Consider the following 46441-nt stretch of genomic DNA (forward strand, 5'->3'; position numbering starts at 1 on the left):
CCTCCGACGCGGGGGCCCCGGCAGCACAGGGCCGGGACGGTCACGGCGGCGGCACGGAGCAGGACGGCACGCGTGGGCACGGCCCCGCCGCCCCCGGCGGCACACCGGACCCCGCGGCACCGGAGGCCCCAGCCGCCCCCCGGCCCCCACACCCGCCGGCCGAGCAGCCCCCGGCAGCAGCCCCGGCCCCCCACAGCCCCGGCGCCCCCGGCACCCGTGCCACGGACCAGCGCACGCACGCGCGGCCGGACACGGGACCGGACGTGAGGTCTGACACGCGATCGGTCACGCGGTCGGACGGCGGCGGCCCCGACCGCCCGCCGCGCCGCCCCCGCGAACCCGGCGGCGGCCTGCTGATGGGCCGCCCGTTCGGCGTCCCCGTCTACGTCGCCCCCAGCTGGTTCCTGGTCGCCGCGCTGATCACCTGGGTGTTCGGCGGCCAGCTCGACCGCGTCCTGCCCGAGCTGGGCGCCGCCCGCTACCTGGTCTCCCTCTTCTTCGCGGTCGCCTTCTACGCCTCCGTCCTCGTCCACGAACTGGCCCACACCGTCGCCGCCCTCCGCTTCAAGCTCCCGGTCCGCCGCATCCAGCTCCAGTTCTTCGGCGGCGTCTCCGAGATCGAGAAGGAGGCCGAGACCCCCGGCCGCGAATTCGTCCTGGCCTTCGTCGGCCCGCTGCTCTCCCTCGTCCTCGCCGGCGTCTTCTACCTCGCTCTGCTGCCCGTCGAGCCCGGCACCGTCCCCGGCGTCCTGCTGGCCGGCCTGATGATCTCCAACCTCATCGTGGCCGCCTTCAACCTGCTCCCCGGCCTCCCCCTGGACGGCGGCCGGATGCTCCGTGCCGTCGTGTGGAAGATCACCGGCAAGCCGATGACCGGCACCGTCGCCGCCGCCTGGGTCGGCCGAGCCCTCGCCATCTCCGTCCTGATCGGCCTGCCCCTGCTCACCCAGGCCGGCGCCCTCGGCGCCGACGCCGTGGACAACGTCGGCATGGACACCGTCATGGACGCCCTGCTGGCCGCCATCCTCGCCGCGATCATCTGGACCGGCGCCGGCAACAGCCTGCGCATGGCCCGCCTGCGCGAACACCTCCCCGAGCTGCGCGCCCGCAACCTCACCCGCCGCGCGGTCCCCGTCGAGACCGACACCCCGCTCTCCGAGGCACTGCGCCGCGCCAACGCCGCCGGCGCTCGCGCCCTGGTCGTCGTCGACGCCGAGGGCGCCCCCCTCTCCCTGGTCCGCGAGGCCGCCATCGTCGGCGTACCCGAACACCGCCGCCCCTGGGTCGCGGTCAGCGGCCTCGCCCAGGACCTCACCGACGGCATGCGCGTCTCGGCCGAGCTGGCCGGCGAGGAACTCCTCGACGCCCTGCGCGCCACCCCCGCCACCGAGTACCTGGTCACCGAGGAGACCGGCGAGATCTACGGCGTCCTGTCCGCCGCCGACGTGGAGCGCGCCTTCGTCAAGGCGATGGCCCGACCCTCCTGATGGTCGGTGGGCATCCGAAACGCCGGTAGGCTGGTCACATGTCCGAACCGACCGGTGCCGCCCGCAGGCGCGGGCCCTTCAAGGTCGGGGACCAGGTTCAGCTGACCGACCCCAAGGGCCGCCACTACACGTTCACGCTCGAGGCCGGGAAGAACTTCCACACCCACAAGGGTTCCTTCCCCCACGACGAGCTGATCGGCGCTCCCGAGGGCAGCGTTGTCCGTACCACCGGGAACGTCGCCTACCTCGCGCTGCGCCCCCTGCTCCCCGACTACGTCCTGTCCATGCCCCGCGGCGCCGCCGTGGTCTACCCCAAGGACGCGGGGCAGATCCTCGCCTTCGCCGACATCTTCCCCGGCGCGCGCGTCGTGGAAGCCGGAGTCGGCTCCGGCTCGCTGAGCAGCTTCCTGCTGCGCGCCATCGGCGACCAGGGCATGCTGCACTCCTACGAGCGCCGCGAGGACTTCGCCGACATCGCGCGCGGCAACGTGGAGCGCTACTTCGGCGGCCCGCACCCCGCCTGGCAGCTCACCGTCGGCGACCTCCAGGACAACCTGTCCGACACCGACGTCGACCGCGTCATCCTCGACATGCTCGCCCCCTGGGAGTGCCTGGAGGCCGTCTCCAAGGCGCTGGTCCCCGGCGGCATCCTGTGCTGCTACGTGGCGACCACCACCCAGCTCGCCCGGACCGTGGAGTCCATCCGGGAGATCGGCTGCTTCAACGAGCCGACCTCCTGGGAGACCATGATCCGCAACTGGCACGTCGAGGGCCTGGCCGTCCGCCCGGACCACCGGATGATCGGCCACACCGGTTTCCTGCTCACCGCCCGCCGTCTCGCCGACGGCGTGGAACCGCCCATGCGCCGCCGCCGGCCCGCCAAGGGCGCCTACGGCGAGGACTACACCGGCCCCAACGCCGACGGAGGCACCGGCCGCTGACCCGGCCCCGTCCCCCGTACCAACGCGACGACGCCGTGGTCCAGTTCCCGCACGCACCGGGGAACTGGACCACGGCGTCGTCACGTTGACAGGGCACCATCACGCGCCCCGCACACGACCGGTCGTGACCGGAACACACGCGGGTACCCACCCCGCCGTTCCCCCGCACTGTGACGTGTGGCACGATGCTGGGCACCCCACCGGCACAGCCCTCACAGGAGACGCTCCTCGTGCAGCACCCCGCCGTCCCGGAACTGGCACACACGCGTACCCGCCCGATCCACTGGGTCGCCACCGCAACCGCCGTCGCCGCCGTGGTGGCCCTCTCCTCGGTCCTGCAGCCCGACGCCGCGACAGCGGCCCAGGCGGCGAGCCCCAAGGCCGAGCCGGCCCGGACTAAGGCCGCACCGCCCGACCCCGCGAGCGTCACGTTCCCCCTGGACTGCGGCCCGGTGAAGGCCCTGGTCCAGAAGAAGGCGTCCGGCGACCTGGACGGCGACGGCCGCCCGGAGACGGTCGCCGCGGTGCACTGCGACGCCCCCATGGGCACCCCGCCCGACGGCGTCTACGTCCTGACCTCGGGCAGCGACGGCGAGCCCCGGGTGGTCGCGACGCTGATCGACCCCGAGGAGCGCCGGACCGTCACCGACCTCTCCGTCACCGACGGCGCCGTCCTCGCCACGTACCTCGGCTACTCGTCGGCCGACGTACCCAGTTGCTGCCCGGACGTCGAGGAAGACGCGAAGTGGCGCTGGAACAACGGCGCGTTCGTCCGCTCCACACCCGCGAAGGCCCACTCGGTGTGAGCGCGAACCGCGCCGTCCCCATGTGAGACATCAGACATCGGTCACGGACTGTACGCAATAGGTTGCGATTTGGTCACTCTGCGTCCGGTCCGTAGACCTCGACCCTGTCCGAAACCCGACGTACGTGGATGCACTCGCCCGGACACTCCTTCGCCGAGTCGACCACATCCGTGAGAAGCGGCAACGGTACGGGTGTTGTCGCCCCCTCGGCCTGCAGCAGCTCGTCGTCCGCGCCCTTGACGTAGGCGAGACCGTCGATGTCCAGCTCGAACACCTCGGGCGCGTACTGGGCACAGATGCCGTCGCCGGTACACAGGTCCTGATCGATCCAGACCTCCAATGCCTCACCGGCGACTCCGGCCTCCTGCTGCACGATCGTCTCTCCTGCCGTTTCTGCGTCGAGCGGCGGGAATCCGGCCAGCTCTGACGGGTGTTGAACACTTCGAGCCTACCGCCGCCTGCTTTCCCGACGTGTTCCGTGGGTATTCCCCTGGCGTGAGGGAGAGCGCAAGGGTGAAGATCGGACACACCCCGACCGTCTTTGTGATCTAGGGGTTTCAATCGACACCCACCCAGGTAGGGTCTGGAAGCGTCCAGCTCCCCTTGGAGGAGGTGAGGACCGTGGCAGCCCACGACGACGACATGAACCGCGGCATCCGCCCGGGACGCGGGTCCGACGACCCGACCGGACAGATTGCCTATCTTGAGCAGGAGATCGCCGTCCTGCGACGCAAGCTCGCCGACTCTCCGCGGCACACGAGAATCCTCGAAGAGCGGATCGTCGAGCTGCAGACCAATCTGGCCGGCGTATCCGCGCAGAACGAGCGACTGGCCAATACACTCCGCGAGGCCCGCGACCAGATCGTGGCCCTCAAGGAGGAGGTCGACCGGCTGGCGCAGCCGCCGGCCGGCTTCGGTGTCTTCCTGCAGGCGAACGAGGACGGCACGGCCGACATCTTCACCGGGGGCCGCAAGCTCCGGGTGAACGTGAGCCCCAGCGTGGAGCTGGACGACCTGCGCCGCGGCCAGGAAGTCATGCTCAACGAGGCGCTCAACGTGGTCGAGGCCATGCAGTTCGAGAGCGTCGGCGACATCGTCACCCTCAAGGAAGTCCTGGAGGACGGCGAGCGCGCCCTGGTGCTGGGGCACACCGACGAGGAGCGCGTGGTCCGGCTCGCCGAGCCGCTGCGCGGCATCACCATCCGCGCCGGCGACGCCCTCCTGCTCGAACCCCGCTCCGGCTACGTCTACGAGGTCGTCCCCAAGAGCGAGGTCGAGGAACTCGTCCTCGAAGAGGTCCCCGACATCGGCTACGAGCAGATCGGCGGCCTCGGCGGACAGATCGAGATGATCCGCGACGCGGTCGAGCTCCCGTATCTCTACCCCGACCTGTTCAAGGAGCACGAGCTGCGTCCGCCCAAGGGCGTCCTGCTCTACGGCCCGCCCGGATGCGGCAAGACGCTCATCGCCAAGGCGGTCGCGAACTCGCTGGCCAAGAAGGTCGCCGAGGTCACCGGCCAGGCCGCGGGCAAGAGCTTCTTCCTGAACATCAAGGGCCCCGAGCTGCTGAACAAGTACGTCGGTGAGACCGAGCGGCAGATCCGCCTGGTCTTCCAGCGGGCCCGGGAGAAGGCCAGCGAGGGCACCCCCGTCATCGTCTTCTTCGACGAGATGGAGTCCCTCTTCCGCACCCGCGGCTCCGGTGTCAGCTCGGACGTGGAGAACACCATCGTCCCCCAGCTGCTCGCCGAGATCGACGGCGTGGAGGGCCTGCAGAACGTGGTCGTGATCGGCGCCTCCAACCGCGAGGACATGATCGACCCCGCCATCCTGCGGCCCGGCCGGCTCGACGTGAAGATCAAGATCGAGCGCCCGGACGCCGAGGCCGCCAAGGACATCTTCGGCAAGTACCTCACCGAGCGCCTCCCGCTCCACGAGGAAGACCTCAAGGAGCACGACAAGGACAAGGCGGCCACCGTCCAGAGCATGATCCAGACGGCGGTGGAACAGATGTACGCCGAATCCGAGGAGAACCGCTTCCTGGAGGTCACCTACGCCAATGGCGACAAGGAAGTCCTCTACTTCAAGGACTTCAATTCCGGCGCCATGATCGAGAACATCGTGGGCCGCGCCAAGAAAATGGCGATCAAGGACTTCCTGGAGAAGAACCAGAAGGGCCTGCGCGTCTCCCACCTGCTCCAGGCCTGCGTGGACGAGTTCAAGGAGAACGAGGACCTGCCCAACACCACCAACCCGGACGACTGGGCCCGGATCTCCGGAAAGAAGGGCGAGCGGATCGTGTACATCCGTACGCTCGTCACCGGAAAGCAGGGCGCGGACACCGGACGCTCCATCGACACGGTGGCGAACACCGGTCAGTACCTGTAAAAAACCGGACGGCTGCGGGTGTCCCTCAGCGGGTACCCGCAGCCGACTGTTTTTCCAGGGCCACGGCTGGAGCAAGGCAATGACGCAAATGATCTCCCCACCAGCGCAAAGGCGTTCTAGGCTCTTCCATACCGCCGAGTCGCGCAGTGCGGGGACGGGCACCGCACACGCACCGGAGCGCCAGCGGTACGTGAGCGGCGTCCACGACCGTGGGCACCGCCGGGCAAGGAGGGCCGCATGACCGTACGGCGAGTAATGGGCATCGAGACGGAGTACGGCATCTCCGTCCCCGGTCACCCCAACGCCAATGCCATGCTCACCTCGTCCCAGATCGTCAACGCCTACGCGGCGGCGATGCACCGGGCCCGCCGGGCCCGCTGGGACTTCGAGGAGGAGAACCCGCTGCGGGACGCGCGAGGCTTCGACCTCGCCCGGGAGGCCGCCGACTCCAGCCAGCTCACCGACGAGGACATCGGCCTGGCCAACGTGATCCTCACCAACGGTGCCCGGCTCTACGTCGACCACGCGCACCCCGAGTACAGCGCGCCCGAGGTCACCAATCCGCGGGATGCCGTGCTCTGGGACAAGGCGGGCGAGCGCATCATGGCCGAGGCGGCCGAGCGGGCCGCCCAGCTGCCCGGGGCCCAGCCGATCCACCTGTACAAGAACAACACCGACAACAAGGGCGCGTCCTACGGCACGCACGAGAACTACCTGATGAAGCGGGAGACCGCCTTCTCGGACATCGTGCGCCACCTGACGCCGTTCTTCGTCTCCCGGCAGGTCGTCACCGGCGCCGGCCGCGTCGGCATCGGCCAGGACGGCCACGAGCACGGCTTCCAGCTGAGCCAGCGCGCGGACTACTTCGAGGTCGAGGTCGGCCTGGAGACGACCCTGAAGCGCCCGATCATCAACACGCGCGACGAACCGCACGCGGACGCCGAGAAGTACCGCCGACTGCACGTGATCATCGGTGACGCGAACCTGTCGGAGATCTCGACGTACCTGAAACTGGGCACGACCGCCCTGGTGCTGTCCATGATCGAGGACGGCTTCATCGCCGTGGACCTGGCGGTCGACCAGCCGGTACGCACCCTCCACCAGGTCTCGCACGATCCCTCGCTGAAGCAGCTCGTCACGCTCCGCAGCGGACGGACGCTCACGGCGGTGCAGCTCCAGATGGAGTACTTCGAGCTGTCCCGCAAGTACGTGGAGGAGCGGTACGGGGCCGACGCGGACGACCAGACCAAGGACGTCCTGACCCGCTGGGAGGACACCCTCAACCGCCTGGAGAACGACCCGATGAGCCTGGCCGGCGAGCTGGACTGGGTCGCCAAGCGGGAACTCATGGAGGGCTACCGGCGCCGCGACGGCGTGGACTGGGACGCGCCCCGGCTGCACCTGGTCGACCTCCAGTACGCGGACGTACGCCCCGAGAAGGGCTTGTACAACCGCCTGGCGGCCCGTGGCCGCATGAAGCGGCTGCTGGACGACGGGGAGGTCGAGCGGGCCCGTACGAAGCCGCCCGAGGACACCCGCGCCTACTTCCGCGGGCGCTGTCTTGAGCAGTACGCGGACGACGTGGCCGCGGCCTCCTGGGACTCAGTGATCTTCGATCTGCCGGGCCGGGACTCGCTGCAGCGCGTACCGACCCTGGAGCCGCTTCGCGGAACGCGTAATCACGTCAAGGAGCTGCTGGACCGCTGCCGGACCGCGGAAGACCTGGTCAGGGTGTTGTCCGGCGGATGAACCGGGCGTGTTCCGGGCATGATCCTGGGCAGTGGGTACCCGGGCGGAGTCAGCCGGGCCGGGGTGAAAATCCCCGGCCCGGGAATCATCGAGGTGGTCCCCGCGCGTTGTGTATTCCGCGGGGCCGATGTCAGAGCCGGCTTGTAGGGTCGGATCTTGACGAGCGAACTGTGTCGGGCGAACCGAGCGGGGTGAGGGTTATGGCGACCAAGGACACCGGCGGCGGGCAGCAGAAGGCCACGCGTTCCACCGAGGAGGTCGAGGAGCAGGCGCAGGACGCGCAGGCGTCGGAGGACCTCAAGGAACGGCAGGAGAAGCTGAGCGACGACGTCGACTCGGTGCTGGACGAGATCGATGATGTGCTCGAGGAAAACGCAGAGGACTTCGTTCGCTCATTCGTTCAGAAGGGCGGTCAGTAGCCTTCGAATCGAAGGTCACGGGGGGCGGTCTTTGTCGAGTGAAGAATCTGTCAAGCGTTGCCCGCAGTGCAAGCAGCACAAGCCGCGGGCAGCGTTTGCACGGAACAAGGCGATGCGTGACGGGTTGCAGGCCTACTGCCGAGAGTGCGCGGCGGCCTATCACCAGGAACGCCAGGTGGCCAAGGGGCGCAACGTTCGACCCCGAGTGGACGTGCCCGAGGGGCACAAGCTCTGCCGGACATGCGGTGAGATCAAACCGCACGCTGAGTGGGCTCGAAACCGTAGCGCCTCCGATGGTCTGGCTACGCTCTGCAAGCCCTGCAAAGCGGCGCAGGGGCGCGCTCGGCGCTTGAAGCGTCACTACGGCCTCACCGAGGGCGAGCGTGATGCGGTGGTCGCTTCTCAGATGGGGCTCTGCGTGATCTGTCTGAAGGCTCCGGCCGTCCATGTGGACCACTGCCACAAGACGGGTAGGGTCCGTGGCGTACTGTGCTTCAACTGCAATTCGGCCATCGGTAAGTTCGGGGACGACCCCGACGCCGTCCGTCGGGCCGCCGCTTACTTGGAAGGAATCGCGTGGAAGCCAACACTCGTAGCACCGGGCGTCTACCAGCTGCCTTCCTGACGCCTGGATCGTCCTCCTTCATGGACTTCCTGTCGGAGCACCAGCCGGAGATCCTCCCGGGCAACCGGCAGCTGCCGCCGACCCAGGGTGTCATCGAGGCCCCGCACGGCACGACGATCGTGGCCGTGACGTTCGCCGGCGGTGTCGTGCTCGCCGGTGACCGCCGGGCCACCATGGGCAACGTCATCGCGCAGCGGGACATCGAGAAGGTGTTCCCCGCCGACGAGTACTCGGCGGTGGGCATCGCCGGTACGGCGGGGCTGGCCGTGGAGATGGTGAAGCTGTTCCAGCTGGAACTGGAGCACTTCGAGAAGGTCGAGGGCGCGCAGCTGTCCCTGGAGGGCAAGGCCAACCGGCTGTCGACGATGATCCGTTCCAACCTCGGCATGGCGATGCAGGGGCTGGCTGTGGTTCCGCTGTTCGCCGGGTACGACGTCGACCGCGGCAAGGGCCGCATCTTCTCGTACGACGTGACGGGCGGGCGGTCCGAGGAGCACAACTTCGCCGCCACGGGGTCGGGGTCGGTGTTCGCGCGCGGCGCGATGAAGAAGCTCTTCCGGGGCGACCTGAGCGAGGACGACGCCACCACGCTGGTGGTGCAGGCGCTGTACGACGCGGCCGACGACGACTCGGCGACCGGTGGGCCCGATGTCGCCCGGCGGATCTTCCCGATCGTCACCGTGATCACCGAGGACGGCTTCCGCCGGCTGACCGAGGACGAGTCTTCCGAGATCGCCCGCTCGGTGCTGGAGCGGCGGCTGGAGCAGCCCGACGGTCCGCGGGCGGCGCTGCTGTAGCGGCGGGCACGGTTGCTTTGTTGTCAGGTGATCCAGTGACTTCGACAGAAAGGGACGGTTGACCGGTGTCGACGCCGTTCTATGTCTCACCCCAGCAGGCCATGGCCGACCGGGCCGAGTACGCCCGCAAGGGCATCGCCCGTGGTCGCAGCCTGGTCGTGCTGCAGTATGCCGACGGCATCGTGTTCGTCGGTGAGAACCCGTCCCGTGCGCTGCACAAGTTCAGCGAGATCTATGACCGGATCGGTTTCGCGGCCGCCGGCAAGTACAACGAGTACGAGAACCTGCGGATCGGTGGCGTGCGCTATGCCGACCTGCGGGGTTACACCTATGACCGGGACGATGTGACGGCTCGGGGGCTGGCCAACGTCTACGCCCAGACGCTGGGCACGATCTTCTCGAGTGCGGCGGAGAAGCCGTACGAGGTGGAGCTGGTCGTCGCGGAGGTCGGGGAGACGCCCGAGGGCGATCAGATCTACCGGCTTCCGCACGACGGGTCGATCGTCGATGAGCACGGGTCGGTGGCGGTCGGTGGTAACGCGGAGCAGATCAGTTCGTACCTGGACCAGCGGCACCGGGACGGGATGACGCTGGCGGAGGCGCTGCGGCTGGCGGTGCAGGCGCTGTCGCGGGACACCAACGGCAGCGAGCGGGAGATTCCGGCGGAGCGGCTGGAAGTGGCGGTGCTGGACCGTACGCGGCCGCAGAAGCGGAAGTTCCGGCGCATTGTGGGGGGGCAGCTGTCGAGGCTGCTGGACGCGTCTTCGGCGTCTGGTGGGGCGGGGGACGCCGAGGAGGAGCAGCAGTAGCGGTTGAGTGGGGGGTGCCTGCGGCGCCTGTGTGGGTTCGGTGTGGGCGCGTGTAGCGCCCACGGTGCGGTCTGTGGTCGGGGCCGGGGTGGGGGGTGTCCGTCCTCGGAACGGCGCGGAATCGGTCTCCTACGGGGCTTACCCGGGTCGACGCGCCAACCGCTGCGGGCGGCCCCCCGCCCCGGCCCCTTCTCGCCGTACGCGGGTGCGGGTACGACCCCGCGCGATCGCAGGCGGCGCGGGCCGCGTCACCGCGGGCCGCGTCACCGCGGGAAGTCGTGCCGCCTGGGGCGGCACGGGTGGGCGCGGCGGCAACCGGTCGGGGCCGGGTCGTGGCCCCCGCCCAGCCCAGCGGTGCTGCTCAGCGGGGCGGTGCCGTCGAGCCTCGGACGATCAGCTGTACGGGGATGTCGCCGCCCTGGGGCGCCCGGCCGTCCAGGACGTCCAGTAGCGCCCGCATGCCTCGTTCGCCGAAGAGTTCCGCGTCCAGGCGGACCGTCGTCAACTCGGGGTCGATCGCCGTGGCGAGGGCGAGGTCGTCCAGGCCGGTGACGGAGAGGTCCTCGGGGATGCGCAGGCCCAGGCGGCGCAGCGCCTTGTAGGCGCCGGCGGCGAGTTTGTCGTCGTCGCAGACCAGGGCGGTGGGTCGTGGACCGGGGACCGTGAGGGCCGCCTCCGTGGCGGTTCGGGCGTCCTCGATGGAGATGGGCGCGCGGGTCGTGCGGAGTTCGGTGCCGGGGACGGTGTCCAGGCGTGCCGCCAGTTCCCGGGCCCGTACCTCGAACGTCCAGGAGGCCACGTCCGCGGCGAGGTGCAGGAAGCGACGGTGGCCCAGGGCCAGCAGGTGGTCCGCGACCTGACGGACGCCGTCGGCGATGTCCAGGTTGACTGTCGCCGTGCCCGTGCTGCTCTCCGGGTCGCTGTCCAGCATCACGAGTGGCAGTTGGTCGCCGCGGATGGCGGTGAGGGCGTCGGCGGCCATGGAGGAGGCGATGACGCCGTCCAGGGCCGCCTGGGCGGAGGCGAACGGGTCTCTCGCCGGGCCGATGCCCTCGGGGGAGGGGTAGAGGACGACTCCGAAGCCGTGTTCGGCGGCGACGCGGGCGGCGCCCGTGTAGACGCCCGCGAAGAACTCCGTGGTCAGGGCCGGTACGACGAGGAGGACCGTGCGGGTGCGGCCGAGGCGCAGGTTGCGGGCCGCGAGGTTGGGGCGGTAGCCGAGGTCGTGGGCGGCTCGGCGTACGCGTTCGGCCGTCGTCTCCGAGACGCGTCCGCGCCATTTGTCCCCCATGACCAGGGAGACCGCGGCCTGGGAGACGCCGGCGACCCGGGCGACGTCCCGGCTCGTCGGACGTGTGCTGCCTCGTGCCACCGTGGGCCCGCTCCTTCGTCTGGACTCCCGAACAGCGGTCATGGTACGTATGGGCGCGCACTAGTTATACGTAAAACGTGCGGTGGTGACGAGAGGAGTCGGTCGTGGTCGCGGGGTATCTGGAGATTCTTCGTGCGCGGCATGCCGTGCGGCTGCTGGTCGGCACGCTCGTGGGGCGGCTGCCCAACGCCACCGCGGCGATCGCCATCGTGCTGTTCGTGCGGGCGGAGGGCGGGTCCTACAGCCTGGCGGGGGCGCTCGCGGCCGTGTACGGGGTCGCCAATGCCGTGGGGCAGCCCGTGCTGGGGCGGCTCGTGGATCTGTTCGGGCAGCCGCGGGTGCAGCTTCCGGCGGCCGTTGTGTCGGGTCTGGCGATGGCCGTCTTCGCCTTCGCCGGCACCGATCCGGTCGTCGTCGCCTATCTGGCGGTGGCGGGCGCGGGGCTGTTCACGCCGCCGCTGGAGGGCGGGCTGCGGGCCCTGTGGCCCAGTGTGCTGGGCAAGGAGGGGCAGGTGCACACGGCGTACGCGATGGACGCCGTGGCCCAGGAGGTGATGTTCACCGTCGGGCCGCTGCTGGTGACGCTGTGCGCGTCCCTGTGGTCGGCGCAGGCCGCGCTGCTCGTGCTCAACGTGATCGGGGTGCTCGGGGCGCTGTCGGTCGTCGTGTCGCCGCCCTCGCGCGCGTGGCGGTCGGCTCCGCGCGCGGCGCACTGGCTGGGCGCGCTGCGCTCGCCGGGGCTGCTGGCGCTGCTCGCCGCCTTCCTGTTCGTCGGGATGGCGCTCGGGTCGATCACGGTCGCGGCCGTGTCGTACGCGGACGAGCACGGCGGTGACGCCGTGTACGGCTGGCTGATGGCCGCGCTGGGGCTCGGGGCGCTGGTGGGCGGCGCCGTGTACGGGGCACGGCAGTGGGGCGGTGAGCCGGCGCGGAGGCTGCGGGTGCTGGTGGCGCTGCTGGCGGTGTGTTACCTGCCGTTGATGTCGATGCCGGGCGCGGTCGGCATGGTGCTGCTCACCGTGGTGGCCGGAGTCTTCCTGGCGCCGGCCATCGCCTGTGCTTTCGTGCTCGTCGACCGGCACGCTCCCCGGGGTACCGTCACCGAGGCGTTCTCCTGGCTGGTGACGACGTTCACCGTGGGCGCGTCGGTCGGCACGGGGCTCGCCGGGCCGGTCGTCGAGGCGGGCGGGGCGCTGTGGGGCTTCGCCCTGCCGGGTGCCGCGGGGGCGGTCTCCCTGCTGGTGCTGACGGTGACCGGGCGGGTCCTCGCAGTTCCCGCCGGGCAGGCGGTGGTTGCGGCTTCATCGGAAAATGATCCAAACCGTGCCGTCGAACCCCGTTTCAGTTCAGGGGATCGGGCGTAATGTTCAGTCATGGACCGCCGCATTTTCGGGCTGGAGAACGAGTACGGCGTCACGTGCACGTTCAGGGGACAGCGCCGCCTGTCGCCTGACGAGGTGGCGCGGTACCTCTTCCGCCGTGTCGTGTCATGGGGCCGCAGCAGCAATGTGTTTCTGCGCAACGGCGCCCGCCTCTATCTCGATGTCGGGTCGCATCCGGAATACGCGACACCCGAATGTGACAACGTCACCGAGCTCGTCACGCATGACAAGGCGGGCGAGCGCATTCTCGAGGGACTCCTGGTGGACGCCGAACGACGCCTGCACGAGGAGGGAATCGCGGGCGACGTCTACCTCTTCAAGAACAACACCGATTCGGCGGGCAACTCCTACGGCTGTCACGAGAACTACCTGGTGGCCCGGCACGGGGAGTTCTCCCGGCTCGCGGACATCCTCATCCCGTTCCTGGTGACGAGGCAGCTGCTGTGCGGCGCGGGCAAGGTGCTGCAGACGCCGCGCGGGGCCGTGTACTGCGTCAGCCAGCGCGCCGAGCACATCTGGGAGGGCGTCTCCTCGGCGACGACCAGGTCCCGGCCGATCATCAACACCCGCGACGAGCCGCACGCCGACGCCGAGCGCTACCGCCGGCTGCACGTCATCGTGGGCGACTCGAACATGTCGGAGACGACCATGCTGCTCAAGGTCGGCGCCACCGACCTGGTGCTGCGCATGATCGAGGCCGGCACGGTGATGCGGGACCTGACCCTGGAGAACCCCATCCGGGCGATCCGCGAGGTCAGCCACGACATCACCGGACGGCGGAAGGTGCGCCTGGCCAGCGGCCGGGAGGCGTCCGCGCTGGAGGTGCAGCGGGAGTACTACGAGAAGGCCGTGGACTTCTGCGAGCGGCGCGGTATCCGCACCGGGACCGTCGAGCGGGTCCTGGAGCTGTGGGGCCGCACCCTGGACGCGATCGAGACCGAGGACCTCGACCGCATCGACACCGAGATCGACTGGGTGATGAAGTACAAGCTCATCGAGCGGTACCGGGCCAAGCACAACATGACCATGTCGCATCCGCGGGTCGCGCAGATAGACCTCGCCTACCACGACATCCACCGCCGTCGCGGCCTGTACTACCTGCTGGAGAAGAAGGGCCAGGCCACTCGGGTCTGCAACGACTTGAAGATCTTCGAGGGCAAGTCCGTTCCCCCGCAGACGACTCGGGCCCGGCTGCGCGGCGACTTCATCCGGCGGGCCCAGGAACAGCGCCGTGATTTCACGGTCGACTGGGTCCACCTCAAGCTCAACGACCAGGCGCAGCGCACCGTGTTGTGCAAGGACCCGTTCCGTTCCGTCGACGACCGGGTGGAGAAGCTGATCGCGGGCATGTAGCGCTCCGAATACATGGTCGGAACGCCACACGGGCGCCGTACGTTTCCCGTACGGCGCCCTTCTCACGCCGTAGAGTTGCGCGCACGCCATCAACCATGATCGACCGATTACGAGGCCCTCACCGTGCGCCGACGCTCACTTCTCATCGCCGTACCCGTTGGACTGACCACCCTCGCCGCGTGCGGCGACGACGGGGGCGAAGCGGACGACGCCGGTGAGACGCCCTCGGCGTCGGCCACGTCGGCGGCACCGGCCCCGAAGATCGTCGACGGTCCGCTGCCGGCGATCACGGCGGGTACGGAGTTCGGCGAGAAGCCGACGGTCGCCAAGGGCAGCGGCGACCCGTCCGGGCAGCTCGCGGTCAAGACGGCCGTCGCGGGCAGCGGCAAGACGGTCGCCGAGAACGACTTCGTGGTCGCGGACTACCTGGGCCAGATCTGGTCCTCCGCCAAGGTGCTCGGCAACTCCTACGACACCAAGAGCCCGCTGGTCTTCCAGCTCGCCCAGGGCAGCGTCATCGACGGCTGGCGGTACGCCCTCACGGGCAAGAAGACCGGCAGCCGCGTCCTCTTCGCCGTCCCGCCGGACTGGGCCTACGGCGACCAGGGCAACGAGCAGCTCGGGGTGAAGAAGGACGACACCCTGGTGTTCGTCTTCGACCTCAAGGACAGCTACAACGCCAAGTCGTCGGCCAAGGGCGAGGAGGTCGCCCAGGACGACACCGCGCTGCCGAAGGTGGGCACCAACACCGACGGCAAGGCGCCTTCCATCGAGGTGCCCGACGCCGACGCGCCGAAGAAGCTCGTGGCGGACTACGTCATCGAGGGCGACGGTGCCGAGGTCGCGGCCGAGGACAGCGTCCTGGTGCAGTACAAGGGCGTGCTGTGGGACGGGGGCAAGGAGTTCGACTCGACGTACAAGCGGGGGCAGCTCACGTCCTTCGGCCTCCAGCAGGTCGTCAAGGGCTGGTCGCAGGGGCTGACCGGCAAGAAGGTCGGCAGCCGCGTCCTCATCGTCGTCCCGCCGAACCTGGGGTACGGCGACAGCCCCCCGGAGGGCAGCGGCATCAAGAAGGACTCGACGCTGGTCTTCTCGGTCGACATCCTCGCGAAGCTCTGACGCGGCGGGGATGAAACACTGGGACCGTTGCCTTTCCGCAGACAAGCAGGAGCTAGAGACGTGAGCATCGACAAGCCCGAGATCGACTTCCCCGGCGGCGAGCCCCCGGCGGACCTCGAGATCAAGGACATCTGGGAGGGCGACGGACCCGTTGCGCAGGCGGGCCAGACGGTCACCGTGCACTACGTGGGTGTCGCCTTCTCCACCGGCGAGGAGTTCGACGCCAGCTGGAACCGCGGCGCCCCGTTCCGCTTCCCGCTGGGCGGCGGCCGGGTCATCAAGGGCTGGGACCAGGGCGTGCAGGGCATGAAGGTCGGCGGCCGTCGCCAGCTGACCATCCCGGCCCACCTCGCCTACGGCAACCAGAGCCCGACCCCGCTGATCAAGCCCGGCGAGACGCTGATCTTCGTCGTCGACCTGCTCGGCGTCTGATCCGACCTCGTCGGGGCCCGATCGGTACGGATCCGACCGGACGCGACCGGCTCGGGGCCCATGCCCGTGTGGGCATGGGCCCTCGGCTTTTGCCAGGCCACCGCGGGGCGGTACGGTCATCGGCGTAGGCATCACAAGGAGGCGAAGGGCGTCGATGGCCATTGCCAAGGCCGAGCGGCTGATGAACCTGGCGCTGTGTCTGCTCGGCACCCGCCGGCCGCTCAGCAAGCGCGAACTGCGCGAGTCCATCGAGGCCTATGTCGAGGCGTTCGGACCCGAGCACACCACGCCGGGCTCCGACGACGCCTTCAACCGCATGTTCGAGCGGGACAAGGACGACCTGCGCGAGCTGGGGCTCGTCATCGAGACCGTGGAGAGCCTGGACGGCGAGATCGGCTACCTCGCCCGCCGCGACAGCAACCGCCTGCCGGCCATCACCCTGGACGCCGAGGAGGCCGCCGCCCTGGGCCTTGCCGCCAAGGTCTGGCAGCAGGCCCGGCTGGCCGGCGCGGCCAGCGGCGCCCTGCAGAAGCTGCGCGCCGCCGGGCTGCCCGAGGACGTCGACCCCTATGAGGCGCACAGCGCGCTGGAGCCGCGCATCCCCGTGCACGAGGCCGCGTTCGAGCCGCTGATGCTGGCCTGCCGGGACCGCCGTCCGGTCGTCTTCGACTACCGCAAGGCCACCGCCGCCCGCCCCGAGACCCGGCACGTCGAGCCGTGGGCGCTGGAGTGCTGGCGCGGCCACTGGTACCTGGCGGGCTTCGACCGGGACCGCGGCGCCGAGCGGGTCTTCCGGCTGTCGCGGATCACCGGCAAGGTCCGCTCGCGCGGGGCGCGTTTCACCGCTCCCGTGCCGGACGTCGTCACCGTCCGCGAGACCGTGGCGAGCTGGGCGGGGGAGACCGCCGACCGCTCCGCGCTCATCCGGCTGCGTTCGGACGCCGGATACCCCCTTCGGGCGAAGGCCACGGCGGTCCGGGAACTCGGCGACGGCTGGGACGAGTTGGAGATTCCGTACGGGCACGGCCTGGACGCCTGGCTGGTGGAGTTCGGACCGGACGTGGTGGTGCTGGAGCCGGCCGAGCTGCGGGCCGACGTGGTGGACCGGCTGCGTGCCGTCGCCAAGGGCTGAGGGGGAGCGGACAACACAGTGGCAGGCAAACCGGTCAGGCCCGTCAACGCCATCGACCAGACCCGGCGGATGCTGTCGTTGGTGACGTATCTGCGCGAGCGCCCCGGCGCCCGGATCGAGGACGTGGCCCGCGCCTTCGGCATCACCGAGGACGAGCTGGTCTCCGACCTCGACGTGCTCCCCATGTGCGGCACCAGCTTCCGCGGCGGTGACCTGCTCGACATCGACACCGACGGCGAGCGCATCTGGTGGCACAACCCGGCCGCGCTCGGCGCGGACGCCGCCGAGCCGCTGCGCCTGGCCGCCGACGAGGCCACCGCGCTGCTGGTCGCCGCCCGCGCGGTGGCGACCCTGCCCGGCCTGCGCGAGAGCGACCGGCAGGCGCTGCTGCGGGCCACCGCCAAGGTGGAGGCCGCGGCCGGCGAGGCGGCCGGCGCCAGCTCCCGGCTGTCGGTCACCTTCGAGTCCGAGGGCGGCGTCTTCGCCGACGTCGACCGGGCCATCTCCGAGCGCCGCCGCCTGTGGATCCGGTACTACTCACCGGCCCGCGACGAGGTGACCGAGCGTGAGATCGACCCGATCCGCCTGGTCAGCGTCGGGCACACCTACGTGGAGGCGTGGTGCCGCCGCTCCGAGGCGCGGCGCACCTTCCGGCTCGACCGGGTCGCCGAGATCAAGATCCTGGACGAGCCGTCCGCGCCGCCCGAGATCGAGCCGCGCGACCTGTCCCAGGCGCTGGTGCAGCCGGCCGCCGAGGACCCCGAGGTCGTGGTGGAGGTCGGCCCCGGCGGACGCTGGGTCGCCGAGTACTACCCGCACGACAGCGCCGAGGAGCTCCCGGACGGCGGCCTGCGCATCACGCTGCGCACCCCCGACCCGGCGTCGCTCAGACGCCTGGCGCTGCGCCTCGGGCGGGACGGCCGGATCGTCACGCCGAGTGAACTGGCCGACAGCGCCCGGCAGGCTGCGCGCGACGCGCTGGCGGCGTACGACGGGACCGGGGCGGCCGACGCGTACGGGCCGTCTGCCGAGCGGGCGGCGGATACGGTGCACGACGGGCAGGAGCGAGGACGTTGAGCGAGAGCGAGTCGGCGGGGATCGGTGCGGTGGGCATGACGGTGGCGTCCGCGTTCGCCGGGATGAGAAGTGTGGCGCCGGTGGTGTTCCGGGCGGGCTGTCCGGACTGCCGGGGCCGCTTCGAGCTGACCGCGAGCGCCCTGCGCCTGGCCATCGGCGCCAGCAGCCGTACCACCTTCTACTCGTTCACCTGCCCGGACTGCGGGGTCACCGTCCGCAAGCCGGCGGGGGAGCGGATCGTGGAGCTGCTCACCGGCGGCGGGGTGCGGACCCTGCGCCTGCACTCCACCGTTTAGGACCAGGTGGCGGGACGGTCTAGGCTCGACGGCATGTTCTGGCCGATGTTCGCGGTTGCCATGGGGTTCCTGGGTCTCGCCGTCCTCGGAGTGCTCGCCGTACGGGTGTTCGTGGAGGCGCAGCGGCTGGGCCGGCAGGTGGCCGAGTCGGCCCGCCGGATCGGTGCCGCGGCGGAGGACCTGGAGCACGCCGCGGAGCGCGCGGGCCGTTCCGCGCAGGCGCTGTGAGGAGTACGCAAGACACCTGTCGGGGTTTGTGAAACGCCTGTGCGTGACGCAGCGGTCTCCTGTGACTTGCGTTCTGGGCCGCTTCGCCCTGTCGTCCGGCTCAGGGAGACAGGTACGCTGCTGGTCGCGGTCCGGAAAACGAGGCCCGGCCGCGGACGGGAGTACGCACAGGGATTGCCTCGCGTTTACCCCTGAGCGTTACGATCGCTGCACAACACGGCCGTTCAGACGCATGTCCGACCGGTCGGACAGCACCCCCACCCAGCCGCCTCGGTGAGAAGGTAAAGACTTATGTTCGGAAGGCTCGGCGCCCCCGAGATCATTCTCATCCTCGTCGTCATCATCCTGCTGTTCGGCGCGAAGAAGCTTCCCGACATGGCGCGTTCGCTCGGCAAGTCCGCGCGCATCCTCAAGAGCGAGGCCAAGGCGATGAAGGACGACAACAAGTCCGCCGCCCCCGCCGACCCGCCCACCGCCGGTGAGCAGTCCGCGTCGCAGCGCACCATCCAGGCCGCCCCGGGCGACGTGACCAGTTCCCGCCCGGTCGCCGAGCCGACGGACACGACCAAGCGCTGACGCGGGGCCGGTGACCTCCGGCCCGCCCGCACGAGATGGGAACGTGGGTTGCTGAAGTCTGCCCGCAAACAGGAGAGGGATCCCGAGGGGCGGATGCCCCTCGCGGAGCACCTGCGTGAGCTCCGCAACCGGCTCGCGAAGGCACTGCTGGCGATCGTCGCCGTCACCGTCGTCGCCGCTTTCTTCTACAACGACATCATCAATCTCCTCACCCGGCCGATCCTCGACTCGGTCGGCTGCGACCAGTCGTTCGAGCAGTTGGCGAAGTCGACGTCGGACAAGCCGTGCGCGCAGATCACCATCAACGGTCTGCTCACCCCCTTCACCCTGGCGCTGAAGGTGTCGCTGATGGCCGGCGTCGTGCTGGCCTCCCCGGTCTGGCTGTACCAGCTGTGGGCCTTCGTCGCCCCCGGGCTGCACCGGCACGAGAAGAAGTACGCCTACGCCTTCGTCGGCACCGGCGCCCCGCTCTTCATCGGCGGCGCCTACTTCGCGTACAACGTCCTCCCCACCACGGCGGAGGTGCTGCTGGAGTTCACCCCGAGCAGCACGACCAACCTGCTGCCGCTGGACGACCTGCTCGACCTCGTCCTGCGCATGGTGCTCGTCTTCGGCCTCTCCTTCGAGCTTCCGCTGCTGCTGGTCTTCCTCAACCTCACGGGCTCGATCACCGGCAAGCGGATGCTCGGCTGGTGGCGCGCGATGATGATGGGCATCACCCTCTTCGCGGCCCTCGCCACGCCGAGCACCGACCCGCTGACCATGCTCATGCTGGCCGGGCCGATCTGGGTGCTGTACTTCGCGGCCGTCGTCTTCTCGCTGCTGAACGACCGCCGCCGTCGCAGGCAGGAGGCGCTGGGCCCCGCCGACGACGAGGCCTCCGACCTCGACCTCACCCCCGAGGACATCGGCGAGATCGAGCCCGTGACGACCAGCCCCGCCCTGCCCGAGCAGTCCCGCACGGACCGGGTCAACGGGTACGACGACGTGACGTGAGCCAGGGGCCGTGCCGCGCCCCTGACCGGGCGCGGCCGCCCTGGCGGGTGCCCGTGAACCGGTAGGGCCCCGGTCCGCCGGACTCCTATCCGGATAATGATCGTCCTGTTGTCGGTGCGGCCCGGTACGCTCGAAAGCACGATGACAGAGGACCTCTCACCGGCCGAGCGGTACGCGGCGGCCCGTAGGCGCGCCGTCGAGCAGGCCACGGCGCTCGCCTCCTTCCGCGAGATGTACGACTTCGGCCTCGACCCCTTCCAGACAGAGGCATGCCAGGCGCTGGAGGCGGGCAAGGGCGTACTGGTGGCCGCGCCCACCGGCTCGGGCAAGACGATCGTCGGCGAGTTCGCCGTCCACCTCGCCCTGGAACAGGGCAGGAAGTGCTTCTACACGACACCCATCAAGGCGCTGTCGAACCAGAAGTACGCCGATCTGTGCCGCCGCTACGGCACGGACCGGGTGGGCCTGCTCACCGGCGACAACAGCGTGAACTCGGGCGCCCCGGTGGTCGTGATGACCACCGAGGTGCTGCGGAACATGCTGTACGCGGGCTCCCAGACCCTCACCGGCCTCGGCTACGTGGTCATGGACGAGGTGCACTACCTCTCCGACCGCTTCCGCGGCGCCGTCTGGGAGGAAGTGATCATCCACCTCCCCGAGTCGGTGACGCTCGTCTCACTGTCGGCGACGGTGTCCAACGCCGAGGAGTTCGGCGACTGGCTCGACACCGTCCGCGGCTCCACCGAGGTGATCGTCTCCGAACACCGGCCCGTGCCGCTGTTCCAGCACGTGCTGGCCGGACGCCGGATGTACGACCTGTTCGAGGAGGCCGAGGGCCACAAGCGGGCCGTCAACCCGGACCTGACGCGCATGGCGCGCATGGAGGCCAGCCGGCCGTCCTACCAGGACCGCAGACGCGGCCGGCACATGCGCGAGGCGGACCGGGAGCGGGAGCGCAGACAGCGTTCCCGGATCTGGACACCGGGCCGGCCGGAGGTCATCGAGCGGCTGGACAGCGAGGGCCTGCTGCCCGCGATCACCTTCATCTTCAGCCGTGCCGGCTGCGAGTCCGCCGTCCAGCAGTGCCTGTACGCCGGACTGCGGCTCAACGACGAGGAGGCGCGGGAGCAGGTGCGCGCCCTGGTCGAGGAGCGCACCGCCTCCATCCCCACCGAGGACCTGCACGTCCTGGGGTACTACGAGTGGCTGGAGGGCCTGGAGCGCGGTATCGCCGCCCACCACGCGGGCATGCTGCCGACCTTCAAGGAGGTCGTCGAGGAACTGTTCGTACGCGGGCTGGTCAAGGCCGTCTTCGCCACCGAGACCCTCGCCCTCGGGATCAACATGCCCGCCCGCTCGGTGGTGCTGGAGAAGCTCGTCAAGTGGAACGGCGAGCAGCACGCCGACATCACCCCCGGTGAGTTCACCCAGCTCACCGGCCGGGCAGGCCGCCGCGGCATCGACGTCGAGGGCCACGCCGTAGTGCTGTGGCAGCGCGGCATGAACCCCGAGCACCTCGCGGGGCTGGCGGGCACGCGCACGTACCCGCTGCGCTCCAGCTTCAAGCCGTCGTACAACATGGCGGTCAACCTGGTCGAGCAGTTCGGCCGGCACCGCTCGCGGGAGCTGCTGGAGACCTCCTTCGCCCAGTTCCAGGCCGACAAGTCGGTGGTCGGGATCTCCCGGCAGGTACAGCGCAACGAGGAGGGGCTGGAGGGCTACAAGGCCTCCATGACCTGCCACCTCGGCGACTTCGAGGAGTACGCGCGGCTGCGCCGCGAGCTGAAGGACCGGGAGACCGAGCTGGCCCGGCAGGGCGTGGCGCAGCGGCGTGCCGAGGCCGCCGTCGCGCTGGAGAAGCTCAAGCCCGGTGACGTCATCCACGTACCCACCGGAAAGTACGCCGGGCTGGCCCTGGTGCTGGATCCCGGTCTGCCCGCCGGGCGGTCCAACGGGCACCGCGGCTTCGAGCACCACGACGGGCCGCGCCCGCTGGTACTGACCGCGGAGCGGCAGGTCAAGCGGCTGGCGTCGATGGACTTCCCGGTGCCCGTGGAGGCGCTGGAGCGGATGCGGATCCCCAAGTCGTTCAACCCGCGCTCGCCCCAGTCCCGCCGGGACCTGGCGTCCGCGCTGCGTACCAAGGCGGGGCACATCCCGCCGGAGCGGGCCCGCAAGAAGCGGTCCCAGGCGGCCGACGACCGGGAGATCGCCCGGCTGCGCAAGGCGATCCGCGCTCATCCCTGCCACGGCTGCGACGACCGCGAGGACCACGCCCGCTGGGCGGAGCGCTACCACCGGCTGCGGCGCGACACCGCGCAGCTGGAGCACCGGATCGAGGGGCGTACCAACACCATCGCCCGCACCTTCGACCGGATCGTGGCGCTGCTGACCGAGCTGGACTACCTGCGCGGCGACGAGGTCACCGAGCACGGCAAGCGGCTCGCGCGGCTCTACGGGGAGCTGGACCTGCTGGCCAGTGAGTGCCTGCGCGAAGGCGTCTGGGAGGGCCTCGGTCCGGCCGAGCTGGCCGCCTGTGTCTCTGCCCTGGTGTTCGAGTCCCGGGCCGCCGACGACGCGATGGCGCCCAAGGTGCCCTCGGGGAAGGCGAAGGCCGCGCTCGGCGAGACGGTCCGCATCTGGGGCCGGCTCGACGCCCTGGAGGAGGAGTTCCGGATCAGCCAGACCGAGGGGGTCGGCCAGCGCGAGCCGGATCTCGGCTTCGCCTGGGCGGCGTACATGTGGGCGTCCGGCAAGGGGCTCGACGAGGTGCTGCGCGAGGCGGAGATGCCGGCCGGCGACTTCGTGCGCTGGTGCAAGCAGGTCATCGACGTCCTCGGCCAGATCGCCGCCGCCGCACCGGCGGACGGTTCCACCGTGCCGAAGAACGCGCGCCGGGCGGTCGAGGGGCTGCTGCGCGGAGTGGTCGCCTACTCGTCGGTGGGATAGGCACCGGCGGCACGGATCCACTGGGCGCCCGAGCGTTTCGCTCGGGCGCCTTCGTCATGTCCCGACCTATCGGTTCACTCGTTACGGTGAGTGACAATCGCGCGCCCGTGCGACGATACTTTACGTGTTCGAACGGCTCCGTAGCGTACAAATGGATCCGAGGCTACCCCTGCCCCGGTGTCCGTTTCAGGTGCTTGCCGAATGTGACACGGCGTTGATCCGCTCGGACTAAGCTCGCCCGCAGCGCGCCGAGTTGAGGTGTATTAGCGCGTTTGTTCAAAAAATGCCGAAGTAACCGACCACTCCATGACATACCCCCCTGCACGCTTCCCCATCCCCGCCGATTCGTTTTTCAGAGGGCCTACATGGTGAGTGTTGAATCCCCTCCCGGTCACCGCGAACTTCCCTACGCGCGCGTCCTGTTGCTGCCCGCCATACTGATGGCGGCGGCGACCGGGGCAGCCGTCGCCATGGTGACGGAGCCGGCCCGGACCGCGGTCGCCCTGTGCGGTGGCCTGGCCACCTTCCTGGTGATCATGACGGGCGCCGAAGCGGTCCGCCGTGGCCGCACACTGCGCGCCCTGCGTACCGAGCACGCCCGTCACGCCGCGTATCTGGAACGGCGGATCGCCGGCCACGACGAGGAGATGGCCCGCCTCGTCGACGAGGTCCTGCCGGCCGCGCTCCACTACATGCGGCGCGGGAACACCCCGCGCGAGGTGATGCTCCACCTCGGCGACCTCGACCCGTCCTATGCCCACTTGCACGAGCCGCAGCGGAAGCTGATCCGCACGGTGGTCGAGATCATCGACCACGAGGAGGCCCTGCGGGACTCCGCCGCGCGCTCCTTCGTCGACGTCGCCCGGCGCGTCCAGGCCATCGTCCACCAGCAGAACAAGGAACTGCGGGAGATGGAGGAGGACCACGGCCGCAACCCCGAGGTCTTCGACGACCTCCTGCGCATCGACCACGGCACCGCGCTGATCGGGCGCCTCGCCGACTCCATCTCCGTCCTCGGCGGCGGCCGGCCCGGACGCCAGTGGCCCCAGCCGGTGGCGCTCTACAGCGTGCTGCGCGGCGCCATGTCCCGGATCCTGGAGTACCGGCGCATCCACCTGGCCTCCATCGCCAAGGTCAACATCAAGGGCACCGCGGTCGAGCCGGTCATCCACGCCGCGGCGGAACTGCTCGACAACGCCACCCGCTACTCGCCGCCGAACACCAAGGTCAACGTCACCGCGACCGAGGTGCAGACCGGCGTCTGCATCGAGATCGAGGACGCCGGCGTCAACCTCAGCGAGGAGTCACGGCTGCGCATCGAGGGCATGCTGGAGGCCGCCAAGCGCGGCACCGACCTGCAGGACCTCGGGGGCAACCCGCGCCTCGGCCTGTCGGTCGTCGGCCGCCTGTGCACGACGTACGACATGCAGGTCTCGCTGCGCGCCTCCGCCTACGGCGGCGTCCGCGCCATCCTGGTCGTGCCGAGCAACATGATGACCACCGAGCCCGGCGTCGGACTCGCCCACGGCATCGGCGCGACCTCCATCCCGCTGCCAGGTCCGGACGCGCTTCCCGGCCCCAACCGCAAGCCCAAGAAGCGGCGCCCCACCAGCCCGCGGATCCCGGCCACGGTCTCCCTGGAGGACGACGTCCCCGAGGTCACCGAGTGGACGGCGGGCGGCCTGCCGCAGCGCCGCAGCCGGGTGAAGATGCCGCTCAGCCAGCGCCTCGCCGAGCAGGCCGCCTTCGAGCGGGCCGAGGCCGAGCGGGAGGCCCGCGAGGCCGCCGAGCGCGCCCGCAACGCCCGCTGGGCCACCCCCGAGCCGGAGCCGGAGCAGAAGCCGGACGAGGAGCCACTGCCGGGGCAGTGGGTCGAGGCCTTCTGGGAGGGCCTCAAGAGCGCCCCGGACCCCGACGCGTTCACCCAGCCGCCCCATGAGCCGGCCCACGCCCCGGCCGACGACGAGGGAGACCTCAAGTGATCGAGCAGCAAGGCAAGTTCGACTGGATGCTCAGGGATCTCTACGACGGCGTTCCGGGCATCGAGATGATCGTGGTGCTCTCCGCCGACGGACTGCGCATCGCCCGCTACTCCGGTGACCCGGACGCCGCCGACCGGGTGGCCGCCGCCTGCGCGGGACTGCAGAGCCTGGCCGGCGCGGTGGCCCACGAGATCCCGGACAGCGACGGCCGGATGAAGCTGGTCGTCATCGAGATCAACGGTGGCTACTTCTACCTCATGGCCGCCGGACCCAACGCCTACCTGGCGGTGCTCTCCGATGTCACCTGCGAGCCCGGCCGGATGAGCAACCGCATGCAGGACCTGGTCGCCCGCATCGGCCCCCATCTGACCAGTCCCGCCCGGCGCAATGGGCAGACCGTATGACTCCTCCCCAGCGCCAGAGGCGATTTCCCGCGCAAGAGCCGTCCGCCCGGCCTCCCGCGGAGGGCGGCGCACCCGCAACGGGGAACGTGACGGGCAACCCCGAGCGGCTGTTCGTCATCGGTGGTGACGGGGGTGGCGAGCGCGCGGACATAGACCTGGTGACCCTGATCGTGGCGCGCACCGACCCGCCGGCGTCGGCGACGCCCGAACAGGCCGCCCTGCTCCGGTTGTGCGTCGCGCCCCTGTCCGTGGCGGAACTCTCGGCCTACCTGAGCCTGCCGTTCAGCGTGGTGACCGTACTGCTCACCGAGATGCTGGCAGCGGAACTGGTACAGGCCCGCGCCCCGATCGTCCGGCAGAAGGTCGCCGACCGGTCCCTCCTCGAAGCGGTGATGCATGGACTTCAAAAACTCTGACACCATTCCCGGCCCCCGGACGGAGGACCGGCTGCCGCACACGGCCGAGGCCGCCGTGAAGATCGTCATCGTGGGAGGTTTCGGCGTCGGCAAGACCACCATGGTCGGATCGGTCAGCGAGATCAGACCGCTGACCACCGAAGAGACCATGACCCAGGCCGGTATCGGGGTCGACGACAACTACGGGTCCCCGTCCAAGACGGCGACCACCGTCGCGATGGACTTCGGCCGGATCAGCATCACCGACCAGTTGGTGCTCTATCTCTTCGGCACACCCGGCCAGGAGCGGTTCTGGTTCCTGTGGAACGGACTGTTCGAGGGCGCGCTCGGCGCGGTCGTGCTGGTGGACACCCGCCGGCTGGAGGTCAGCTTCGACGTCATGGGGCGGCTGGAGGAGCGCGGTGTGCCGTTCGTGGTCGCCGTCAACTCCTTCCCGGACGCGCCTCGATACCCGCTGGACGAACTGCGCACGGCCCTCGATCTGTCCGAGGAGATCCCGATCATGGAGTGCGACGTGCGCCGCCGGGCCTCCAGCCGGGACGTCCTGATGACCCTGATGCGCTTCCTGCACTCCCTCGCCATGACGGGGGCGCTCACCTGACCGCCGTCCGCCGTCCACCTCAGACATCCGACTGACCATCAGCTCCGGAGCGACCACTGTGACGTTCGAAACCCACTCCCTGACCGGAACGGGCGGCCCCACGCCCGGACCGCCCCCCGGCTGCCCCGCGCACGGCCTGGGACCCGGCGGGCTGCACCGGCTCCACGAGGCCGAGGACCTGGACGAGCTGTATGAACAACTACGGGAGCAGCACGGGCCGGTGGCGCCCGCGCTGATTCACGACGACGTGCCCGTGTGGGTGGTCCTCGGGCACTCCGAGAACCTGCACATGGTGAGCACGCCGGCCCAGTTCTGCCGGGACAGCCGTATCTGGACCCCGCTGAAGGAGGGCATGGTCAAGCCCGACCACCCCCTCATGCCGCACATCGCCTGGCAGCCCATCGCCTCGCACGTCGAAGGCGATGAGCACAAGCGGCTGCGCGGCGCCGTCTCCGGGGCCATGTCCACGATCGACTACCGCAGCCTGCGCCGCCACATCAGGCGGCACACCCAGCGGCTGGTCAACCGCTTCTGCGAGGAGGGCCGGGCCGACCTGGTCGGCCAGTTCGCCGAACACCTGCCGATGGCGGTGATGTGCGAGCTCCTCGGCATGGCGGACGAGTACGACGACCGGCTGGTGGAGGCCGCCCGGGACGCCCTCAAGGGCACCGACACGGCGATCGCCAGTCACGACCACGTCGTGGAGGTCCTGCGCCGCCTCACCGAGCGCCGCCGCGCCGAGCCCGGCGAGGACTTCGCCACCCACCTGATCAACCATCCGGCGAACCTCACCGACGACGAGGTCAGGGAACACCTGCGGCTGATCCTCTTCGCCGCCTACGAGAACACGGCGAACCTGATCTCCAACGTGCTGCGCGTGGTCCTCACCGACCCCGGATTCCGCGCCCAGCTCAGCGGCGGCCAGATGACGGTGCCCGAGGCGGTCGAGCAGTCCCTGTGGGACGAGCCGCCGTTCAGCACGATCTTCGCCTACTTCGCCAAGCAGGAGACCGAGCTGGGCGGCCAGCGGATCCGGGCCGGCGACGGCCTGCTGCTCGGTATCGCGCCGGGCAACGTGGACCCGCGCGTCCGGCCCGACCTTTCCGCCAACATGCAGGGCAACCGCTCCCACCTCGCCTTCGGCGGCGGCCCGCACGAGTGTCCCGGCCAGGACATCGGCCGTGCCATCGCCGACTCCGGCGTCGACGCCCTGCTGATGCGGCTGCCGGACGTCCAGCTCGACTGCGACGAGGACGAGCTGCGCTGGCGGTCCTCGATCGCGTCACGGCATCTGATGGAGCTGCCGGTGCGGTTCGAGCCCAAGCCGCCGCAGGACGTGACGCAGGCACCCAGTCACGCCCCGGTCCCGCCGCAGCGGGCCCCCTGGCACGTGGGCGCGCCGCTGCCCCGGCAGGTGGGCGAGTCGGGGGCCTCGCCCGTGGTGACCCGGCCGGCACCGTCGGCCGCCGGCCGGGCCGTGCCGGACGCGCCGGACGCGTCGGCGTCGTCGGTGGAACCGGCGCGTCCCCACGGCGCGTGGCAGCGCTTCGTGCGCTGGTGGCGTGGTTACTGACCGGCGGCCCAGTCCTCGTAGGAGGTCCAGGCGGTGAGGGCGCGGGAGCTGCGGAAGCGGTGCTCCCGTCCGGTGAGCGGATCGGTGAAGGCCAGCTCGCGGGCGAGCAGTTGCAGCGGGCGCCGGAAGTCGTCCGCGGGGACGGGAGCGGTCACCTCGGGGTACAGCGGGTCGCCGAGGATCGGGATGCCGAGCGCGGTCATGTGGACCCGTAGTTGGTGGGTCTGGCCGGTGGTGGGGGTGAGGCGGTAGCGGGCCAGGGCCGTGGTTGCCGCCGTTGCCGATTCCGTTCCTGCTTCCGTTCCAGTCTCCGTCCTCGGCCCCGTTTCGGTCCTCGGCCCTGTTTCGGTCCCCGTCCCTGTTTCGGTCCCCGTCCCCGTTTCGGTCCCCGTTTCCGGGTGCCGGGCGATCAGTTCGATGTGGCTGACCGCGTTCGGCTCGCCCTCGGTCTCCCGGGCGGTCAGCACCCCGCGTTCCTTCACGATCCGGCTCCGTACGGTCCGGGGGAGGGCGAGCGCGGGGGCGTACGGAGCGACGGCCTCGTACGTCTTGCGGACCCGCCGGTCCCGGAACAGGGTCTGGTAGGCGCCGCGTTCCTCGGGGCGCACGGTGAACAGCACCAGTCCGCCGGTGAGGCGGTCGAGGCGGTGGGCGGCGGTGAGCGTCGGGACGTCCAGCTCCCGGCGCAGACGGGCCAGGGCGGTCTCGGCGACGTGACTGCCGCGTGGTGTGGTGGCCAGGAAGTGCGGCTTGTCGGCGACCACGATGTGCTCGTCGCGGTAGTGGACGAGGAGGGGGAAGGGGACCGGTACCTCGGGGGAGAGCCGGCGGTGGAACCACACGTACATGCCCGGCCGGTACGGGGCGTCGGCCGCCACCGGCCGTCCGTCGGCGCCGACGACCAGACCCGCGTCGAACATCTCGGCGACGAGGCCGGGGGCCGCGCCGGAGAGGCGTTCGACGAGGTGGTCGCCGACCGTGGGCCACGAGCCCTCGGCGGGCAGCCGCAGCCGCACCGGGTCGACCCCGTCGCGCTGGGGGAGCGGGGAGGATGGGGGAGGCGTGCGGCGTCTCATCGTCAGCAAGGGTAGGAGGCGGAGGGAGCGAGGGGTGGACAGAGGCAGCGGAAAAGTGCTGTTCCGTGGTGGGTGCGCCTTGAGAGGATGCGGATCATGCCCTACCTGACGCCCCCGGTTCTGCCCGCCGGCACCCTGTCACGTACCGTCCAGCCCACGATCGCCACCGGCGACGGACTCCTGTTGCGTCCCTGGCGGGAGGGGGACGCGCCGGCGGTCTTCGAGGCGTTCCAGGACCCGTTGATGCACCAGTGGCACATCCGGGCCGCCGACTCCGTGGACGAGGTGCGCGGCTGGATAGCCGCGTGGCAGGCGGCCTGGGCCGGGGAGCGGAACGCGCAGTGGGCGGTCGCCGACGCGGCCAGTGGCCGGCTGCTCGGCCGGGTGGCCCTGCGCGATGTGCTGCTCGGCGATGGTGTGGCCGAGGTGGCGTACTGGACCGTGGCGGCGGCCCGCGGACAGGGAGTCGCCGCGCGGGCCACGGCGGCGCTCGCCCGCTGGGCCTTCGACGAGGTCGGTCTGCACCGCCTCGAGCTGACCCACGCCGTCGCCAACACGGCGTCCTGCCGGGTCGCGGAACGGGCGGGGTTCGTGCTGGAGGGGGTCAAGCGCAGCGCGCTGCGGCACGCGGACGGCTGGCACGACATGCATCTGCACGCCCGGCTGAGCGGTGACTGAGCCGACAGGGTGCGGTGCGGGTGGGGGCGGGCGGGTGCCGACAAGCGCCCACGACTGGGGGCGGCGTCTACAAGCACTGACGACTGCCGACGGCATCTGTAAGCACTGACGACTGCCGACGGGCGTCGACAAACGCCGACGGGCCCAGACCAGCGCCGACGGCCCCGGACCAGCACCGGCGGGCGCCGAAAACGCGGGCGCCGAAAACGCGGGCGCCGACAAGCGCCGACGGACCCAGACACAGCACCGACAGGTGCCGACGAAAGCCGGCGGGCTCGGCCGAACGCCACCGCGCGTCGACAGACACCGACCGGCACCGACAGCACCCCGGACATCGGCAAGCGCCGGCAAGCACCCCGAGCCGCCGTGGACGTCACGCGGCCGATGCCGGAGAGCCGCCCTCCTGCTCCGCCTCGACCTGCGCGTTCCACTCCCGCTTGGAGGACTGCCAGCCGTCCTCGTTGTGGCCGAGCCGCCAGTAGCCGGAGATGGACAGGTCCTCGCGGGGGAGCTGCCGCTCGACCCGCAGCAGTTTGCGCAGTTCCTTCACGCAGCCCGCCTCGCCGTGCACGAACGCGTGCACCCGGCCCGCGGGAAACTCCAGCGCGCGGACGGCCTCGACGAGCGCCTCGCCGACGGGCCGGTCCCCGCGGTGAAGCCAGACCACCTCCACGTCGGAGTCGATCTTCTGCTCCTCCTCCGGACCGGCGACCTCCACGAAGGCGAAGGCACGCGCACCGTCCGGCAGTGCCTCCAGCGAGCGGGCGATCGCGGGCAGCGCGCTCTCGTCACCGGCCAGCAGGTGCCAGTCGGCGGCGGGGTCGGGGGCGTAGGCGCCGCCGGGGCCCATGAAGAGGATGGTCTCGCCGGGCTGGACGTCGCGCGCCCAGGGCCCGGCCAGTCCCTCGTCGCCGTGGATGACGAAGTCCACGGTCAGCTCCCGCAGGGTGGCGTCCCAGTGCCGCACCGTGTAGGTCCGGGTGACCGGCCACTGCTCGCGGGGGAACTCCGCGCGGATCCGCTCCATGTCGAACGGCTCGGGGTAGGTCGCGCCGCCGGACGGGAAGAGCAGTTTGACGTAGTGGTCGGTGCAGGTGTCCGCGGAGAAGTCGGCGAGCCCCTCGCCGCCGAGCACCACCCGCTGCATGTGCGGGGTCAGCCGCTCCGTGCGGACGACCTGTGCCGAGTGCGGCTTCCGCGGCTTGCGCGCCGGACGGTCTGCCATGACGGCCTCCCAAAGCATAGTTAGGTTTGCCTAAGTTAGCATCCCTCCCCTGTCCGGCACCTCATGGACGAGAGGTCCATGAGTCCCCGAGTGTCCCTGCCGCTCCGTCCGGAACCCCCCGTGGCCCGGGCGCCGGCGCGGTCAGGCGCCGAGTGTGGTCAAGAGTCGTTGCAGTGATCCGCCCAGGCCCCAGCGGGTCGCCAGTTCGTCCAGGAGCCGCGGGTCGCGGGGGCCGTGCGGCAGCGCGGTGGGGACGTCGGGCAGCGGGACGTCGTCCGCGACCCGGACCACCTTCGGGGCCACCGCCAGATACGGCCGGGCCTCGTCGAGCCGCCTGCGCTGGGCGGGGGTGAGCTTGGCGCCGGGGTCGTCGACCGCGGCGAGGATGCCGGCCAGGTCGCCGAACTGGGCGAGCAGCTTGGCCGCGGTCTTCTCGCCCACGCCGGGCACCCCGGGCAGACCGTCGCTCGGGTCGCCGCGCAGCAGGGCCAGGTCGGCGTAACCGCGGCCGTCGACGCCGTACTTCTCGCGCAGCAGCGCCTCGTCGGTGAGCTGGAGGGTGCCGACGCCCTTGAGCGGGTACAGCACGCGCACACCGCGGGCGTCGTCGACCAGCTGGTAGAGGTCGCGGTCGCCGGTGACGATGTCGACCGGGCCGTCCGCGCGTGCGGTGAAGGTGCCGATCACGTCGTCCGCCTCGTACTCCGGGACGCCGACGCGGGCGATGCCGAGGGCGTCGAGGACGGCCTCGATCACCGGGACCTGCGGGGAGAGCGTGTCGGGCACCTCTTCCACGTCCGGTCCCGCCGGGCGCTCGGCGGCGACGCGGTGGGCCTTGTAGGAGGGGATCAGCTCCACCCGCCACGCCGGGCGCCAGTCGGCGTCCATACAGGCCACCAGCTGATCCGGCCGGTGGTCCTTCACCAGCCGGTCGATGAAGTCGAGCAGTCCGCGCACGGCGTTCACCGGCGAGCCGTCGGGGGCCTTGACGGAGTCCGGGACGCCGAAGTAGGCCCGGAAGTAGAGGGAGGCGGTGTCGAGGAGCATGAGTCGTCCGGTCACGCACCGCATCATGCCGCAGGGCCGGGCGGGGGCGGTCCGAGGCCGCCCCGGAGGGGCCGGGAGTGTACGTACCGTGACTGACACGTGCCCTGGAAGTGAAGCAGATCACACTTGTGTTTGGCCGATAAGGATCAGGGCAGGTGCGCTGCCGAACCCAAGCTGGTTGAAAAAAGCAACTGTTAGCCAGTCTTCGGATTCCGTCCCTGTTCCCGAGGCAAGAGGTAAGCGTGTCAGCCAGGCTTGAGGCCGAGCACCTTTACAAGGTGTTCGGCAGAAAACCCGACCAGGCAGTCGAACGACTGCGCCAGGGAGCGGAACGGGAGGAACTGCGGGCCGACGGCACCACGGCCGCCGTCATCGACGCGTCCTTCACCGTCGAACCGGGCGAGATCTTCGTCGTCATGGGCCTGTCCGGGTCCGGCAAGTCCACGCTGCTGCGCATGCTCAACGGCCTGCTGGAGCCGACCGACGGACACGTCCGCTTCGGCGGCGACGACCTGACGGAGCTGGGTGACCGGGGGCTGCGCGAGGTCCGCTCCAAGAAGATCAGCATGGTCTTCCAGCACTTCGCGCTCTTCCCGCACCGCAGTGTCCGCGACAACGCCGCCTACGGTCTGGAAGTGCAGGGCGTGCCCCGCGCCGAGCGCGAACGCCGCGCCGACGAGGCGCTCGCCCTGTGCGGCCTGGCCGGCTGGGAGAAGTCCTGGCCCGACGAGCTGTCCGGCGGTATGCAGCAGCGCGTGGGCCTGGCCCGCGCACTCGCCACCGACGCCGACCTGCTGCTGATGGACGAGTCCTTCAGCGCCCTCGACCCGCTGATCCGGCGCGACATGCAGGACCAGCTCCTGGAACTGCAGAAGACGCTGCAGAAGACCATCGTCTTCATCACCCACGACCTCAACGAGGCCATGCGCCTGGGCGACCGCATCGCCGTGATGCGCGACGGCCGGATCGTGCAGATCGGCACCGCGCAGGACATCCTCATCCGCCCCGCCAACGACTACGTCGCCTCCTTCACCCAGGACGTCGACCGCTCCCGGGTGCTCACCGCCGGCGCGGTCATGGACACCGAGACGCGCGGCGACGAGGCCGACTGCGGCTGCGAGACCGCCACGCCCGACACGTCGTTCACCGACCTGTGCGCGATCAGCGCGCGGGTGCCGCACCCCGTGGCCGTGCTGAACGGCGACGGAGTGCTCGTCGGTGTCGTGCCGCGGCAGCGTCTCATCGGCTTCCTCGGGGACGAGGAGGCCGACCCCGGGGTCTGCGACTCCCCGCGGGACAAGGGCGGCGAGAAGGTGATGGCCAGTGCCTAGGATCCCGCTCGGTACCTGGGTCAACCACGCGGTCGACTGGCTGCTCGACCACGTGGCCTGGCTCTTCGACTTCTTCAAGACCGTCTTCACCGGCACCTACGACGGCATCAATGCCGTTCTCCAGGCGCCCGAGCCGCTGCTGCTCGCCGGAATCTTCGCGGTGATCGCCTTCTGGCTGCGCGGCACGCTCGCCGGTGTCCTCACGTTCGCCGGGTTCGCGTTCATCGACTCCCTCGAACTGTGGGAGAACGCGATGATCACCCTGTCGCTGGTGCTCGTCGCCACCCTCATCGCGCTGGTCGTCGCCGTGCCCGTGGGCATCTGGGCGGCCCGCTCGGACCGGGTCAGCGCGGTGGTGCGGCCGGTCCTCGACTTCATGCAGACGCTGCCCGCGATGATCTACCTCATCCCGGCCATCCTGTTCTTCGGCACCGGCGCCTCCGCGGGCATCGTGGCCACCCTGATCTTCGCGCTCGCCCCCGGCGTGCGCATGACCGAGCTGGGCATCCGGCAGGTCGACAAGGAACTGGTCGAGGCGGCCGAGGCGTTCGGCACCACGCCCCGCAACACCCTGCTGCGCGTACAGCTCCCCCTCGCCCTGCCCACCGTGATGGCGGGCGTCAACCAGGTCATCATGCTCGGCCTGTCGATGGCCGCGATCGCCGGCATGGTCGGCACCGGCGGCCTCGGCGGCGACGTCAACGAGGCCATCGGCCAGCTCAACGTGGGCCTCGGCTCCGAGGCCGGCGTGGCCATCGTGATCCTGGCGATCTACCTCGACCGCATGACCAGCGCCCTGGGCACCCAGGTCTCCCCGCTGGGCCGACGTGCCGCCGCCCGGGCCCGCGCGCTGCACGGCCTGAAGATCTGGTCCTACCGGCCCCGCCCGCAGGTCGCCGTCGTCGGCGTCGTGATCCTGGCCCTGGTGGCCGGCGGCATGGGCATGTTCGGCGGCTCCGGCGACTCCGAGGCCGTCGCGGACGGCAAGAACGTCGGCCAGGGCAAGAAGGTCACCCTCGGCTACGTCCCCTGGGACGAGGGCGTCGCCTCCACCTTCCTGTGGAAGGAGATCCTGGAGGAGCGCGGCTACCAGGTGGAGGCCGAGCAGTTCGACGCCGGACCGCTCTACACCTCCCTCGCGCAGGGCGACATCGACATCGTCACCAACGCCTGGCTGCCGACCACCCACGCGCAGTACTGGAAGAAGTACGGCAGCAAGCTCGACGACCTCGGCGCCTGGTACGACAAGACGTCGCTGGAACTGACCGTCCCGGCGTACATGGAGGACATCGACACCCTCGCCGACCTCAAGGGCAAGGGCGACCTCTTCGGCGGCGAGATCACCGGCATCGAGTCCAGCGCCGGTGAGACGGCCATGCTGAAGAGCACGGTCCTCAAGGCGTACGGCCTGGACAAGGAGTACAAGGTCGTCGACAGCTCCACCCCGGCGATGCTGGCCGAGCTGAAGCGGGCCATCAGCAAGAAGGAGCCGATCGTGGTTCCGCTGTGGTCGCCGCACTGGGCGTACAACGACTACGACCTCAAGAAGCTGAAGGACCCGAAGGGCGCCTGGGGCCAGGGCGACGGCGTGCACACGCTCTCCCGCAAGGGCTTCGCCGGCGACGACCCGACGGTCGCCGGGTGGCTGAAGGACTTCAAGCTGACGGAAGAGCAGCTCACCAGCCTCGAAGCCGAGATCAACAAGTCCGGCAAGGGCAAGCAGCAGGACGCCGTGAAGACCTGGCTGAAGGACAACCCCGGCCTGGTCGACGAGCTGGCCCCGGTCGCGTCCGGCGCCGGCTCCACCCCGGCGGAGGCCGAGCGCGCGCTGGACGTGGCCTGGTTCCCGTGGGAAGAGGACGTGGCCATCACCTACCTCTGGAAGAACGTCCTGGAGAAGCGCGGCTACCGGATCAACACCAAGCAGATGGACGTCGGCCCGGTCTACACCGGTCTGGCCTCCGGTGACCTGGACCTCAACTTCGACGCGTGGCTGCCGCACGCCCAGGCCAACTTCTGGGAGAAGAGCAAGGACGACCTCACGGACCTGGGCACCTGGTACGAACCGACCTCGCTGGAGGTCGCGGTGCCCAGTTACGTCAAGGGCGTCGAGTCGATGGCCGACCTCAAGGGCAAGGCCGACCTCTTCGACGGGAAGATCATCGGCATCGAGCCGGGCACCGGCGAGATGAACCTGCTCAAGAACGATGTCCTGCCGGGCTACGGCCTGGACGACGAGTACGAGGTCGTCGACGGCTCCACTCCGGCGATGCTGGCCGAGCTGAAGCGGGCCATCGCCAAGGAGGAGCCCGTCGCGGTGGTCCTGTGGTCGCCGCACTGGGCGTACAGCGACTACGAGCTGACCAAGCTCAAGGACCCGAGGAAGCTCTGGGGCGAGAACAACACGATCCACACGATCGCCAGCAAGGAGTTCCCCGAGCAGTACCCGCAGCTCACTGAGTGGATCAAGAACTTCAGGATGAGCGAGGACGAGCTCGGCAGCCTGGAGAGCGAGATCAAGGACCGGGGCCAGGGCCACGAGGAGGAAGCGGTGGCCGCCTGGATCAAGGAGAACCCCGAGGTCGCGGAGCGGATGACCGCCGCGTAGCCGCCAGCGCGACCGCCACCGGAAGGGGCGGGCCGCCCACGCGCCGACCGGCGCGGGCGGCCCGCCCCTTCCGGTCGTCCCGGACTCCGGGGCGGTGACACGGTAAGGATTCGGACAACCACGGAGCGCTACGCACCCGCCCGAGCCGCACCCCCGGCCGCGCCCGGGGCGGGGAATACGGGGCGGAACCCCGCCAGGAGAACGGGGAGAACGGCGCGTACCGGGGACCCGGTTCCTGGCGCGAACCGATGGGTCCCTGCCACCCGGACGTGACATCGATGTGACGGCCGCATGAAACGGTTTGCCGAACATGCGTAGGGTGCAGACAACTCATCAAAGGGACCGCGCCCGGGAAACGGCACCGGGGCGGCACGATGGACACGACGGGTGAAGGAGGGAGCCGGAGCGATGGGCGACCACAAAGAGCAGCCCCTTCGGGTGGGCGCGGCCGTCCGGCGGCGGCGCCGCGCGCTGGACCTCACTCTCGCCGTCGTGGCCGAGCGCAGCGGCCTGTCGGTGCCCTTCCTCAGCCAGATCGAGAACGACCGGGCCCGGCCCAGCACCGCCTCCCTGGAGAAGGTCGCCGACGCGCTGCGCACCACCGCCGTGGAACTGCTCGCCGCCGCCGACCCGGCGTGCAGCGTGGACGTGGTCCGGGCCGAGGACGGGGAGCCGGAGTCCGGTCCCCGGGTGCGCTCGCTGGTGCGCGGACACCACCAGATGCACGCCTCGGAGTTCACCGGCGACCACGACGCCGGCCGGGAACTGCAGTACCGCAACGACCAGTTGATGTACGTCGCCGAGGGTGCCGTCGAGATCGAGGCGGAGGGCCGCGCCTACCGGCTGGGCCGGGGCGACACGCTGTACCTCACCGGAGGGGTCCGGCACCGCTGGCGGGCCACGGTCCCCGACACCCGGCTGCTCGTCGTGGCGGTCGCGGAGCACATCGAGGCGGTACGGGGCCGGTCGCGCCGGTGAGCGGCCCGGCGCCCGTGGTGGTGTCGCGGCGGTGTCACCGGGGCGCCGCGAGCAGCCGGCCGCCGGCCACCCCGCGCGCCGTCCCCACGGCCGCCACGGCCCAGGCGGTGACCAGGACCCCGTACAGGAGCAGGGCGAGACCCTCGTAGACGGCGAGACCGGTGTGCCGGGACAGCGCCGTGGCGCCGGTGACGCAGGTGCCGACCGGGAAGGTGAACGACCACCACGTCATCGAGAACCGCAGGCCGTGCCGCCGGGCCCGGACCACGTGCGCCGCGGCCAGGGCCAGCCACAGCAGGGCGAAGCCCATGACCGGGACGCCGTAGAGGACGGCCGGCACGGTGAGGTTCTCGGCGTAGGGGGCGGGGAGGACGCCGGGGGCGACGTCCGCGACGTTGCCGACGGCGGTGGTGGACTGGCCCAGCGGGCCGAGGACCAGGAACAGGGTCGGGGTCAGGGCAGGCGGCAGCGGGTCGCCGGTGAGCAGCCGGGCGAAGACCAGCGGCAGCATCAGCAGGGTCGCGAGCAGGCTCGCCCCGAACAGCGCCAGACAGCCCAGGAGCAGGGTCTCGCGCGGCTGCCCGGCGGGCAGGTGCGGCACCAGCGCCGGGCCCAGCGCGGCCGACACCATCGGCGCGACGAGCGGCAGCAGCCACGCGGGGGCGGCCTGTCCCGGGGCGATCTCGTGGCGTACGGCCATCAGGTACGGGACGACGACGGCCGCCGCCAGCCCGACGGCCGTACCGGCGGTGAACAGCACGGCGTCCAGGGCCACCGCCGCCGGCACGCCGATCCAGTCCCGGCCGACGGTGAGCGCGCCGCCGCCCACCGACAGCAGCGCCATCGCCAGACAGCCGTAGAACGGGGCCGCCGCCGGGTCGAGGAGGTGGGCGCGGGCCTGGTCGGGGTGGTGGCGCCAGTGCAGGGCCCGGGCGGCGAGCAGGGTCACCAGCAGGAACAGGGAGAGGGCCCAGACGGCGGCGCAGGCGGCGCGCAGTCCCGGCGGCTGCCAGGGGAGTCCGGCCCCGGCGGAGGCGACGACGGCGGTGCCCATGACGCAGGCGTACCAGTGGGGGCCGAGGTGGCGCAGGGCCGGGTGGCGGAGAGCGGTCGGGGTGGGCCGGGGGCGCGGGCGGACTGCGGTGACCATGTCCCCACGGTCCTGCCGCGGAACCGAGCTGACCAGGGAGCATGGTCCTATGAGGACATAAGCTGGAGTTATGAGCGGTACGGAGAATGAGGGTTCCGGTGACGCGTCGGGGCCGACGCGCGCGGCGCCGCTGGCACACCGGGTGCCGGACCTGGGCGCCCTGGAACTGCTGCTGGCGGTGGCCCGGCTGGGCAGCCTCGGCGGGGCGGCGCGGGAACTGGGCATCAGCCAGCCGGCGGCCAGCAGCCGCGTCCGGTCGATGGAGCGCCAGCTGGGCGTCGCCCTGGTGGACCGGTCGCCGCGCGGCTCCCGGCTCACCGACGCCGGCGCGCTGGTCACCGACTGGGCACGGCGGATCGTGGAGGCGGCGGAGGCGTTCGACGCGGGGGCGCAGGCGCTGCGGGACCGGCGGGACTCCCGGCTGCGGGTGGCGGCGAGCATGACCATCGCGGAGTACCTGCTGCCCGGCTGGCTGGTCGCGCTGCGCGCGCAGCGCCCGGACACGGCGGTGTCGCTGCTCGCCGGGAACTCGTCGGTGGTGGCGCGGCGGCTGCTGGCCGGCGAGGTCGACCTGGGGTTCGTGGAGGGGGTGAGCGTGCCGGCCGGGCTGGACTCGGCGGTCATCGCCCACGACCGGCTGATCGTGGTCACCGCGCCGGGGCACCCCTGGGCACGCCGCCGCCGTCCGCTGGCCGCCCGCGAGCTGGCCGTGACGCCGCTGATCCTGCGGGAGAAGGGGTCGGGCACCCGGCAGGTGCTGGACGCCGCGCTGGGCGGACTGGCCCCTCCGCTGATCGAGCTGTCGTCCACCACCGCGGTGAAGGCCGCCGCGGTCGGCGGCGCCGGTCCGGCGGTCCTCAGTGAACTGGCCGTGGGCGAGGAACTGGCGATGCGGCGCCTGGTCCGGGTACCGGTCGAGGACGTCTCCCTCGCCCGCGACCTGCGGGCCGTGTGGCCGACGGGGCACCGGCCGACGGGGCCGGCGCGGCAGTTGCTGTCGTTGACGCGGGGGTGAGCGCGGGGGCGTGGCCGCATGGCCGCGTACGCGGAGGTGGGGGCGGCGTTCCTGCACGGTGACGGCATGGGGCCGACGGGTACCGGGTCGACGGGCATCGGGTCGACGGGCATCGGGTCGACGGGCATCGGGGCGACGAGCACATCGGCGTGATCGGCCCGTGTGGCGGACCTGGGTGTCGGCCGGGAGCCCATGCAGGCACCGGGACGTGCGGCTGGGGGCGCCGAGCGCCGGTGCGTCGTGGCCTGGTGGCCGCGTGTTGCTGCCGGGCGGTTTCCGGTGCGTCACCGCCCGCGGGCCGCGTGCTGTTGCCGGGCGGTCTCTGGTGCGTCACGGTTTGCCGGCCGCGTGCTGCCGGGCGGTCTCCGGCATGTCACCGCCTGCCCGCCGCCCCCCTCCTGCCGGGCGGTTTCCGGCGGTTCCGTTCGTCGGCCCCGAGCCGCCGGCGCGCCGCACGCCAGGGCGAGTTCGCGCTGCCCGAGACGACCACCCCGGCGCTGCCGGCCGCGGCGAGTTTCGCCGACCTCGACATGCCCGCCGGGCTGCGCATGTCACCGCCTGCCCGCCGCCACCTCCTGACGGGCGGCGTCCGGCACGCCACCCCCCGCCCCCCGCTGCCCCGCGGCCTCCACCAGGGCCCGCATCACCCGTACGTCCTCGCCCATCTCCGGATGCCACTGCACCCCCAGCACCCACCCGTCGGCGGCGGGCAGCTCCACCGCCTCCACCGTGCCGTCGGCGGCGCGCGCCGACGGGATCAGGCCCGCGCCGAGCCGGTCCACCGCCTGGTGGTGGTACGTCGGCACGGACATCGTCTCCGGCACGATGCCGGCGTACCGCGTGCCGGGCACCGGCACCACCGGGTGGCCGCCGAACACGCCCACCACCTCGGCGTGCCCGTCGAGGTGCTGGACGAGCGTGCCGCCGAGGGCCACGTTCAGCAGCTGCATGCCGCGGCAGATGCCCAGCAGCGGCAGGCGGGCGGCGAGGGCCGCCTCGATCAGGGCCAGTTCCCAGGCGTCCCGGGCCCGGGCGGGCGGGCCGGTGCGCGGATGGCGGTCGGCGCCGTAGCGGGCCGGTTCCACGTCCGGGCCGCCCGCGATGACCAGGCCGTCCAGCCGGGCCACGGCCGCCGCGGCGTGCTCCGGCGCGTCCGGCGGCAGCATCGCCGCCAGTCCGCCCGCCCGCTGCACCAGCTGCGGATACCCGGTCGGCAGCAACGCCGCCGCCATCTCCCACACTCCCCAGCGCACCTGCTGCTCCAGGTACGTGCTGACACCGATCAGCGGCCTGTCCGGCATCCGCCCTCCCGTCAATGGATCCATATCGAACCTTTGCGCGGCGCTCACGCCAGGAACCCCCGCAGCAGCGCCGCCGTCCCCGCGCAGTGCTCCCGCATCACCGCCCGCGCCCCGTCCGCGTCCCCGTCCAGCACCGCCGTCACCAGCGCGGTGTGCTGCTGCTGCGAGTGCTCCAGGTTGCGCACCAGCAGCGGGATGCAGTCCAGCAGTCCGTTCACGCTCGCCCGCACCGCCGCGTACTGCCCGGCCAGCGACGGCGACCCGGACAACTCGGCGAGGGTGAGGTGGAGCAGCGTGTCCACCCGGCGGTACTCGGCCAGCGGCGCGTCGTGCGTGCGGGCCAGCGCCGCCCGCAGCCGCTCCGCCCGCTCCCCGGCCAGCCCGTGCGCCGCGCACAGCCCGGCCGCGCCCACCTCCAGCACCTCCCGGTAGCGCAGCACGTCCTCGATGTCGACCTCGGCGACCCGGCGCCGCAGCTCGTCCTCGCCGCCGGTGTCCGGACGGGGCAGCACGAACGTCCCGCCGTACCGCCCCCGCCGCGCCTCCACCAGCCCCTGGTCGTGCAGCACCCGCAGCACCTCGCGCAGCGTCACCCGGCTGATCCCGAGCCGCTCCGCCAGCTCCCGCTCGGCCGGCAGCCGTCCGCCCGCCGGTACCAGGCCCAGCCGCACGACCTGGAGGATCTGCTCCAGCGCCTCCTCGAAGCCGTTGCCCGCGCGCACCGGCCGGAGCACCGCGGCCAGCCGGTCCGCCACCGCACCCCCGGCGCCGGCCCCGCTCCCCTCCTCCGGCATACGGCCGTGCCCCCTTCCCAACCAATGGTCCTGCGCAATACCTTATGGCTCCCGGCCCGACAAGGAAGCCCGAGGAGCCCTCCGTGGCAGACCGCACACCCCCGCTCGGTGTCGAGGAACTGCACGCCCTCGTCGCCGGCGGCGAGATCGACACCGTCGTCCTGGCCTTCCCGGACATGCAGGGGCGGCTCCAGGGCAAGCGGTTCGCCGCCCGCTTCTTCCTCGACGAGGTACTGCACCACGGCACCGAGGGCTGCACCTACCTCCTCGCCGTCGACGCCGAGATGAACACCGTCGACGGCTACGCGATGTCCTCCTGGGACCGCGGCTACGGCGACTTCGCCCTGCGCCCGGACCTGACCACCCTGCGCCGCATCCCCTGGCACCCCGGCACCGCGTTCGTCCACGCCGACCTCGCCTGGGAGGACGGCTCCCCGGTGGTGGCCGCCCCGCGCCAGATCCTGCGCAGCCAGCTCGCCCGCCTCGCAGAGCACGGTCTGACCGCCCAGGTCGGCACCGAGCTGGAGTTCATCGTCTTCAAGGACACCTACGAGGCGGCCTGGGACGCCAACTACCGCGGCCTCACCCCGGTCAACCAGTACAACGTCGACTACTCCGTACTCGGCACCGGCCGCGTCGAGCCCCTGCTGCGCCGCATCCGCAACGAGATGGCCGGCGCCGGCCTCACCGTCGAGTCCGCCAAGGGCGAGTGCAACCCCGGCCAGCACGAGATCACCTTCCGCTACGACGAGGCCCTGGTCACCTGCGACCAGCACGCCCTCTACAAGACCGGCGCCAAGGAGATCGCCGCCCAGGAGGGTGTCTCCCTCACCTTCATGGCCAAGTACGACGAGCGCGAGGGCAACTCCTGCCACATCCACCTCTCGCTCACCGGCGAGGACGGCACCAGCGCCATGCCCGGCCCGGACGGCGGCATGTCCCCGCTCATGCGGCACTTCCTCGCCGGCCAACTGGCCGCCCTGCGCGACTTCTCCCTCCTCTACGCCCCCCACATCAACTCCTACAAGCGGTTCCAGCCCGGCTCCTTCGCCCCGACCGCCGTCGCCTGGGGCCACGACAACCGCACCTGCGCGCTGCGCGTGGTCGGCCACGGCCGCTCCCTGCGCTTCGAGAACCGCCTCCCCGGCGGCGACGTCAACCCCTACCTCGCGGTCGCCGGCATGATCGCGGCCGGTCTGCACGGCGTGGAGCGGGAACTCGAACTGCCCGAGCCCTGCCCCGGCAACGCCTACACCGCGGGCTTCGCCCACGTCCCGACCACCCTGCGCGAGGCCGCCGCCCTCTGGGAGGACAGCCCTCTGGCCCGCGCCGCCTTCGGCGACGAGGTCGTCGACCACTACCGCACCATGGCACGCGTCGAACTGGACGCCTTCGACGCCGCGGTCACCGACTGGGAGCTGCGCCGCTCCTTCGAACGCATGTGAGGCCCCCGTTGTCCGAGCTGTCCGAGCTCTCCGACGAACTGCGCGTACTCAACCCGGCGACCGAGGAGACCCTTGCCACCGTCCCCGCCGCCTCCGCCGCCGACGTCGACGCCGCCGTCGCCCGCGCCGTACGGGCCCAGGAACGCTGGGCCGCCCTCGCGCCCGGCGACCGCGCCCGGCTGCTGCGCCGGTTCGCCGTCACGGTCGACGAGCACCTGGAGGAGCTGGCCCGCCTGGAGGTCCGCGAGGCCGGGCACACGCTCGCGGGCGCCCGCTGGGAGGCGGGCAACGTCCGCGACCTGCTCGACTACGCGGCCGGGGGAGTGGAACGGTTGACGGGGCGGCAGATCCCGGTGGCGGGCGGCCTCGACGTCACGATCCTCGAACCGCTCGGCGTGGTCGGCGTCATCGCCCCCTGGAACTTCCCGATGCCGATCGCCGCCTGGGGCACCGCCCCCGCGCTCGCCGCCGGCAACGCGGTCCTCCTCAAACCCGCCGAGACGACCCCGCTGACCGCCCTGCGCCTGGCCGGACTCGCCCTGGACGCCGGTCTCCCCGAGCACCTCTTCCAGGTCCTGCCCGGCCGCGGCCCGATCGCCGGACACGCCCTCGTCGAGCACCCGGACGTCGCGAAGATCGTCTTCACCGGGTCGACGGCGGTGGGCAAGGCGGTACTGGCCCGCAGCGCGGCCCGCCTCAAGCGCGTCACCCTCGAACTCGGGGGCAAGAGCCCCAACATCGTCTTCGCCGACGCCGACATCGAAGCGGCCGCCGCCGCTGCCCCGATGTCCTTCCTCGACAACGCCGGTCAGGACTGCTGCGCCCGCACCCGCATCCTCGTCCAACGCCGCGTGTACGACCGTTTCCTGGACCTCCTCGCCCCCGCCGTCGAGTCGGTCGTCGTCGGCGACCCGGCCGACGAGCGCACCGGCATGGGTCCACTGATCTCCGCCGCCCAGCTGGACCGCGTCCGCTCCTACGTCCCCGAGGACGCCGACGGCATCCGCGGCAAGGCCCCCGACGGCCCCGGCTACTGGTACCCGCCCACCGTCCTCACCGGCGTCGACCCGCACGCGCGGGTGGCCGTCGAGGAGGTCTTCGGCCCCGTCGCCGTCGTCCTGCCCTTCGAGGACGAGGCCGAGGCCGTGGCGCTCGCCAACGACATCGACCACGGCCTGTCCGGCTCCGTCTGGACCCGCGACATCGGCCGCGCCCTGCGCGTGTCGTCCGCCGTCCGCGCCGGGAACCTGTCCGTCAACTCGCACTCCAGCGTCCGCTACTGGACCCCGTTCGGCGGCTTCAAACAGTCCGGCATCGGCCGCGAGCTGGGTCCGGACGCGCTGGCCGCCTTCACCGAGACCAAGAACGTCTTCCTCAGCACGGAGGCCTGAACCGACCATGACCGAGGACATCATCTGCCGCCGCCTGGTCGGCCGTACCGCCGTCGTCACCGGAGCCGGCAGCGGCATCGGCCTCGCCACCGCCCGCCGGCTCGCCGCCGAAGGCGCCCACGTCGTCTGCGCCGACGTCGACGAGACCCGCGGCAAGGCGGCGGCCGAGGAGACCGGCGGCCTCTTCGTCCAGGTCGACGTCACCGACCCCGAGCAGGTCGAGGCGCTGTTCAGGACGGCGTACGACACCTACGGCAGCGTCGACGTCGCCTTCAACAACGCCGGGATCTCACCGCCCGACGACGACTCCATCCTGGAGACCGGCCTGGAGGCGTGGAAGCGCGTCCAGGAGGTCAACCTCACCTCCGTCTACCTGTGCTGCAAGGCCGCCATCCCCTACATGCGGCGCCAGGGCAAGGGCTCCATCATCAACACCGCGTCCTTCGTGGCCCGGATGGGCGCGGCCACCTCGCAGATCTCGTACACCGCCTCCAAGGGCGGGGTGCTGGCCATGTCCCGGGAACTGGGCGTGCAGTTCGCGCGGGAGGGCATCCGGGTCAACGCCCTGTGCCCCGGCCCCGTCAACACCCCGCTGCTCCAGGAGCTGTTCGCCAAGGACCCCGAGCGGGCCGCGCGCCGCCTGGTGCACATCCCCGTCGGCCGGTTCGCCGAGGCCGAGGAGATCGCCGCCGCCGTGGCCTTCCTGGCCAGCGACGACTCCTCCTTCGTCAACGCCACCGACTTCCTGGTGGACGGCGGGATCTCGGGCGCGTACGTCACGCCCCTGTAGATCACAGGAAGGCGTGCCCCTCGCCCCGGTACGTCGGCACGGTCGCCGTCACCACGTCCCCCTCGACGAGGTGCAGCGCGTCGAACCGCTCGCACAGCTCCCCGGCCTTGGCGTGCCGGAACCACACCTTGTCGCCGATCAGCAGATCGTCGGCCGGGGAGCCGAGCAGCGGCGTCTGCACCTCACCGGCGCCCTCCTGGCCGTCGTAGCGCAGCCCCTCGGGCAGGTACGGCACCGGCAGCCGGTCGGCACCGGGCGCGCCGGAGGCCGGATAGCCGCCGCCGAGCACCGTCACCACGCCCACGCCCGGCCGCCGTACGACGGGCAGGGCGAACAGCGCCGCCGGACGGCCCCGGAACGAGGTGTAGTTGTCGAACAGGCGCGGTACGTACAGCCCCGACCCGGCGGCTATCTCGGTGACCGCGTCCTCCGCCGCCGTGTGCTGCACACTGCCCGTGCCGCCGCCGTTGACGAACTCCAGGTCCGGCACGACGGCCCGGACCGCGCGCACCGCCTCAGCACGGCGCTCGGCCAGCTCCCGGCGGGCGGCGGCCTGCATCAGCCGCACGGCCCGCGACCGCAGCGGACGCCCGGCGACGGCGTCCCCGACCCCGGCGACATGACCCTCGTACGCCATGATCCCCACGACCCGGAACCCGGGCCGCCGGGCCACCGCCCGCGCCAGATCGGCGAGCTGGGCGGGGGAGTGCAGCGGGGAGCGCCGGGCGCCGACCCGTACCCGCCCGCCGAACAGCCGCAGCGACGTGTCCAACTCCAGGCAGACCCGCACGACTTCACGGCCGCCGTCGCGCGCCGCGTCGACGAGGTCCAGCTGCGCCGGATCGTCGATCATCACCGTCACCGCGGCGGCGAGTTTCGGATCGGCGGTCAACTCGGCGTATCCGGCGCGGTCCGCCGACGGATAGGCGAGCAGCACGTCCTCGAAACCGGAGCGCGCCAGCCACAGCGACTCGTTCAGCGTGAAGGACATCAGGCCCGCGAAACCGTCCCGGGTCAGGACGCGTTCGAGCAGTGCGCGGCAGCGTACGGACTTGCTGGCGACCCGGACCGGCTTCCCTCCGGCCCGGCGCAGCAGATCGTCCGCGTTGGCGTCGAACGCCTCCAGGTCGACGATCGCCACCGGGGCGTCGAGCTGGGCGGTGGCCCGGTCGTAGCGGGCCCGGTCGGCGGAGCGAGCGGTCATGGGGGCAGCCTGCCAGACCGGATTACCGCAGGGTAGGGGGACGTTCCGGGCCAATGCCGCGGGCGCGTGTACTGGTTCCCCGCGGTAGGGGGTCACGCCGTAGAGTGACGCGCACGCACGTCGGAGGCGTTCGGGCACGGGTCCGGCGCCGACGCCGGGATGGTGTTCCGGCCGTGCGGGTAAGTGCCCGGGGCGGACCTGACCGCGCCGGGCCGGGCAGCAGGACACGGCCCGCCGACGAGGACGGCACGGGCACGAGGAAACGGGGGGTGCATGAGCACGGAAGCGCGACGTGCCTCCGTCCCCCCGCCCCCGCCCCACCCACCTGTCCCGCCACAGCCTCCCGTCCCACCGGGCCCCCGTGCGACGGGACAGCCGGGCCCTCGTGCGACGGGACAGCCGGGCCCTCGTGCGACGGGACAGCCGGGCCCTCGTGCGACGGGACAGCCGGACCCCCGTGCGACGGGTCAGCCGGACCCCCGTGCGACGGGACAGCCGG

General features: G+C 71.4%; 43 protein-coding genes. 34 read left to right on the top strand and 9 right to left on the bottom strand.

Annotated elements, in window-relative coordinates:
• The 3 genes from J7I94_RS26365 to J7I94_RS26375 all read left to right on the top strand — a co-directional run.
• The coding region (locus J7I94_RS26365) for a site-2 protease family protein (RefSeq protein ID WP_251075776.1) at nucleotides 1-1487 on the top strand (1487 nt) is incomplete at its 5' end.
• A gap of 38 nt (nucleotides 1488-1525) precedes the next feature.
• Nucleotides 1526-2428 (top strand): tRNA (adenine-N1)-methyltransferase, encoded by a 903-nt coding sequence (locus J7I94_RS26370; protein ID WP_215170740.1) that lies wholly within the window; start codon nucleotides 1526-1528, stop codon nucleotides 2426-2428.
• A gap of 230 nt (nucleotides 2429-2658) precedes the next feature.
• On the top strand, nucleotides 2659-3234 hold the full coding sequence (locus J7I94_RS26375; RefSeq protein ID WP_215170742.1) for a hypothetical protein: 576 nt from the start codon (nucleotides 2659-2661) through the stop codon (nucleotides 3232-3234).
• Nucleotides 3235-3307: 73 nt separating this feature from the next.
• Here J7I94_RS26375 and J7I94_RS26380 read toward each other — a convergent pair whose 3' ends face one another.
• Nucleotides 3308-3607 carry a ferredoxin gene (locus J7I94_RS26380; RefSeq protein ID WP_215170744.1) on the bottom strand — a complete coding sequence of 100 codons (300 nt, stop codon included), beginning with the start codon at nucleotides 3605-3607 and terminating at the stop codon, nucleotides 3308-3310.
• A 248-nt stretch (nucleotides 3608-3855) separates the two neighbouring features.
• Between J7I94_RS26380 and arc the strand changes: the two genes are divergently transcribed.
• From arc to prcA, 6 genes are all read left to right on the top strand, one after another.
• On the top strand, nucleotides 3856-5622 hold the full coding sequence (gene arc, locus J7I94_RS26385; RefSeq protein WP_215170745.1) for a proteasome ATPase: 1767 nt from the start codon (nucleotides 3856-3858) through the stop codon (nucleotides 5620-5622).
• Between the two features lie 237 nt (nucleotides 5623-5859).
• Complete coding sequence (dop, locus tag J7I94_RS26390) at nucleotides 5860-7371, top strand: depupylase/deamidase Dop (RefSeq protein WP_374198418.1); 1512 nt, start codon at nucleotides 5860-5862, stop codon at nucleotides 7369-7371.
• Between the two features lie 200 nt (nucleotides 7372-7571).
• Nucleotides 7572-7790: a ubiquitin-like protein Pup gene (locus J7I94_RS26395; RefSeq protein ID WP_016325855.1), complete on the top strand. Its 219-nt coding sequence runs from the start codon at nucleotides 7572-7574 to the stop codon at nucleotides 7788-7790.
• A gap of 31 nt (nucleotides 7791-7821) precedes the next feature.
• Nucleotides 7822-8415 carry an endonuclease VII domain-containing protein gene (locus J7I94_RS26400; protein ID WP_251075778.1) on the top strand — a complete coding sequence of 198 codons (594 nt, stop codon included), beginning with the start codon at nucleotides 7822-7824 and terminating at the stop codon, nucleotides 8413-8415.
• Nucleotides 8367-9212, top strand: a complete 846-nt coding sequence (prcB, locus tag J7I94_RS26405) for a proteasome subunit beta (protein ID WP_215170747.1) — start codon at nucleotides 8367-8369, stop codon at nucleotides 9210-9212. Before J7I94_RS26400 ends, prcB begins: the two co-directional genes overlap by 49 nt.
• A 65-nt stretch (nucleotides 9213-9277) precedes the next feature.
• On the top strand, nucleotides 9278-10021 hold the full coding sequence (prcA, locus tag J7I94_RS26410) for a proteasome subunit alpha (protein ID WP_215170749.1): 744 nt from the start codon (nucleotides 9278-9280) through the stop codon (nucleotides 10019-10021).
• 361 nt (nucleotides 10022-10382) lie between these two features.
• Here the strand turns inward: prcA and J7I94_RS26415 are convergent, their stop codons facing one another.
• Nucleotides 10383-11435 (bottom strand): LacI family DNA-binding transcriptional regulator, encoded by a 1053-nt coding sequence (locus J7I94_RS26415; protein ID WP_215170750.1) that lies wholly within the window; start codon nucleotides 11433-11435, stop codon nucleotides 10383-10385.
• Between the two features lie 62 nt (nucleotides 11436-11497).
• Here J7I94_RS26415 and J7I94_RS26420 point away from each other — a divergent pair, with 62 nt between their 5' ends.
• The 16 genes from J7I94_RS26420 to J7I94_RS26495 all read left to right on the top strand — a co-directional run bounded on the left by J7I94_RS26420 (nucleotide 11498) and on the right by J7I94_RS26495 (nucleotide 27909).
• Nucleotides 11498-12757 (top strand): MFS transporter, encoded by a 1260-nt coding sequence (locus J7I94_RS26420; protein WP_215170752.1) that lies wholly within the window; start codon nucleotides 11498-11500, stop codon nucleotides 12755-12757.
• A 9-nt stretch (nucleotides 12758-12766) separates the two neighbouring features.
• Nucleotides 12767-14128, top strand: coding sequence for a Pup--protein ligase (gene pafA / locus J7I94_RS26425; RefSeq protein ID WP_215170754.1), 1362 nt, complete (start codon nucleotides 12767-12769; stop codon nucleotides 14126-14128).
• A gap of 123 nt (nucleotides 14129-14251) precedes the next feature.
• A complete protein-coding gene (locus J7I94_RS26430; protein WP_215170755.1) occupies nucleotides 14252-15247 on the top strand; it encodes an FKBP-type peptidyl-prolyl cis-trans isomerase in 996 nt (331 codons plus the stop codon).
• 60 nt (nucleotides 15248-15307) lie between these two features.
• Nucleotides 15308-15679 (top strand): FKBP-type peptidyl-prolyl cis-trans isomerase, encoded by a 372-nt coding sequence (locus J7I94_RS26435; RefSeq protein WP_215170757.1) that lies wholly within the window; start codon nucleotides 15308-15310, stop codon nucleotides 15677-15679.
• Between the two features lie 154 nt (nucleotides 15680-15833).
• Entirely contained in the window at nucleotides 15834-16811 is a 978-nt protein-coding gene (locus J7I94_RS26440) for a YafY family protein (RefSeq protein WP_215170759.1), read from the top strand.
• Between the two features lie 18 nt (nucleotides 16812-16829).
• Complete coding sequence (locus tag J7I94_RS26445; protein WP_215170761.1) at nucleotides 16830-17888, top strand: YafY family protein; 1059 nt, start codon at nucleotides 16830-16832, stop codon at nucleotides 17886-17888.
• A gap of 35 nt (nucleotides 17889-17923) precedes the next feature.
• On the top strand, nucleotides 17924-18184 hold the full coding sequence (locus tag J7I94_RS26450) for a hypothetical protein (RefSeq protein ID WP_215170798.1): 261 nt from the start codon (nucleotides 17924-17926) through the stop codon (nucleotides 18182-18184).
• 33 nt (nucleotides 18185-18217) lie between these two features.
• Nucleotides 18218-18412, top strand: coding sequence for a hypothetical protein (locus tag J7I94_RS26455; protein WP_215170763.1), 195 nt, complete (start codon nucleotides 18218-18220; stop codon nucleotides 18410-18412).
• Nucleotides 18413-18703: 291 nt separating this feature from the next.
• Nucleotides 18704-18988, top strand: a complete 285-nt coding sequence (gene tatA, locus J7I94_RS26460) for a Sec-independent protein translocase subunit TatA (RefSeq protein ID WP_215170765.1) — start codon at nucleotides 18704-18706, stop codon at nucleotides 18986-18988.
• A gap of 48 nt (nucleotides 18989-19036) precedes the next feature.
• The gene (tatC, locus tag J7I94_RS26465; protein WP_215170767.1) at nucleotides 19037-19984 is read left to right on the top strand and encodes a twin-arginine translocase subunit TatC; all 948 of its coding nucleotides are present in this window, start codon (nucleotides 19037-19039) and stop codon (nucleotides 19982-19984) included.
• A 96-nt stretch (nucleotides 19985-20080) separates the two neighbouring features.
• Nucleotides 20081-22933: an RNA helicase gene (locus J7I94_RS26470; protein WP_215170768.1), complete on the top strand. Its 2853-nt coding sequence runs from the start codon at nucleotides 20081-20083 to the stop codon at nucleotides 22931-22933.
• A 365-nt stretch (nucleotides 22934-23298) separates the two neighbouring features.
• Entirely contained in the window at nucleotides 23299-24915 is a 1617-nt protein-coding gene (locus J7I94_RS26475) for a sensor histidine kinase KdpD (protein ID WP_215170772.1), read from the top strand.
• Between the two features lie 26 nt (nucleotides 24916-24941).
• Nucleotides 24942-25319 carry a roadblock/LC7 domain-containing protein gene (locus J7I94_RS26480; RefSeq protein WP_251075789.1) on the top strand — a complete coding sequence of 126 codons (378 nt, stop codon included), beginning with the start codon at nucleotides 24942-24944 and terminating at the stop codon, nucleotides 25317-25319.
• Entirely contained in the window at nucleotides 25316-25735 is a 420-nt protein-coding gene (locus J7I94_RS26485; protein ID WP_215170774.1) for a DUF742 domain-containing protein, read from the top strand. Before J7I94_RS26480 ends, J7I94_RS26485 begins: the two co-directional genes overlap by 4 nt.
• Entirely contained in the window at nucleotides 25716-26336 is a 621-nt protein-coding gene (locus tag J7I94_RS26490; RefSeq protein WP_215170775.1) for an ATP/GTP-binding protein, read from the top strand. The genes J7I94_RS26485 and J7I94_RS26490 overlap by 20 nt, the downstream gene beginning before the upstream one ends.
• A 58-nt stretch (nucleotides 26337-26394) precedes the next feature.
• The gene (locus tag J7I94_RS26495; protein ID WP_215170777.1) at nucleotides 26395-27909 is read left to right on the top strand and encodes a cytochrome P450; all 1515 of its coding nucleotides are present in this window, start codon (nucleotides 26395-26397) and stop codon (nucleotides 27907-27909) included.
• Here J7I94_RS26495 and J7I94_RS26500 read toward each other — a convergent pair.
• On the bottom strand, nucleotides 27903-28985 hold the full coding sequence (locus J7I94_RS26500; RefSeq protein WP_215170778.1) for a pseudouridine synthase: 1083 nt from the start codon (nucleotides 28983-28985) through the stop codon (nucleotides 27903-27905). The two genes, J7I94_RS26495 and J7I94_RS26500, sit on opposite strands and share 7 nt — an antisense overlap.
• 96 nt (nucleotides 28986-29081) lie before the next feature.
• Here J7I94_RS26500 and J7I94_RS26505 point away from each other — a divergent pair, with 96 nt between their 5' ends.
• Nucleotides 29082-29663 carry a GNAT family N-acetyltransferase gene (locus tag J7I94_RS26505; RefSeq protein ID WP_215170779.1) on the top strand — a complete coding sequence of 194 codons (582 nt, stop codon included), beginning with the start codon at nucleotides 29082-29084 and terminating at the stop codon, nucleotides 29661-29663.
• A gap of 373 nt (nucleotides 29664-30036) precedes the next feature.
• Here J7I94_RS26505 and J7I94_RS26510 read toward each other — a convergent pair whose 3' ends face one another.
• Together J7I94_RS26510 and J7I94_RS26515 are read right to left on the bottom strand one after the other, a co-directional pair.
• On the bottom strand, nucleotides 30037-30888 hold the full coding sequence (locus J7I94_RS26510) for a siderophore-interacting protein (RefSeq protein WP_215170780.1): 852 nt from the start codon (nucleotides 30886-30888) through the stop codon (nucleotides 30037-30039).
• A 141-nt stretch (nucleotides 30889-31029) separates the two neighbouring features.
• Nucleotides 31030-31962, bottom strand: a complete 933-nt coding sequence (locus J7I94_RS26515; RefSeq protein ID WP_215170781.1) for a 5'-3' exonuclease — start codon at nucleotides 31960-31962, stop codon at nucleotides 31030-31032.
• 215 nt (nucleotides 31963-32177) lie between these two features.
• Here J7I94_RS26515 and J7I94_RS26520 point away from each other — a divergent pair, with 215 nt between their 5' ends.
• The 3 genes from J7I94_RS26520 to J7I94_RS26530 all read left to right on the top strand — a co-directional run bounded on the left by J7I94_RS26520 (nucleotide 32178) and on the right by J7I94_RS26530 (nucleotide 36852).
• Complete coding sequence (locus J7I94_RS26520; RefSeq protein ID WP_215170782.1) at nucleotides 32178-33266, top strand: glycine betaine/L-proline ABC transporter ATP-binding protein; 1089 nt, start codon at nucleotides 32178-32180, stop codon at nucleotides 33264-33266.
• Nucleotides 33259-35874, top strand: coding sequence for an ABC transporter permease/substrate binding protein (locus J7I94_RS26525; protein ID WP_215170783.1), 2616 nt, complete (start codon nucleotides 33259-33261; stop codon nucleotides 35872-35874). The genes J7I94_RS26520 and J7I94_RS26525 overlap by 8 nt, the downstream gene beginning before the upstream one ends.
• Before the next feature lie 408 nt (nucleotides 35875-36282).
• Nucleotides 36283-36852, top strand: a complete 570-nt coding sequence (locus J7I94_RS26530; RefSeq protein ID WP_215170784.1) for a helix-turn-helix domain-containing protein — start codon at nucleotides 36283-36285, stop codon at nucleotides 36850-36852.
• Between the two features lie 34 nt (nucleotides 36853-36886).
• On the opposite strand, the gene J7I94_RS26535 is transcribed toward J7I94_RS26530, so the two are convergent.
• On the bottom strand, nucleotides 36887-38002 hold the full coding sequence (locus J7I94_RS26535; protein WP_215170785.1) for a TDT family transporter: 1116 nt from the start codon (nucleotides 38000-38002) through the stop codon (nucleotides 36887-36889).
• 70 nt (nucleotides 38003-38072) lie between these two features.
• Between J7I94_RS26535 and J7I94_RS26540 the strand changes: the two genes are divergently transcribed.
• Both J7I94_RS26540 and J7I94_RS39045 read left to right on the top strand, forming a co-directional pair.
• Complete coding sequence (locus J7I94_RS26540; protein WP_215170786.1) at nucleotides 38073-39017, top strand: LysR family transcriptional regulator; 945 nt, start codon at nucleotides 38073-38075, stop codon at nucleotides 39015-39017.
• 18 nt (nucleotides 39018-39035) lie between these two features.
• Nucleotides 39036-39170: a hypothetical protein gene (locus J7I94_RS39045; RefSeq protein WP_285442735.1), complete on the top strand. Its 135-nt coding sequence runs from the start codon at nucleotides 39036-39038 to the stop codon at nucleotides 39168-39170.
• Between the two features lie 398 nt (nucleotides 39171-39568).
• Here the strand turns inward: J7I94_RS39045 and J7I94_RS26545 are convergent, their stop codons facing one another.
• Together J7I94_RS26545 and J7I94_RS26550 are read right to left on the bottom strand one after the other, a co-directional pair.
• Nucleotides 39569-40318, bottom strand: coding sequence for a gamma-glutamyl-gamma-aminobutyrate hydrolase family protein (locus tag J7I94_RS26545; protein WP_215170787.1), 750 nt, complete (start codon nucleotides 40316-40318; stop codon nucleotides 39569-39571).
• A gap of 44 nt (nucleotides 40319-40362) precedes the next feature.
• The gene (locus tag J7I94_RS26550) at nucleotides 40363-41112 is read right to left on the bottom strand and encodes a FadR/GntR family transcriptional regulator (RefSeq protein WP_215170788.1); all 750 of its coding nucleotides are present in this window, start codon (nucleotides 41110-41112) and stop codon (nucleotides 40363-40365) included.
• Between the two features lie 83 nt (nucleotides 41113-41195).
• On the opposite strand from J7I94_RS26550, the gene J7I94_RS26555 reads away from it, so the two are divergent.
• From J7I94_RS26555 to J7I94_RS26565, 3 genes are read left to right on the top strand one after another with little or no spacing between them, the layout of a single operon-like run.
• Nucleotides 41196-42557 (top strand): glutamine synthetase family protein, encoded by a 1362-nt coding sequence (locus tag J7I94_RS26555; protein ID WP_215170789.1) that lies wholly within the window; start codon nucleotides 41196-41198, stop codon nucleotides 42555-42557.
• Between the two features lie 8 nt (nucleotides 42558-42565).
• Nucleotides 42566-43948 (top strand): aldehyde dehydrogenase, encoded by a 1383-nt coding sequence (locus tag J7I94_RS26560; RefSeq protein ID WP_251075781.1) that lies wholly within the window; start codon nucleotides 42566-42568, stop codon nucleotides 43946-43948.
• 7 nt (nucleotides 43949-43955) lie between these two features.
• Nucleotides 43956-44738, top strand: a complete 783-nt coding sequence (locus J7I94_RS26565; protein ID WP_215170790.1) for a 3-oxoacyl-ACP reductase — start codon at nucleotides 43956-43958, stop codon at nucleotides 44736-44738.
• A 1-nt stretch (nucleotide 44739) separates the two neighbouring features.
• Here J7I94_RS26565 and J7I94_RS26570 read toward each other — a convergent pair whose 3' ends face one another.
• A complete protein-coding gene (locus J7I94_RS26570; RefSeq protein WP_215170792.1) occupies nucleotides 44740-45942 on the bottom strand; it encodes an amino acid deaminase/aldolase in 1203 nt (400 codons plus the stop codon).
• Nucleotides 45943-46441: the final 499 nt, after the last annotated feature.

It is taken from the genome of Streptomyces sp. ISL-12 (assembly GCF_018614415.1).
Classification (GTDB): domain Bacteria; phylum Actinomycetota; class Actinomycetes; order Streptomycetales; family Streptomycetaceae; genus Streptomyces.

What these genes read in the sequence shown, in the direction of transcription:
- J7I94_RS26370 (WP_215170740.1), top strand. Translation starts at nt 1,526, where the DNA reads ATGTCCGAACCGACCGGTGCCGCCCGCAGGCGCGGGCCCTTCAAGGTC.
- dop (WP_374198418.1), top strand. Translation starts at nt 5,860, where the DNA reads ATGACCGTACGGCGAGTAATGGGCATCGAGACGGAGTACGGCATCTCC.
- J7I94_RS26395 (WP_016325855.1), top strand. Translation starts at nt 7,572, where the DNA reads ATGGCGACCAAGGACACCGGCGGCGGGCAGCAGAAGGCCACGCGTTCC.
- J7I94_RS26415 (WP_215170750.1), bottom strand. Translation starts at nt 11,435, where the DNA reads ATGACCGCTGTTCGGGAGTCCAGACGAAGGAGCGGGCCCACGGTGGCA.
- pafA (WP_215170754.1), top strand. Translation starts at nt 12,767, where the DNA reads ATGGACCGCCGCATTTTCGGGCTGGAGAACGAGTACGGCGTCACGTGC.
- J7I94_RS26440 (WP_215170759.1), top strand. Translation starts at nt 15,834, where the DNA reads ATGGCCATTGCCAAGGCCGAGCGGCTGATGAACCTGGCGCTGTGTCTG.
- J7I94_RS26450 (WP_215170798.1), top strand. Translation starts at nt 17,924, where the DNA reads ATGACGGTGGCGTCCGCGTTCGCCGGGATGAGAAGTGTGGCGCCGGTG.
- J7I94_RS26455 (WP_215170763.1), top strand. Translation starts at nt 18,218, where the DNA reads ATGTTCTGGCCGATGTTCGCGGTTGCCATGGGGTTCCTGGGTCTCGCC.
- tatA (WP_215170765.1), top strand. Translation starts at nt 18,704, where the DNA reads ATGTTCGGAAGGCTCGGCGCCCCCGAGATCATTCTCATCCTCGTCGTC.
- J7I94_RS26470 (WP_215170768.1), top strand. Translation starts at nt 20,081, where the DNA reads ATGATCGTCCTGTTGTCGGTGCGGCCCGGTACGCTCGAAAGCACGATG.
- J7I94_RS26475 (WP_215170772.1), top strand. Translation starts at nt 23,299, where the DNA reads ATGGTGAGTGTTGAATCCCCTCCCGGTCACCGCGAACTTCCCTACGCG.
- J7I94_RS26480 (WP_251075789.1), top strand. Translation starts at nt 24,942, where the DNA reads ATGCTCAGGGATCTCTACGACGGCGTTCCGGGCATCGAGATGATCGTG.
- J7I94_RS26485 (WP_215170774.1), top strand. Translation starts at nt 25,316, where the DNA reads ATGACTCCTCCCCAGCGCCAGAGGCGATTTCCCGCGCAAGAGCCGTCC.
- J7I94_RS26490 (WP_215170775.1), top strand. Translation starts at nt 25,716, where the DNA reads ATGGACTTCAAAAACTCTGACACCATTCCCGGCCCCCGGACGGAGGAC.
- J7I94_RS26500 (WP_215170778.1), bottom strand. Translation starts at nt 28,985, where the DNA reads ATGAGACGCCGCACGCCTCCCCCATCCTCCCCGCTCCCCCAGCGCGAC.
- J7I94_RS26505 (WP_215170779.1), top strand. Translation starts at nt 29,082, where the DNA reads ATGCCCTACCTGACGCCCCCGGTTCTGCCCGCCGGCACCCTGTCACGT.
- J7I94_RS26510 (WP_215170780.1), bottom strand. Translation starts at nt 30,888, where the DNA reads ATGGCAGACCGTCCGGCGCGCAAGCCGCGGAAGCCGCACTCGGCACAG.
- J7I94_RS26515 (WP_215170781.1), bottom strand. Translation starts at nt 31,962, where the DNA reads ATGATGCGGTGCGTGACCGGACGACTCATGCTCCTCGACACCGCCTCC.
- J7I94_RS26530 (WP_215170784.1), top strand. Translation starts at nt 36,283, where the DNA reads ATGGGCGACCACAAAGAGCAGCCCCTTCGGGTGGGCGCGGCCGTCCGG.
- J7I94_RS26535 (WP_215170785.1), bottom strand. Translation starts at nt 38,002, where the DNA reads ATGGTCACCGCAGTCCGCCCGCGCCCCCGGCCCACCCCGACCGCTCTC.
- J7I94_RS26540 (WP_215170786.1), top strand. Translation starts at nt 38,073, where the DNA reads ATGAGCGGTACGGAGAATGAGGGTTCCGGTGACGCGTCGGGGCCGACG.
- J7I94_RS39045 (WP_285442735.1), top strand. Translation starts at nt 39,036, where the DNA reads ATGGCCGCGTACGCGGAGGTGGGGGCGGCGTTCCTGCACGGTGACGGC.
- J7I94_RS26545 (WP_215170787.1), bottom strand. Translation starts at nt 40,318, where the DNA reads ATGCCGGACAGGCCGCTGATCGGTGTCAGCACGTACCTGGAGCAGCAG.
- J7I94_RS26550 (WP_215170788.1), bottom strand. Translation starts at nt 41,112, where the DNA reads ATGCCGGAGGAGGGGAGCGGGGCCGGCGCCGGGGGTGCGGTGGCGGAC.
- J7I94_RS26565 (WP_215170790.1), top strand. Translation starts at nt 43,956, where the DNA reads ATGACCGAGGACATCATCTGCCGCCGCCTGGTCGGCCGTACCGCCGTC.
- J7I94_RS26570 (WP_215170792.1), bottom strand. Translation starts at nt 45,942, where the DNA reads ATGACCGCTCGCTCCGCCGACCGGGCCCGCTACGACCGGGCCACCGCC.